Raw genomic sequence first — 53,934 nt, forward strand, 5'->3', positions numbered from 1 at the left:
TGGAACCACCTGATCCCATCCCGAACTCAGCAGTGAAACGATGCATCGCCGATGGTAGTGTGGGGTTTCCCCATGTGAGAGTAGGTCATCGTCAAGATTAAATTCCGAAACCCCAATTGCGAAAGCAGTTGGGGTTTTGTTTTGCCCGCAAAAAAGCACGCCCGGGACGAGCACAAATTTGCACAGTTATTTTCGACTCAGGACACTAGAATAGGTCCAACTTTTTCGGAGTCAGTGCCTTTATGTCAGATCCGGTTGACGCCCCCGGGCTGTCAGAATTACCGCTGGACGACTTGGTGGCGTGCCATGAGTGCGACTTGCTGATGCGCAAGCCCAAGCTCGCCCATGGCGAGAAAGCCCTGTGTCCACGCTGCGGTTACGAGCTCTATGCCCATCGGCACAATGTTGTGCAACGCAGTCTCGCCTTGGTCATCTCCGCGCTGTTGTTGTACATCCCGGCGAACTTTTTACCCATCATGCAGCTCAATCTACTCGGGCAGTCGTCGCAAGATACTGTCTGGAGTGGCGTTGTCGGCCTGTTCGATACCGGAATGCAAGGCGTCTCAGTGATTGTGTTCCTGTGCAGCATGGGGATCCCGTTGCTCAAACTGCTTTGCCAACTGGCCGTGCTGCTGAGCATTCGTTTTGATGTCGGCCGTAGTTACGGTTTGTTGCTCTATCGGATTTATCACCATCTACGCGATTGGGGAATGCTCGAGGTCTACCTCATGGGTGTGCTGGTGGCGATCGTCAAACTGGCAGATATGGCAGCAATCACCATCGGTCTCGGCCTGGCGTGCTTTATCAGTTTGTTGTTGGTCCAGGTCTGGCTGGAGGTCGTGATGTCGCCCCATCAGATCTGGCAGGCTTTATCAGGAGAGGATGCCCATGCGGGCGATTGATGCAGGCATTCTGATTTGCGCCGAATGCCATGAATTGAACAAGCAGGAAGCTGACACCGACGAGCAGGTCTGCACCCGCTGCGGTGCGCTGGTTCACGCCCGCCGCCCCAACAGCCTCGCTCGTACCTGGGCGTTGCTGATCACGGCAGCGATTCTCTACATTCCGGCCAACGTACTGCCGATCATGACGGTCAGTTCCCTCGGTCAGGGCGATCCCAGCACCATCATGTCCGGTGTGATCCAACTGGTTCAACACGGCATGCTTCCCATCGCCGCTGTGGTGTTTATCGCCAGTATCGTTGTGCCCACGTTCAAATTGGTGGGCATCGCTTTGCTGCTGTTTTCCGTGCAGCGCCACCAGCCGCTTTCGGCTCGTCAACGGATCTGGATGTACCGCTTTATCGAGTTCATCGGTCGCTGGTCAATGCTCGATATCTTTGTGATTGCCATCCTGGTGGCGGTTGTGAATTTTGGACGGCTTGCCAGTGTCGAAGCCAATCTTGGCGCCATCGCTTTCGCCAGTGTGGTGATTCTGACGATGCTTGCCGCAGTAACTTTCGATCCCCGACTGATTTGGGATAACACGGAGTCGGACGACGACCATGACTGATTTGCCCACAGCGAAAACCCGACCGGCCTCGAACTGGTCAGCCATTTGGGTGTTGCCCCTGATCGCCTTGATCATCGGCGGCTGGCTCGGCTGGCGTGCCTACAACGAGACCGGCATCGAGATTCAGGTGCGTTTCGAAAGCGGTGAAGGCATTCAGGCCAACAAGACCGAAGTGGTCTACAAAGGCATGTCGGTCGGCAAGGTGAAAACCCTCACGCTCGATGATGAAGGCGCCTCCAAAGGGGTGATCGCCACCGTTGAAATGAACAAGGACGTGGAGCAATACCTGCGGACCAGCACACGCTTCTGGCTCGTCAAGCCGAGCGTGACCCTGGCGGGTATCACGGGCCTGGAAACCCTGGTCTCCGGTAACTACGTCGCGATCAGTCCGGGGGAAGGCGAGCCCACACGCCGGTTCAAGGCCCTGGCTGAAGAACCGCCGCTGTCGGATGCCCAGCCCGGGTTGCACCTGACCATCAAGGCTGACCGCCTCGGTTCGTTGAACCGTGGCAGCCCGGTGTTCTACAAGCAGATCAAAGTAGGCCAGATCAAAAGTTACTTGCTGTCCGAAGACCAAAGCACGGTTGAGCTCAAAGTGTTCATCGAACCCACCTACGCCAAGCTCGTACGCAAACACACACGTTTCTGGAACGCCAGCGGCATCAGCATCGACGCCAACCTGTCCGGTGTGAAAGTGCGCAGTGAGTCCCTGGCCAGTATCGTCGCCGGTGGTATCGCGTTTGCCACGCCGGAAAACCGCAGAGACAGCCCGCCCACCGATCCGAGCCTGCCGTTCCGTCTCTATGAAGACTTCGATGCGGCGGCGGCCGGTATACGGGTCAAGGTCAAACTCAGCGATTTCGAAGGACTGCAGGCCGGTCGTACACCGGTGATGTACAAAGGCATTCAGGTCGGCAATCTGAAAGCGTTGAAGATCGATCCCGATCTGTCCGCTGCTACCGCTGAACTGACCCTTGATCCTCTGGCCGAAGATTACCTGGTAGAAGGCACTCAATTCTGGGTGGTCAAACCGTCGATCTCCCTGGCCGGTATCACCGGGCTTGAAGCGCTGGTCAAAGGTAACTACATCGCTGTGCGTCCCGGCGATAAAGGCGCAGCACCACAACGTGAGTTCGTGGCACGGGCCAAGGCGCCGCCGCTGGATTTGCGTTCGCCGGGCCTGCACCTGGTGTTGTTCACCGAAAATCTTGGTTCGCTGGAAGTCGGCAGTCCGATTCTCTACAAGCAGGTCAAGGTCGGTTCGGTCCAGAGCTATCAGTTCTCGCGCAAGAAAAAACAATTGGTGATTGGTGTACACATCGAAAAGGAATACGAAGGGCTGGTTAACGCCTCGACCCGATTCTGGAATGCCAGTGGCATTACGCTCACGGGCGGATTGACTGGCGGAATCCAGGTCAAAAGTGAATCGCTGCAAAGCCTGATGGCCGGCGGTATCGCCTTCGAAACCCCGCTGGCCAAAGCCCCGCTGCAAAAGAAAATCCCGCGTTTCCGTTTGTTCGCCAGCCATGACGAAGCCAACCAGAAAGGCGCCGTGATCACGATCAAGGTCGATCGCGCCGATGGCTTGCGCAGCGGCACTCCGGTGAGATTCAAAGGCCTGGATGTTGGCAAGATTGAAGACGTCGACCTCACGGATGACCTGCAATCGGTGATGCTCACCGCGCGGATCACCGAAGTGCCGGAGCGTATCGCTCGGGCCGGCAGTCAGTTCTGGGTGGTCAAGCCCGAGCTGGGTCTGCTCAAAACGTCGAACCTGGAAACCCTGGTGACCGGTCAATACATCGAAGTGCAGCCGGCAGCGAAAAACCTCGGGCCGCAGAATAACTTCGTAGCGCTGGCCAATCCTCCTGAAACCGCCAAACAGGAAGCCGGGTTAAGTCTGGTTCTCAGCGCCGCTCGCCGAGGTTCGTTGAAAACCGGGGTGCCAGTGACGTATCGCGAAGTCACCGTGGGCAAGGTGACGGGGTATGAGCTGGGCCAGACGGCTGACCGTGTGTTGATACACATCCTGATCGAGCCGAAGTACGCGCCATTGGTGCGTAGCGGCACGCGATTCTGGAACACCAGCGGTTTCGGTTTCGATTACGGTTTGTTCAAAGGCGCGACGGTTCGTACCGAATCGCTGGAGACGCTGATTCAGGGCGGTATTGCTTTCGCCACGCCGGATGGGGATCGCATGGGTAACCCGGCGCGAGCGGAGCAAACTTTCCCGTTGTTCGATAAGTTTGAAGATGAATGGCTGACCTGGGCGCCGAAGATCTCGCTCGGCAAATAATCTGTTGGCGCCTGTGAGGACGCCTTCGCGGGCAAGCCTCGCTCCTACAGATCAGCACCGAACCTGTAGGAGCGAGGCTTGCCCGCGAAGAGGTCCGGATAGCCAACACATAACCACCAGACAAAAAAAGGCCGCGATTGGATCGCGGCCTTTTTTATTGCCTTCGATTAACGCAAATCAAACCGCATCCAGCTCCGGTTCATCCGCCTCAACGTTAACCACAGCCTTCACCTCATCGTGACGACGGATGTACTTCCAGTCCGCCTCATCGATGTAGATCCCGTTCGGCCCGCTACCGCCTTCCAGGTCAATCGCCACACTGGCACAGACCTGCGGCTTCACACTCGCCAGAATCGGCACGAAGCCCAGTTGCAGACTGGTTTCCAGCAACGCGGCCTGGTTTTTCTCGTCGATGTCCGCCGCTTCGTCGAGGTAGTACGGCAGGCGCACGCGACCAGCCTGGTCGCGGTCCATCAAGTGCAGCAACAAGTACATGTTGGTCAGCGCCTTGATGGTCATCGTCGTGCCATTGGACGCGGCGCCGTCGATGTCGGTGTGGATCACCGGTTGACCGTTGACCTTGGTGATCTCGAACGCCAGTTCGAACAAGTCCTTGAGACCGAGCTGGTTGTGGTTTGCCGCCACCAGCCGTGCCAGGTATTCCTTGGCTTCTTCGTTCTTGTTGTCCTGATCGGCGCTTTGGCTCAGATCGAACACGGAAAGGGTTTCGCCTTCTTCGTACTGACCGGCGCTGTGGATGATCTGGTCGATGTGCTTGAGCGCTTCCTTGTTCGGCGCAAGCACGATGCGGAAGCTCTGCAGGTTGGAGACCTGACGCTTGTTGATCTCGCGGTTGAACAGCGCCAGTTGGTGCTCAAGGCTGTCGTAGTCGCTGCGGATGTTGCGCAGGGTCCGGGCGATGTCGGTAACCGCGGCGCGGCGTGCCTTGCCGAGGGTCAGGGCTTCGTCGGTGCGGTGCGCATACGCGTTGATCAGCAGTTGCAGGCGACGCTCCATATCGTCTTCGCTGTCGAACTTGGCCACGCCCTTGAGGCGCACCTGAGCGTACAACGCGTCGATCTGGCCATCGCTGCGCAGCAAGCCCTGCCAGCTGTCCTGATAGTCGTTGAGCAGCGGCAACAGGTTGTCCATCGAATCGTCGATCGGGTCCATGAACGGCGTGCCGAACGGCAGGTCTGCCGGCAACAACTGACGGCGGCGCAGGGCGTCGTCGAGGGTACGTTGCTTGGCTTCCATGTCGCCGATCTGCCGGCCGACCAGTTGCAGCTTGGCCGACAGTTGCTGGACGCGTTCAGTGAAGGCGTCGCTGGAGCGCTTCAGTTCTTCCTGCGCCGCTTCCATCTGCGCCAGTTGCTCAAGCTTGTCGTCTTCCTCGGCGCTCAGGGTTTGCGCGCGGCGGAAATCTTCCAGGGCTTTCTGCGCGTCCAGCACTTGCTGGTACAGCGCTTCGGTCTGGGTCTTGCTCGCTGCGCGGTCGGCGACCACGGCAGCCTGGGTTTTCAGTTGCTTGAGTTCTTTTTCCAGGCGGTCTTTCTGATCGCGCAACGCGGCGCGGTCCGCCAGGGCTTGCAACGCAGGAGGTTCAATGTGCGAGATATCGATGGACAGGCCCGGCACTTCGAAGCGCTCGCCTTTGAAGCCGTCGAGGATCAGCTCCATGGATTTGACCCACTGACCGTCCTCGTCCAGCGTGATGCCATGCTCGCCCAACGGCAGGCTGAACAGCGCGCTGTTGAACAGGCGCATCAGACGCTCGACATCCTGTTGCGAAAACTCTTCGCGCAGACGAGCGTAGCTGTTGTTGTCGGCGTGATCGAGTTGCTGTTTCACCGATTTCAGGCGTTTTTCCAGATCGCGCAGACGCTCTTCCAGGTCTTCGGCAGAGAACTGCCGCGACTGCGCCAGCGCACCGGCCAGTTCATCGTGCGCGTCCTTGGCCGCGAGCAATTGCTGCTCCAGGACCTTGACGTCAGTCACCAACGCGAAGCGATGCTTGAGCACCGACAACTCGCCGAGCCAGCGCTGGATACCGGTGATTTCCCGCTCCAGACGCATCAGCTCCTGCGTGCCGCCGCGCTGATCGTTTTGCAGCGCGTCCTGTTCGTTGCGGTAATGCTCGGCCTGAATCGTCAGCTCTTCCTTGCGCGCACTGGCATAGTCCGACCAGGTGCCGAGCAAGGAATCGAGCAGTGGCGAGATCCGGTGCAGTTTGCCGCGCAGAATATTGCGCTGGGCAACGCCTGCGGCCAGCGCTTCAACCAGCGGACCCGCTGTGACCAGCGAGTTGTAGTCCTGCTCCATGCGTCGTACATCGCGGAAGGCTTCTTCGCACGCAGCGATGTAATCAACGCTGCCGGAACGCAGGCTGTGCTCGAAAGCATCGAGGAACAACTGCTTGAGCTTGGCCGCGGTGATTTCGCGCATGTGCAGCAGGTTGATGAACAGCGCGCGGAAGGTCTTCAGGCTCTGCTCGCTGGTGGAGCGCAGCGGAATCAGGGTCAGGTCCAGCGGAATCGAGGTGTGGCCGCCGACCAGCAAACGACGCAGTTCATCCGGCTTGAGTTCGTAGGCTTTCAGGCCTTCGCGCTCAAGGTTGGTGAACAGCTCTTTCTGACGCAGGCAGGTGTCGTTTTTCTGGTAATGGGCCAGGTCGAGTTTGCCGGCATAGGCAAAGAACTGGTGACCGAAACCACCGCCCGGGCCACGACCGACCACGCCGATCACGTGCGGACCGTGGGGCAGCGAGACTTCCACCAGGATGTAACTGGTGTCCGAAGCGAAGTAGAAACGCCGGGATTGTTCCAGGCTGTACTTGCCGAAACTCATGTCCGACATGCGCGCCAGAATCGGGAACTGCAACGCGTTGATCGACGCGGATTTACCGAGGTTGTTCGCGCCGTAGACCGACAACGGTTCTTCCAGCGGAAACAGGCCGAGGCTGTAACCGGCGGTGTTCAAAAGGGCAAAGCGGCGAATGCCGTAGCGTTCCTTGCTCATGCGTCGGTCTCCTGTTCTTCGGCAATGGCGCGGGCCAGAGCGTCTTCTTCGCTTTCTTCAGCGAAGTCACTGAGGTCCAGCGGGTCATCGGTTTGCAGCAGTTTTTCGTCGCTGTCGTCGTCGATCAGTACCGGAACCGGCAGCGGCAGCACGCTGTGCAGGCTGGCGGCCAGGTCACGGTCCTGTTGAACCGACAGACAGACGTCGAGGAAGCGGTGCATCGGCGGCAGGAAACGGTAGACACCGTTTTCTTCGCCGGCGAACCCGAGCTGTGTCATGCGGCGCATGATTTTTTCTTCGAGTTCTTCGACGGTCTGCACTTCGGCCTGGATAAACAGGTCGCGGTACTTTTCCAGCAGCGACGGCAGTTCATCGCGACCGAGGCTGCCGCCGTCGAGCACGGCAATCGGGTCACGGCCCTGATCGGCCAGATGCTCGACGAGGATAAAGGTGAACAGCGCCAGACGCTGCGCGGTCTTGTTCACCGCCGCAGCGGCGAGGTCCGGCACAAAGTAGTAGAAACCGCGGGTGTCGCAAACCAGTTCAAAACCCAGTGCCTTGAACAGCGTGCGGTACTGGTCCTGGAAGTTCGACAGTTGCGCGTACAGCTCCGGATCGCGGCGGCTGACGTGGTAGCCCTTGAACAGCTCGCGAAAGATCGGTGCCAGCTGGGACAGTTCGGATAGATCAAGATGCATGTGGAATGCTCGCAGAATCCTCGGCGGCGGTGTCGCTGGCCGAGAGCAGGGCGAAGGAGCGCAGGCTGACCTGGTGCTCATGAGTGTGGTAATCGCGGCGTTCCAGACGCTCGCGTTTGAAGCGTTTTTCCCGCGACAGGCGCGAGAACCAGTACAGCAATTCGTCGGTGGCGCCGTTCGGTTCCTGTTCCAGCAGCCAGGTCATCAGGTCTGGCATTGGCAGCGCGTCTTCACAACGTTCAAGCATTTCGCGAACGGTACGTGGTGCGCGCGGCGCTTCGCCTTTCTGGGTCTTGTGGGCCTTGGGGAACCGCGCCGGTTTCGGCTCGAAACGGGCCAGCGCGTAGACGTAGGCTTCGACCTGACTGGCGCTGCCGAGGAAGGTGCTTTGCGGCCGGGTGAACATCGGCATCGCCGCTTGTGGCACCGCATCGATGCCTTTGCGACGGATGGCCGACAAGGCCAGCGCTGCGCCACGGGTCACGGCGTTGTGCCGGCGAGCTTCTTCACGCAGCGGCAGCAGCAGTTCGCGAGCATGACGCAGCGTCAATTGAGCGCTGGTCTGCATTTCAAGGATGCGCGCGTGGGTGCGCAGCAGCATGTCGTCGTCGACCAGGTGGCCGAGGCGTTGCTGCTCGGTGAGCATCTTCAACAGGACATTTTCGACCTTGCGCACGCCTTGTTCGAAGGCGCCGTCGGCGTTCACCAACTGAATCATCGGCTCGACGTATTCGTCCCAGGTCGCCAGTACTTCGGCGTAACGCTGACGCAGCGGGATCTGCCGATCGCTGGTCTTGGCGCGTTCGGCGACGGCCACCAGGGCCTGTTCGTCGTTGGCGAGCTTCTTCAGTACATCGCGCACACGCATGTCGAGCAGGCGCAATTGGCGCGCCAGGTCATGGCCGTCGCGGATGTCGAAGGCATCCTGAATGTAACCGGCCAGGCGTTCGAGGTGGCGCAAATAGGCTTCGATTTCCAGGCACAGGCCCAGACGGTGCTCACGGCGCAGGTAAGCGAGGAAGTCGTGGATCTGCGCGTTGAGCTCGAAACGGTTCGGGCTTTTCGCCACGGGAACCAGAATGTCGAGGCGGATCCACACGTCCAGCAGGCTGGTGATGTCCTGCGGCGTACTGTCGAGTTGCTGGGCGGCCAGTTGCGTGCGCAGTTCGTTGAGGCTCAGTGTGCCTTGGTCGAAGTGCTCGCACAGTGGCTCCAGAAGTGCCCAGTGTTCAGCGAGGGCGCGCAAGACGCGCTTGGGTTCGATCATCGGAATGGCCGGCTGGTTGGCGATTAAAAGCCGCGATTGTACTGCATCGGGACCGATGCGATTCACTCTCGGGACGGGCTGTAGCTGTTTCTAAGGGAAAGAGTATCGATCAAGCGCGGGCGATCTTGAGCGAAGGGCGGTAGAATCAGCGCACTTTAGTTATCCACAAGTGGCCGACCTTTGCTAATCGAGTCCCGTCGCCGCGCTTATTTGACCGCCATGCAGGTGGTCAACTGGCTGCCGCGCACCGAATTGCCCTTCGCCGCGCCTTCGCGGCCCGAGCTGCTGGAAATGCCGGAGCCGTTGGTCGTCGCCCCGGTGGCGCCGGCGCCCGTGGCTGAGATGCCCGTGGAACCTGTGGTCAAACCTGCGGAGCGGGTGAAGATCGAGGTGCCGCGGCCATCCTTGTCGAGCACGCGGACGGTCACCCAGCCGGTCGAGGAGGAAGTGCCGGTCGTCGCCAAGGCTCCGCAAATCCCGCCACCGCGTTTCGCCCTGCAATTGCTGCGTGCCGGTCGGTGCCTGCTGCTGGTGGAGTTACCCACAGGCGAAACCTTCCAGACCCGCGATCCCGCCTATCTGCTGCTCAAGGACATGTTGCGCGCCGCCGGTCTGCCGGACAGCCCGCAAATTGTCGGCGAACCGGTGCGCTGGCCATTGTTGGTTCGCGGCACCATGGATCAAGGCCCGGAAGCGGCTCGTGACTTCGTACAAGGTTTTCTCTCGGCCCGGCTGGAAGACGCACCGTGCGTCTGCGTGTGGCTGATCGGCCTGCCGGCGGTGCGTTTTGCCGGCGAGGCCAACGCCGAATCCTTCAATCGTGAACTTCAGGTCGAAGGCCTGGGCGCGGTCTGGGCCCTGCCGGGCCTGGAATTATTAATGGAAGAGCCACAGCGTAAGGCTGATGTCTGGCAAGCCATGCGTCGGCTGATGGCGCGCTGGAAAGAATCGAATGAGTGACGCTGTATCGTTTCGCCCGATGACCGAGGCGGACCTGGACGCTGTCCTGAAAATTGAATTCGCGGCGTACAGCCATCCCTGGACCCGCGGGATTTTTCTCGATGGGCTGGGCAAGTACCAGATCTGGCTGATGTTCGAAGGTTCACAGCAGGTCGGGCATGGTGTGGTGCAGATCATTCTGGATGAAGCGCACCTGCTGAACATCACCGTCAAACCGGAAAATCAGGGCCGTGGCCTGGGTTTGACGCTGCTGGAGCACCTGATGTCGATTGCCTACAAGGCTGAGGCGCGGGAATGTTTTCTGGAAGTGCGCGACAGCAATCGCTCGGCGTTCCGGTTGTATGAGCGGTACGGGTTCAACGAGATTGGCCGGCGTCGGGATTATTATCCGGCGGTGGGTGGGCGCGAAGATGCGGTGGTCATGGCCTGCACCCTGGTGGATTGAGCCTTAAAAGCTTCGCGGGCAAGCCTCGCTCCTACAGGGAATTGCATTGCAAACGTAGGAGCGAGCGGGCGGCGATCCGACTTGCCCGCGAAGGCGTCCTCATTGACACCCACGATCACCGATTCCCATCCAGCGGATCCAGCCGCGCCAGTTCTTCTTCATCCAACCCATTACCCCCGCCGATGTCATCTTCATCGACGATGCTCAAATCCCAATCGGCCCGGTAATCGTCACCGGCTTCATGCGCATCCCGCGCACCGTCTTCACGGATCAACGTTTCCGGGCTCATGTCATCATCGGTGGGTTCATGATCAGCGGTCGAGGCGCCGGTCATGCCGGCTTCACGCACGCGCGCGCGCGGTATCAGTCGCTCGCGTTCCGTTTGCGTCAGTTCGTCGCCGATTTTCGCGCTGGGTTCTTCCTCCTCGAAATCCAGCTCCTGCAGCGAACCCATGCGGTCTTCGTTGTCGTCGATGGGCTCGGGTTGCGCCGCATCGTACGGACGTCGTGAATCATTCATGGTAATTCCTCATACTGTGAGCCTTACTACGGTAGACCCACTGGGCTGCCCGGAATTCCGCCGGCAGGGAACACCGGTAATATGCCTCATCGGCAATCTGCATCTTGCGCGTGACCCCGACGGACGGTTGTCTGTCAAAGCAGCGCATCATTCTCGAGGCTTCATTGCATGAACGACTTACAAGATCTGATTGATAACAACGAGCGCTGGGCTGACGCGATCACCAAAGAAGATCCTGATTTCTTCGCCAAACTGGCGCGTCAGCAAACGCCGGAATTCCTCTGGATCGGCTGCTCCGACGCCCGCGTACCGGCGAACGAGATTGTCGGCATGCTGCCCGGTGACCTGTTCGTCCACCGCAACGTGGCCAACGTGGTGCTGCACACTGACCTCAACTGCCTGTCGGTGATTCAGTACGCGGTGGACGTGCTCAAGGTCAAACACATCCTCGTTACCGGCCACTATGGCTGCGGCGGCGTGCGTGCGTCGATGCAGGATCGTCAGTTCGGCTTGATCGATGGCTGGCTGCGGTCGATTCGTGACCTTTACTACGAGAAGCGCGAAGAACTCTCCAAACTGCCAACCGAAGAAGAGCGGGTCGACCGCCTCTGCGAGCTCAACGTGATCCAGCAAGTGGCCAACGTCGGGCACACCAGCATTGTGCAAAACGCCTGGCACCGCGGGCAGAAACTGTCGATTCACGGCTGCATCTATGGCATCAAGGACGGTCGGTGGAAGAGCCTGAATGCCACCATCAGTGGTTTCGAGCAGTTGCCGCCGCAGTACCGCCTGCGTCCATTCGAGCCGCTGTAAAAGCCCCCGGCGTCATCGGCGCCAGTTCTGGAAGAACAACTGGCCATCGGCATTCGGCGATTCGTCGTAGCCGGTGATCCAGCCACGGCAGCAAGTACAACCACAGCGGCAGGCAAACTGCCGCTGCAGCCTGTCTTCCGTCGTGGCGAAATCCATCGTCAGCCGATCACCTTTTCTGATGTCCTTCAGCGCCCATAACCACAGTTCACTCATGTCGAGAAAGGCGTTGGGGTCGCAGGCGTGGTTAAGCAATCCGCAGAAGCGCGGATCATAGACATGAATGCCCGGCGCCATTTGCCGAGTGCGTCGGCAGCGATAGGGCAGCAAATGCCCGGAAATACGGCAGATTCGGCTGAGCCGAGGGAATTCGCGCAAAGCGGCGACAGCGATCGGCTCTCCCTGAGCATTGTTGATGATTTGAAAGTCTTCCGTGGTAGGGAATCCCAGTCGAGGGGGCAATTCCATAAACGGATAGATGCCATTGAATGGCGGTGAGGTGATTCCTTGCTCAGCGTGGGGTTTCATCACAATCCTTGTCGGCGGGGCGCTGCGACCTCCGTCAGCTGACATCCTGTCAGCCCTGCAGCACATGGGTACGCCTCAAGACTCTCGCAAAAAAAACCACCGGTCTACTGTCATAACTGACAGAGGAAAAGCGCGCGTTCCCACGTCAGCCAAGGCTCACGCAGGAACGCCGTTCAGTTTTTTACAGATGCGTAGCAGGCACTGCGGTCGCAGGCGTGGGGACCTTGAGCTGTTTGAGTTGAGCCTTGATCGGCGTCGTCGCGCATTTGGCCGTGGCTTGCCCAGGCGTCAGGTTACGGATCGAGGTGTAGAACAGTTCGCAAGTTTTAACTGCCTGGGCCACTTGCCAGGTCTGGGTGCAACTTCTCAGCTCAATGTCTGGATTGCTGTCGAGGTCGCGGCCCATTGCGGCCTGCCAGCATGCGGCACTCAAGTCCTGGCCCATGACTTTCAGGCCCGCTGCGTCGGCCTGGGCCTGGGCATCTTTGCCGGTGTAGCTGTCCGGGTCGGCGGCGTACCAGATGTAGCTCGGGTGGTTGGAACCCAGCACCGGCACTTTCACCCCTTCTTTCGGACTGATGGTTGCCAGGCCCAGCACGTTTACGGTCGGCCCGTATTGCTGCTTGATCCAGTTACGCACCGGCGCACCGAACGCGACCATCGGCAACGCGGCACCGCTGGCGTTCTGGCTGACTTCCTTGACCATGGTGGTCTGGTAGTCCTTGAAGTAGTCGTAGACGCCTTCCAGATCCTTGCCGGCGTTGGACGGCGCGGCGATCGGCGCGATGTCGATGATGGTCTGGAAAGCCGGTGTCTGATCGGCAGGGATGCCGTTGATCGTCAGCAGCGTGGCCCAGCGATCGGTGGTCTTGGACTCCAGATAGTCCTGGGCCTGAGTCAGCGAGTAATCCGGCGGGAAGTGCAGCAGCTCGACACTTCTGCGGTTCTCCAGGGCCATGCCCAGCGGCAGGAACAAGTACCAGCTGTAAGCCCACTTGCCGTCGGCATTCAGCTTGCTGGCGCCGGTATAAGCCAGATCGCCGGCATCGAGCAGCGCTGCCAACGGCTTTTCATAGCCCCTGGGCACACCGGTGATTGCGGCATAGAGCTGATTGTTATCGGTTTTGACCTGCACCTTCGCATCGCTGTAACCATCACGCTGCACGCTCTGCGTCAGGTAATGCTCGACGGTTTGCTCCAGCGTCCAGTTGCGAAAGCAGATCACGTTGCAATTGTTGGGGTAAGCGAACAGCCGGGTGACGCGCTCGGTGCTGCCCAGCTTCAGATCGGCATCCGCCTGGGCGGCGGTGCTCAGGGTGAGGGCGGCAAGGGTGAGTGCTGCGAGTTTGAACATGCTCAGATCCTTTTCAGCGTGTGGGCCCTCGAGAACGGGCGAAGACATACTGAAACAGAAGAGGCCGAACGAGAAGTAGGGGCCGATAGAAATATCGGCCCCTTTTTGCATTACGGCATCACCGGCGCCGTATACGTCAGCGTCGTCCCCAGCGCCCACAGCAGAAACAGCACCAGCGGCGTGTGCACCAGCAGTTGCACGAACGAAAACCCGATCAAGTCCCGCGCCTTCAAGCCCAGCACGCCCAGCAGCGGCAGCATGTAGAACGGGTTGATCAGGTTCGGCAGGGCTTCGGCGGCGTTGTAGATCTGCACGGCCCAGCCCAGGTGGTAGTTCAGGTCGGTGGCCACTTGCATCACATACGGCGCTTCGATGATCCACTTGCCGCCGCCCGACGGGATGAAGAAGCCGAGGATCGCCGAGTACACGCCCATCAGCAGCGCGTAGGTGTCGTGGGACGCGATTTGTACGAAAAACGTCGAGATGTGGTGCGCCAGGGTCTGCGCGTCAGTGCCTTTGACCGTGGTCATCAGCGCGGCGATCGAGCCGTACAACGGGAACTGGATCAGCACGCCGGTGGTGGTCGGCACCGCGCGGGACACCGCATCGAGGAAACTGCGCGGGCGCCAGTGCAGCAAGGCACCGAGCATGATGAACAGGAAGTTGTAGGTGTTCAGCCCGGAAATCGCACTGATCGCCGGTTTGGTCGAGAACTCGTGGAACAGCCACCCGGCCGCCAGCAGCACCAGCAGAATCGTCAGCAGTGGGCTGTGTTCCAGCCATTCGCCGGGGCGAGTGCGCGGTTGCAGCGGTGGCAGGTTGAAGCTCGGGTCGATGCCGCAGGCTTTGGCATCGCGGGCCGAGTTCGGGCCAGGGGCGGTGGCGTAGGCAATGATTAGCGAGATCACGATCAGCGCCAGCAACATGACGCCGGACTGCCAGAGAAAGATGGTTTGCGTGAACGGAATCACCCCGGTGATCGACAGAATCGAGGGCGGCAAACTGGCCGGGTTGGCCTGCAACTGCGCGGCGGACGACGACAGGCCCAGGGCCCACACCGCGCCAAGGCCCAGGTAGGCGGCAGCACCGGCGGCGCGATAATCCATTTTCAGGTCGACGCGGCGGGCGAGGGCGCGCACCAGCAATCCGCCGAACACCAGCGACAAGCCCCAGTTCAGCAGCGACGCGACCATGGAAATCAGCGCCACCCACGCCACGGCGGAACGGCCGTTCTTGGGGATGCGCGCCAGACGGTCGATCAGCTTGACGGCGGGCGGCGAGCTGGCGACTACATAGCCGCCGATCACCACGAACGCCATCTGCATGGTGAACGGGATCAGGCTCCAGAACCCGTCACCGAAGGCCATCGCGGCATCGGTGGGTTTTGCGCCCATGAACAGGGTGGCCACGGCGACGATGATCACCGCCAGGGCAGCAAACACCCAGGAATCAGGAAACCAGCGTTCGGCAAAACTTGAACAGCGCAGGGCAAAGCGGGCGGAGCGGGTATCTTCGATATCAGCAGCCACGGGAGTACCTCGAATTTTTATGATTGTTGTGGTCTTCAGGGCTGCAAAGGCCAAACGCCGTTTTTATTGTGGGAGCGAGCCTGCTCGCGATGGTCGTAAACGATGACGCGTGTTTACTGATTAAACGCGGCGTTCTCGAGTCCATCGCGAGCAGGCTCGCTCCTACAGTTTTTGATCGGCACTGGCTGCAACGCCCGTCTGGACAGGCGCCAACAGTAAATCAATCGGTCAGGATTTGTGACGAAGTTTTACCGATACGGGACTATGGTCTAACGGGTTGTCCGCTGGCGCGTTTGCGTAGACCATGGGCGCCTTGGTTTTTTGCCCATGCCAGAGTTCTTTTGATGACTGCCCTTAACGATTCGCGCCCGGCACCGTTCAGCCGTTCGGACTACAAGACCCTCGGCCTTGCGGCCCTCGGCGGCGCGCTGGAAATCTACGATTTCATCATCTTCGTGTTTTTCGCCCTGACCCTCAGTCAGCTGTTCTTCCCGCCGGAAATGCCCGAATGGCTGCGCCTGCTGCAAAGTTTCGGGATTTTTGTCACCGGTTACCTGGCGCGACCGTTGGGCGGGATTCTGATGGCGCATTTCGCCGACCGGCTGGGGCGCAAGAAAGTCTTCAGCCTGAGCATTCTGATGATGGCGCTGCCGTGCCTGCTGATCGGCATCATGCCGACCTACGCCCAGATCGGTTATTTCGCACCTTTGTTGCTGTTGGTCCTGCGGGTGTTGCAAGGCGCGGCGGTCGGCGGTGAAGTGCCGAGCGCCTGGGTGTTCGTCGCCGAGCACGCGCCGGCCGGGCATCGCGGTTATGCACTGGGTTTCCTTCAGGCCGGGTTGACCTTTGGCTACTTGATCGGCGCGCTGACAGCGACCTTTCTGGCACAGGCGTTCACCCCGGCGGAGATCCTCGATTTCGCATGGCGTTACCCGTTCCTGCTGGGCGGCGTATTTGGCGTGATAGGCGTCTGGCTGCGCCGCTGGCTCAATGAAACCCCGGTGTTCATGGCGATGCAGGCGAAGCGTGATGCCGCCGTTGAACTGCCACTGCGCACGGTCCTGCGTGAGCATCGCCTGGCCATTTTGCCGGCGATGATCCTCACCTGCGTGCTGACTTCAGCCGTGGTGGTGTTTGTGGTCATTACCCCGACCATGATGCAGAAAACCTTCGGCATGACCGCCAGCCACACCTTTGGCCTGAGCGCATTGGGCATCGTGTTCCTGAACATCGGCTGCGTGCTCGCCGGTTTGCTCGTCGACCGTATCGGCGCCTGGCGCACCGTGATGCTGTACAGCCTGCTGCTACCGCTGGGCATCGGCGTGCTCTATACCTGCCTGATCATCGGCGGCAACTGGATCGGTCTGGCGTATGCGATTGCCGGCCTGAGTTGTGGCGTGGTCGGCGCGGTGCCGTCGGTGATGGTCAGCCTGTTCCCGGCGCGGATTCGCGTCTCGGGGATTTCCTTCACGTACAACATTGCCTACGCCGCGTGGGCAAGTATCACGCCGCTGTTGCTGATCGGTCTGATGCCGTGGAGCCCTTGGATCTGCGTGATTTTCTGCGCGGTGATGGGCGCGGTGGGCGTGAGCAGCGCGCTGTATTTCGGCGCGCGTACGCCGAGCACAGGCAATTGCCCGGCGGCTGGCGCCATCTGATTGAAGGTGGCGCTGCGTCCAAGACAACTATTTTTGTAGGACAACCCTGAAACACTCTTCAGAAAACATCCCCAAGGCCGATGGCTAGGCTGCATGCCGCTTTCTATCTCTGTCCATCGGTGCTTTCCCATGTTCAACAAACGCTTGAAGCAAGAGTTGTCGGCTCTTCGCGAAGAACTCTCCAGCCTTCAGCAAGTGAAGGAAAGTCTGGAAAGCGAGATGCTGGTCCTGACCCTGGATCCCGACGGGCGGATTCAATCGGTCAATCAGAATTTTCTCAGCGAGATGCTCTACAAGAGCCACGACCTGATCGATCGTCCTATCGAAGACATCGTTCCTGTTCACGTGAAGTCCGACGAATTCCATCACCGCTTCAAGGCTGCGCTGACCCGAGGCGAGCACTTTGCCGGTGCGGTGCGCTTGTTGCGTGGCGATGGCCAAGAGGCCTGGTTGCGTTCGATTGTGCAGCCGGTGCGCTCCGGGGACGGGCGGATCAAGCATTTCTCGATTTACTCCAGTGACCTGACCCGCACCATCGAGGCATCCCGTGAACACGAGAACCTGATCGGCGCGTTGGTGCGCTCGACGGCGGTGATCGAGTTCGACCTCGCTGGCAACGTGTTGTCGGCCAACGACCGCTTCCTCAACGGCATGGGTTACAGCCTCGCGCAGATCAAAGGCAAACATCACCGTCTCTTCTGTGAAGCGCAGGAGCACACCAGTGCCGAGTATCAGGACTTCTGGCGTCGCCTGAATTCCGGGGAATTCGTGGCCGGCCGCTTCAAACGCATCGACAGCCACGGGCGTACGGTCTGGCTGGAGGCGTCCTACAACCCGGTGGTCGACGCCAATAACAAACTCTACAAAGTGGTGAAGTTCGCCACGGTGATTACCGATCAGGTCAATCAGGAGCTGGCCGTCGCTGAAGCGGCGAACATTGCCTACGGCACCTCGCAGCAAACCGATCAAAGCGCCCAGCGCGGCACGGCCGTAGTGACGCAAGCGGTGAACGTGATGCGCGACCTGGCCAAGCACATGCAAACGGCCGGTGAGGGCATCGAGGCTTTGAACGAGCAGTCGCTGGTGATTGGCACCATCGTCAAAACCATCAGCGGCATCGCCGAACAGACCAACCTGCTGGCACTCAACGCGGCGATCGAAGCGGCCCGTGCCGGTGAGCAGGGTCGTGGTTTTGCCGTGGTCGCGGACGAGGTCCGGCAATTGGCTTCGCGCACCAGTCAGGCCACCGATGAAATTGTCCTGGTGGTGCGTCAGAACCAGGACATGGCGCGTAATGCGGTGTCGCTGATGACCGACGGCAAAACTCAGGCAGAGCAGGGGCTGGCGCTGGCGGCAGAGGCGGGCACGGTGATTGTCGAGATTCAGGACGGTGCGCAGAAAGTGGTGAACGCGGTCGGGCAGTTTGCCAACCAGCTAACGACTTGATGCCTGCGAACCGGGCGGATATCGCTACAATCGGCTCTTTTCCCAGGAGCAGATCCCATGAGCGCTTCCCATCGCCGTCCGGTTCCCTTGTCCAAGGCTTATCGCCTGCTCAACCATGGGCCGACCGTGCTGGTCAGTGCGGCCCATGACGGGCAGCGCAACATCATGGCGGCGGCCTGGGCCATGCCACTGGATTTCGAACCGCCGAAAATTGCCGTGGTGCTGGACAAGTCCACCTGGACCCGGCACCTGCTGGAAGCGTCGGGCACATTCGTGTTGAACGTACCCTGCGCTGCCCAGGCCGATATCGCGCAAACCGTCGGCTCGACCTCGGGCCTGGAGCTGACTCAAGGCCAGGGCCGGGACAAGTTCCAGACCTATGGCTTGCAGACCTTCAGCGGCGAGTTGATCGACGCGCCGATGCTCGAAGGTTGCGTGGCCTGGCTCGAATGCCGGTTGCTGCCGGAACCGAACAATCACCAACAATACGATCTGTTCCTGGCCGAAGTGATTGCGGCCCAGGCGGACGAGCGCGTGTTCAGCGACGGTCGCTGGCACTTCGAGGGGCACGATGCGTTGCGCACCTTGCACCACGTGGCGGGCGGGCATTTCCTGACCATCGGTGATCCGGTGGACGGCAAAGCCTTGCAGCCGTAAGACTTCAGACCCAGAGGTCATTCTCCGCCGTGCGCTCGCCACCCTTGTCGCCGGTGTTCAACACGCCCCGGGGTTCGATCAGCAGGAGTTTCACCTCTTGCTCGGCGAACGGCTTGTGCTCGACGCCCTTGGACACCACGTACATTTCGCCGGCGTTCACCAGCACGTGACCATCACGAAAATCGATGCGCAACTGGCCTTCGAGCACGATGAAGGCTTCGTCGGTATCGAGGTGGTCGTGCCAGATGAAATCCCCCAGCAGTTTCACCACCTTGAACTGGTAGTCGTTCATTTCGGCAATGACGCGCGGTGTCCAGTGCGAGTCGATTCGTGAGATTTTTTCGGCGAAGTTCAGGCTTTCGTAAGCTTTCATGAAGCAGCTCTCGTGGTTGATCGTAGAACCACGGTAACCAGCGCAACGGCGCGCTTCTTGTACGATTGTGCGTGGCTCAGCGCCGGTGCATTTTCATCCAGCGCGCCGGTGACAAGCCGTATGTTTTGCTGAACTGGCGGGTCATGTGGCTCTGATCGGTGAAGCCGGCGATCAGCGCGGCACTGACCAGCGACTGGCCCTGAATCAGCAGCGAACGGACCAGGTCCAGGCGACGCATGGTCAGGTATCGATAAGGGCTGGTGCCGAACAACAGGCGAAAGTCCCGTGACAGGCTCCAACGATCCCGACCGCTGTGGTGCGCCAGTTCTTCCAGGGTCACGGTGCGATCCAGGGCGCTGTGCATGTACTCGCGCGCGCGTTCCGCTGCCACATAGTCGAAGCTTGGGCGCGTGGTGGTCACTCCGCCGACAGTGTTCAAGGCTTGCGCCAGATCGAACAGCGCGTCCTGTTCTTCCAGCGGTTCGAGCGGGCAATCGAGACTGCGCAGCAGCACTTGGGTGGCGGCGAACAGGCGTGGGTCGGTCGACAGCCCGTTCTTGATGAACGGCAGCGGTTGACCGCCGAGCATCTGCTGGATCAGCGCCGGTTCGATGTACATCATCCGGTAGTGGAACCCGCTCTCGGTCCCAGCCTCGCCATCGTGGACTTCGTCCGGGTGCAGCACCATCGTCCCGCCGGGCAGGCTGTGGCGCCATGCGCCGCGATACTGATAACTCTGCACGCCGGCCAGGGTGTGACCGATGGCGTAGGTGTCGTGGCGGTGCAAGTCGTAGCCGTGACCGGCAAAAAACGCTTCGAAACGCTGCAGGCCGGAAACGTCGGGTGCGCGGTGGAACCAGTCATTGCGAGGCGGGTGTCGGGCCATGGTGATCGTTATCTTGAGCTTGATGCAGAACACGTTAGCTCAGTGACCGGTCGTCTGTCTGCTGGCGGATGGAAGGTCTCGCGTGAGTAGAAAACCGAGGGCAAATGTTGCAATGTGTTGCGCATCCTCTGCAGCCAAGAAGGCGACCCACATTATGGAAATATCCCACCTGAGCTATGCCGCTCCGTTGTTGTCGCTGGCGCTGTTGTGGACGGTTGCGGTGGTGACGCCGGGGCCGAACTTCTTCAACATCGCGCAATTGGCAGCCAGTCAATCCAAACGTCACGGCGTGGTGGCTGCGCTGGGCGTGGCCACCGGCACGGTGCTCTGGGGGCTGGCGGGCGGGTTGGGCATCAAGTCGCTGTTCAGCGCGGCGCCGACGCTTTACCTGAGCTTCAAGATTGCCGGTGGTTGTTACCTGATCTATCTCGGCTTGAAGCAGTTCAAGCGCAAACCGCCGGTTGCTGCGGGCGACAGCCGCTTGCTTGACGGCGCGGGGCGCACATTGTGGTCGGTGTATGGCCAGGGTTTTCTGGGCAACATGACCAACCCAAAATCCGCACTGTTCGTGGCGACGATCTTCGCGACCGCCATGCCCGCGACGGTGCCCACGACATTGCTGGCGCTGGCCGTAATGACCATGGCGACGTTGTCGTTCAGTTGGTATTGCAGCGTGGCACTGGTTTTCTCCAGCCGTCGGATGGCGCGGGTGTACGACCGTTCGCGCCAATGGCTGGATCGCTTTGCCGGCAGTTGCTACCTGTTGTTCGGTGCGCATCTGGTGGCCAGTCGCTGAGGAGTTCTGAATGAGCAAACTGCGGGTAGGCATTATTTTTGGCGGCCGTTCGGCGGAGCACGAAGTGTCGCTGCAATCGGCGAAAAACATCGTCGACGCGCTGGATCGTTCGCGCTTCGATCCGGTGTTGATCGGTATCGACAAACAGGGTCATTGGCACTTGAACGACCCGTCGAATTTCCTGCTCAACCAGGAAAACCCGGCGCTGATCGCCCTCAACCAATCCAACCGTGAACTGGCCGTGGTGCCGGGCAAAACCCGTCAGCAATTGGTGGAGACTTCCAGTCAGGAGCTGTTGGGCCACGTTGATGTGATCTTCCCGATCGTCCACGGCACGCTGGGTGAAGACGGTTGCCTGCAAGGGTTGCTGCGCATGGCCGATCTGCCGTTTGTCGGCTCCGATGTGCTGGGCTCGGCGGTGTGCATGGACAAGGACATCAGCAAACGCCTGCTGCGCGATGCCGGGTTGGCGGTGACGCCGTTCGTGACCCTGACCCGCGCAACCGCCAAGCGCACCGGGTTCGCCGAGGTCCGGGGCAAACTCGGGCTGCCGCTGTTCGTCAAACCGGCGAATCAGGGCTCTTCGGTGGGTGTGAGCAAGGTCAACGATGAGGCCGAGTACACGGCAGCGGTCGAACTGGCCCTCGGTTTCGATGAGAAAGTGCTGGTCGAATCCGCCGTCAGCGGTCGCGAGATCGAATGCGCGGTGCTCGGCAACGAAGACGCTATTGCCAGTGGCTGTGGCGAAATCGTCGTGCGCAGCGGGTTTTATTCCTACGACAGCAAGTACATCGACGCACAGGCCGCGCAAGTGGTGGTTCCGGCTGACATCAGCACCGAAGCCAGCGAACGCATTCGTGCCCTGGCCGTCGAGGCGTTTCAGGTGCTCGGCTGCTCCGGGCTGGCGCGGGTCGATGTGTTCCTGACGGACAGCGGTGAAGTACTGATCAACGAGATCAACTCGCTGCCCGGTTTCACCCGCATCAGCATGTACCCCAAGCTGTGGCAGGCCACAGGCATGACGTACAGCGAGCTGGTCAGTCGTCTGATCGAGCTGGCGTTGGAGAAGCACAAGGCACGGCAGTCTTTGAAAATCTCTCGCTAAGTAAAACTAACTATTTGAGGAGACAACACCATGAAGGTCAGCGCGCGTAACGTTTTCAAAGGCACCATCAGTCAATTGCAACCAGGCGCGGTCAACGCCGAGGTATCGCTGAAACTGGCGGGCGGCAATCAGTTGGTGGCGGTGGTCACCATGGAAAGCGTGAAAAGCCTCGGCCTGGCGGTCGGCAAGGAAGCCATCGCGCTGGTCAAAGCGCCGTGGGTCATGTTGATGACCGACTCCAGTGACATTCGCCTGTCGGCGCGCAACTGCCTCGAAGGCAAAGTCACCAGCGTCATCGATGGCGCGGTGAACGCCGAAGTGGTGATCCGGCTCGATGGCGGTGACGAGGTTTACTCGATCGTGACACGCCAGGCTGTTGCAGAACTGGGCCTGGCGCCGGGTGTGAGTGCGACGGCGGTGATCAAGGCGTCGCATATTATTTTGGGTGTGCCGGCGTAATTTGAGGTTTCAACTGCAGACAGGATAAAGGTCAAGCCTGCTTCACAGGCTTGATCAAGCTCTCGGCAGGTATGCCGAATAGATCATGAAGTTTCCAGATCATAGGAAGCGTTAATGCACGCTTGCCGTTGAGCACTTCGTAGACTCGGTTTGTCCGGCCTATGGCGGGCGCAAGGTCTGCGGCGGACAGACCAGATTGCTCCATGCGAAATTTGATTGCATCGATCGGATTGGGCAAATCGACAGGAAACTGCTTCGATTCATACGCTTCAATAAGCGTGATCATGATGTCGAAGTAGTCACCCTCAGGGGTGCCAGGCTCTGGTTCATTGTCGAACATTGCTGACACGCTCTTGAGGGCTGCACGGTAGTCCTCGTCGGTGTGAATCGGACGAATATTCATGGGTTACTCCATCTCGACAGTGTTAGCGTCGACTGCGTCGTACTGTTTGTGGGTGCCGACAAATTTTATGTACATGGCGCCGAAGCGATAGAATCGGTCTTCAAACTCTATCTTGGAAGCATTCATCTGCGGGTAGGAAAAGGCTGCGCAAGCTGGACGATCAGGATGGGTTCTCCATAAAAAAGGCTTACCTCCCGGTAAGCCTTTTCCCTGCCATGTAGGACTCAATCCCCCAACGCTTCCCCCTCACGCCTTGGATCTGCTCCACCCGCCAGAGACGCTTTCCCCTGCGCATCCCTGACCCGGACAATCGCCTGCGTCCCGCTGGTCATGTCGATCTCGCTCACGTTGTGCCCCTTGTCCTTCAGCGCTTGAATCAGCTCGGCGCTGAACTGCCCGCGTTCCAGTTCGGTCGGGCCGTTGCGGCTGCCGAAGTTGGGCAGGTTGATGGCGGTTTGCGGGTCGAGGTTCCAGTCGAGCAGGCCCAGGGTAGATTTGGCCACGTACTCGATGATTTGCGAGCCGCCGGGAGAGCCGATGGTGGCGAGGAATTCGCCGCTCTGGCGGTCGAAGATCAGGGTCGGCGCCATGGATGAGCGCGGGCGTTTGCCGGGTTCGACGCGGTTGGCGACCTTTTGCCCGTTTTCTTCGGGGATGAACGAGAAGTCGGTCATCTGGTTGTTGAGCAGAAAGCCCTGGACCATCAGGTGCGAGCCGAACGCGGATTCGACCGTGGTGGTCATCGATACCGCACCACCCAAGTCATCGACCGCCACCACCTGAGAGGTGGAAATGCGCAGTGGCGAGCGGTCCGGCGCGTAGGCGACCTGAATGCCCGGCGGGGTGCCGGGTTTGGCCATGCCCATGCTGCTATCACCGATCAGAGCGGCGCGGCTGGCCAGATAGGTCGGGTTCACCAGACCTTTGACCGGGACGGGCACGAAGTCGCTGTCGGCGACGTACTGTGCACGGTCGGCGTAAGCGAGGCGCTCGGCTTCGGAGATCAGGTGCACGGCTTCAGGGGCCGGTTCGATGCCGGCGGGTTGGGCGCTTTTGACCGGCTTCAGTGGCGACAGGGCATAACGCGGGTCGCGGGCTTCCAGCGCCTGCAAGGTGCCGAGAATCTGCGCCACGGCGATTCCGCCCGACGACGGTGGCGGCATGCCGCAGACTTGCCAGCGTTTGTAATCGGTGCACAACGGCGCGCGTTCCTTGGCGGTGTAACCATTGAGGTCGTTCAGCGACAGCGTGCCGGGGTTGGCGTGGCCCTGAACCTTGGCGACGATTTCCTGCGCGATGGGGCCTTTGTACAGCGCATCGGGACCTTCCTTGGCGATGCGTTTGAATACGGCGGCCAGTGCCGGATTTTTCAGTGAGGTGCCGACGGCTTTCGGGCTGCCATCCGCATTCAGGAAGTACGCCATCATGTCCGGCGAGCGTTGCATGGACGAATCCGAAGCAATCAACTGATGCAGGCGCGGCGAGATGGCGAAGCCTTGTTCCGCGAGTTTGATCGCCGGCTCGAACAGCTGCGCCCAAGGCAGGCGACCGTGTTTTTGATGGGCCAGTTCCAGCGCCCGCAACACGCCCGGCGTGCCGACCGAGCGACCGCCAATCTGCGCCTGAGTGAACGGCATTGGTTTGCCATCGGCCTGCAGGAACAGCTTCTCGGTGGCACCTGCCGGTGCGGTTTCGCGACCGTCGTACGTGCGCACGGCTTTGCCATCCCACAACACAATCAACGCGCCACCACCGATACCCGACGATTGCGGCTCGACCAGCGTCAGCACTGCTTGCATGGCGATGGCGGCATCAATCGCCGAACCGCCCTGGCGCAGCATCGCGCGTCCGGCTTCGGCAGCGAGTGGGTTGGCTGCTGCTGCCATGTGTTTTGAGGCGTGGCGGGTTTGCAGGTCGGTGCGATAGCCCGAGGCGGTTTCCGGTGCGACCGGTAAGGTCGAGGAGGGCGGGGCACTGCACGCCGCGAGGATTAATGCACTGGCAGTCAGCGAAAGGGCTGACAGGCGATAGCGGCTCAAATGAAGGGTTGAGAACACGCGGGGCACTCCGTCCGTGGGAAAAGTTCAGGGGACTTTATCGGCCGACAGGAAGCGACGCAAACCACAGGACGTTTTGTCCTTCATCCATTGACGGATTTTCTGTAGGGTCGAGGGCAACAGGCAGGCCAGAAAACAAACAAGAGGCAGACATGCAGACCGACTTTCCCACCCAGCCCGGTTATCGCACCCAGCGTGAACAGTTTCTGGCCGCAGCGACCACGGCCGGCGCGACGCTGACTGAGTACCCGCACCCGCTCAAAGGGCCGTTCGGTGAGCCGTTGAGCACCGATGTGGCGGTACTCGGTGATCCGGGCGCCAAGCGCTTGCTGGTCGCGTTGAGCGGCACTCACGGGGTCGAAGGTTTCTATGGCTCGGGCTGTCAGATCAAATGGATGCAGGAGTTGGGCAAGCGTTCACTGCCGGCCGATGTCGCCGTGGTGTTCGTTCATCTGATCAATCCCTGGGGCACGGCGTGGCTGCGCCGGGTCAACGAAGACAACATCGACCTGAACCGCAATCACCTGAACTTTGAACATCCACTGCCGGACAACCGGGCCTACGCCGCGCTGCATGAAATCTATGCCTGCACTGAATTGACAGGCCCCGAGCGTGATCGCGCCGATGCGCTGCTCAACCAGCAGATCCACGATCACGGCTGGCCGGCGGTGATGTCGATTGTCGAGGGCGGCCAGCACAGTCATCCCGATGGTCTGTTCTATGGCGGGCGAGCACCGGCCTGGTCGAACCGTACGTTGCACCAGATCCTGCAAAAGCATGTCGCCCACGCCGAGGTCGCGATGTGCTTTGACCTGCACACCGGCGCCGGGGAGTACGGCCATCCGATGTTGCTGACCATCACCGAGTCGGCCTACCCGGCGTTGCCAGAGGCGCAGGCCATTTACGGGCCATGGCTCTACACGCTACTGACCGGCGCCGATACGCTGAGCGAAACCGGCGTGGCCGCGACGGCAACCGGCTACACCTCGCAGGCGCTGATCGACGCGTTGCCGCAGTTGCGCCTGATGCCTTTCGTGATTGAGTGCGGGACGTATCCGGGGGCCGAGGTTCATCGTCATCTGCGTGACGATCATTGGTTGCATCTGCACGGCAATCCGAGTGATGCGGTAGGGCGCGAGATCAAACTGAATCTGTTGGAACAGTTCTATCCTGCCGACAGCGACTGGCAGGCAATGGTCTGGTTGCGTACGTGGCAGATATGGGAGCGGGGGTTGTCGGCGCTGGCGGCGATGCGTTCCTGACAGGCGTTGTGGTCCGGTTCAGGTTTTGTGGAGTCTGTCAGGCCGCCATCGCCGGCAAGCCGGCTCCTACAGGTTTTGTGTCGACCGAAGAGTTTGCGCACGACACATGTCCATGTAGGAGCCGGCTTGCCGGCGATGGCGTGCTCGCAGTCGATACAAGGCTCGAGGCCCTCATCGCCGGCAAGCCGGGCTCCTGCAGGTTTTGTGTTGGCCAAAGAATCCGTGCACTTTTCTCCGGGCATAAAAAAACGGCCTACCTTTCGGTAAGCCGTTTTTAGTACTTGGTGGCTACACAGGGACTTGAACCCCGGACCCCAGCATTATGAATGCTATGCTCTAACCAACTGAGCTATGTAGCCAAGTGGCGCGCATTATTCACCGGTAATGCAGATGCGTCAAGCGTAAATCTAAAATATTTCTCTACACTTTCAACCGCTTATCCTCCAGAGCCGAAAAACCGGACCGGGGGAGGGCGTCAACCGAGCTGGAATCTCCCGGTATTGGCACTCAGGGCCTTGCTGCCCTGGCTCAAGGTGTCCGCCGCCAGGTTCACCGCCCGCGCGCCTTCGAGCAAGCGGACAGCCGCCTGATCGACCTGCTGGATGTTGCCGCTGACTTCGTCGGCAGTGGTCGCTTGCTCGTCGACCGCCGTGGCAATTTGCGCCAACGTGTCGGTGACACTCTGCACGGCACTGGCGATTTCCCCCAGTCGTTCGCCGAGGCCAGTGACTGCTTGCGCATCGGATTGCGCCTGGCCACAGGCGGCTTCCATCAGGCTCACGGCTTCGTTCACCGTGTTGCGCAGGCTGTCGACGGTGCCGGCGATCTGCGCAGTGGACGATTGGGTGCGCTGCGAGAGGCTGCGCACTTCATCGGCCACCACCGCAAAGCCACGGCCCTGTTCACCGGCACGCGCGGCCTCGATAGCGGCGTTGAGCGCCAACAGGTTGGTCTGCTCGGCAACGCCGCGAATGGTGTCGACCACCAACTGAATCTGCTGCCCTTGTTCGCTGACCCGTCCGAGTGCGGCCGCCGTGTCGTTCAAACGCTGGTTGAGCTGCTGGATGCTCGCCGTTGTGCGCTGGCTGTCACGGCTACTGTCGGCAGCAATGCGCCGGGTATGCTGAGCGCTGCCGGAGGCCTGTTCGCAACTCTGGGCAACCCCTTGGGAAGTGGCGGCCAATTGCGTTGCCGCTGCCGCAATCTGGCTGATCTGCAATTGCTGCGCCTCGACCTCGCCCAAGGCGCCACTGGAATGGTGATTGAGCGTGCGCACCGCGTTACTCAGCTGCAAAGTTTCGTGATCGACCCCCAACAGACTATTGCGCAGTTGCACCACCGCAACGTTGAGCGCGGTGCTGATCGCCGCCAGTTCGTCGCGGCCTTCAACCGGCACTTGCAGGCTCAGATTGCCGTCGCGCAAGGCTTCGGCCAGCAGCGTGATGCCGCTGGCGCTGCGGCGGATCGAAGCCTGCAAGCAGATGAACAGGTACAGCGCGGCCAGCAGCAGGCAACCAAAGATCACGGCCACCAGAATGAACTGGCGGATCGCCGAGCCATGGTAGTAATCCAGACGCTGATCCAGCGAAACCAACGACTGCTGACGCAGCGAAGCGAGGTCGGTGAGCAGGCTGTCCAGGCTGCGTTCGAACTCCTCGGGTTTGAGTTTGATGCTGCCGCCAAACACGCCGTCATCGAGCACTTTCAGCTCGGCATCGAGGTGTTTGAGGTTGTCATGGTACTGCCCGGCCCACGCCTGCAAGGCACTGGGCAGGCGCGCTTCCAGCAGGCCAGCGGTTTTGACAAGCTGCTCGCGGGCGTCGCCGATGCGGCTACGCAGGTCGCGCAATTGCAGGCGGCTTTGCAGGGTGAATTGCCCGGACACCACCGACGCCTGGCCGACGCTGGCCAGACGGCCGACGCGCTCGATCAGGTCCGGCGCGTGTTGCGTCGAGATCTGCGTCAGCAGGTAGGTTTCCAGCCACGGTGCGAGGGTCAGGCGATTGTCCATGGCGATCTGCTCGCGCAGGGCCTGCAGGGCACTCAAGGCGTTGGTGAAACGGTCGTAACCGTCCGGCCACCAGCCGACGCTGCTCAGGCTTTTCGAATCGAGGCCGTTGAGCGCGGTTTGCAGCGCTTGGTAGCGAGTGAGGGTTTCGCCCTCGGCGCCTTCGGTTTGCAACGCGTTGCCAAGGTCCGTGGTGGCTTGCGCGACCGCCGGCTGAACGGCATCGAACGCCGCCATCGCGGCGAGGGTGGCCGGTGTCGGTTGGCGATTGGTCTCGGTGGCACGCCAGCGCGCGGCGCGATCACGCTGGGCGGCGAGCAGGTTATCCAGCGCATCCAGCGCGAGCAGTTGCCGAACCCCGGCACGTTCGCCGGAAATCAGGTTCAGTTTGGCGCGATAGTCCTGGCCGATCATCAGCAGGCTACCCGCCAGTGGCAGGATAAACAGCAGAAACAACAACTGAAATTTACGGGCGAAGCCGAAACGCCCCAGCAACCCGATCCCCGGAGATAAAAAAGCCTGCATGCCCCATGACTCCTCTGGACACCACGCACCAATGGCGTGCGTCGAAGTCGTTGCGACCGCGACTCGTGTCCTTTTTAAAGGCCTCGAAAGTTCACCCTCGCCAGCTCTGTAGGCCGACTCTGTAGCGAAACTTCCCATTCTCGGTGCCCTTTGTAAGGGCACCGCGTTGAAGCGGATAACAAGGCAAGATTCAGACCATGGCGTTGCGCTATTACTTGCGGAAATTAGTTCGTTAGCTGGCTAAGGGGATGGCGCTGCTGCACTGAAAAATGGCACATTGACGCACCTGCCCGTGTGCACCCATCTGTTGTACGGAAACTCCCATGGCTATCAGCAATGCCCAGACCGGCGCGACGCCGGCATCCGCGACGTCACAAAGCAGCCCTCTGGTCATGCGCATCATCGGTGCCGTGGCGCTGGCGCATTTGATCAACGACCTGATTCAGTCGGTGCTGCCGTCGATCTACCCGATGCTCAAGGCCAACTACGGCCTGACCTTCACCCAGGTCGGCCTGATCACCCTGACCTTTCAACTGACGGCCTCGCTGTTACAACCGTGGGTCGGTTACCACACCGATCGTCATCCCAAACCCTGGCTGCTTCCGGCCGGTACGGTGTGTACGTTGATTGGTATTTTGATGATGTCGGTGGTCGGCAGCTTTCCGATGATCCTGCTGGCGGCAGGGCTGATCGGTATTGGTTCCTCGACCTTTCACCCGGAAGCCTCCCGTGTGGCGCGACTGGCTTCGGGCGGGCGCTTCGGTCTGGCGCAATCGACTTTTCAGGTAGGCGGTAACGCGGGTTCGGCCTTTGGCCCATTGCTGGCGGCGGCGATCATCATTCCGTTCGGCCAGGGCCATGTGGCGTGGTTCGGCTTGTTCGCGTTGTTTGCGCTGTTCGTGCTCTACCGGATCAGCCGTTGGTACGCCAATCACTTGAACCTGTTCAAGCTCAAGCAAGGTCAGGCGGCCACTCATGGCTTGTCGAAGGGCAGGGTCACCAGTGCGCTGGTGGTGCTGGGGCTGCTGGTGTTCTCCAAGTATTTCTACATGGCCAGTCTGACCAGTTACTTCACCTTTTACCTGATCGAGAAATTCGACCTCTCGGTGGCCAGTTCGCAGCTGCATTTGTTCCTGTTTCTGGGGGCGGTGGCGGCGGGGACTTTCTTCGGCGGGCCGATTGGCGACAAGATCGGGCGTAAGGCGGTGATCTGGTTTTCGATCCTTGGGGTTGCGCCGTTCACCCTGATCCTGCCGCATGTTGATTTGTTCTGGACCAGCATTCTGAGCGTGGTGATTGGCTTCATCCTGGCCTCGGCATTCTCGGCCATTGTGGTTTATGCACAGGAATTGGTGCCGGGTAATGTCGGGATGATTGCCGGGGTGTTCTTCGGGCTGATGTTCGGTTTCGGCGGGATTGGCGCGGCGTTGCTGGGGCATCTGGCGGACGTGCACGGCATCGAATACGTGTACTTCCTGTGCTCGTTCCTGCCGTTGTTGGGCGTGTTGGCGATCTTCCTGCCAAGAACCAAAAAGGCCTGAACACCACTGACCTGTAGGAGCGTGGCTTGCCCGCGAAGAACGATGACGCGGTGATTCAGGTAAACCGCGTTATCGTTCTTCGCGGGCAAGTCGGATCGCCGCACCGCTCGCTCCTACAGGATTGGGTGTTGCCCGGATTTCAGGCACAAAAAAGCCGCGTATCAAACGCGGCTTTTTCTTGGGCGGGTGTTTTTACACGTTGAAACGGAAGTGCATCACGTCGCCGTCTTTAACGATGTAGTCCTTGCCTTCCAGACGCCATTTACCGGCTTCTTTGGTGCCGGCTTCGCCCTTGTACTGGATGAAGTCGTCGTAGGCGATGACTTCGGCGCGGATGAAGCCTTTTTCGAAGTCGGTGTGGATCACGCCAGCGGCTTGCGGTGCGGTGGCACCAACGCGGACGGTCCAGGCGCGGACTTCTTCGACACCGGCGGTGAAGTAGGTCTGCAGGTGCAGCATTTCGTAGCCGGCGCGGATCACGCGGTTCAGGCCAGGCTCTTCGAGGCCAAGGGCTTCGAGGAACATGTCTTTCTCTTCGCCGTCATCCAGCTCGGCGATTTCCGCTTCGATCTTGTTGCACACCGGAACAACCACGGCGCCTTCTTCTTCGGCGATGTCGCGGACCACGTCCAGGTGCGGGTTGTTTTCGAAACCGTCTTCAGCGACGTTAGCGATGTACATGACCGGTTTGGTGGTCAGCAGGTGGAAGCCCTTGATCACTGCTTTCTCGTCGGTGCCCATGCTCTTCATCAGGCTGCGTGCCGGCTTGCCTTCGGTGAAGTGAGCGATCAGTTGCTCCAGCAGGCCTTTCTGGACCACTGCGTCCTTGTCACCGCCCTTGGCGTTGCGTGCGACTTTCTGCAGTTGCTTCTCGCAGCTGTCGAGGTCGGCGAAGATCAGTTCCAGGTCGATGATTTCGATGTCGCGTTTCGGGTCGACGCTGTTGGAGACGTGAATCACGTTCTCGTCTTCGAAGCAGCGGACCACGTGGGCGATGGCATCGGTTTCACGGATGTTGGCCAGGAACTTGTTGCCCAGGCCTTCACCTTTCGAGGCGCCGGCAACGAGGCCCGCGATGTCGACGAATTCCATGGTGGTCGGCAGGATGCGCTTTGGTTTGACGATGGCCGCCAAGGCGTCCAGACGCGGATCCGGCATCGGCACGATACCGCTGTTCGGCTCGATGGTGCAGAAGGGGAAGTTCTCGGCCGCGATCCCGGATTTGGTCAGGGCGTTGAACAGGGTGGACTTACCGACGTTAGGCAGGCCGACGATGCCGCAATTGAATCCCATGGTGTTTTCCCCGAGGAGTAGAGTCAGGCCTTCTGGCTGTGCAGGTTTTTCATCGCGCGGTTCCATTCCCCGGCGAGGATATCCGGCAGCACGCCGAGGGCAAAGTCGATGCTGGCATCGAGTTTTTCCTGTTCGGCGCGTGGCGCACGACCCAGGACGAAATTTGAAACCATACTGGCTACGCCCGGATGGCCAATGCCAAGCCGCAAGCGGTAGAAGGTATTCTGATTGCCCAGTTGCGCGATGATGTCGCGCAACCCGTTGTGACCGCCATGGCCGCCGCCCTGTTTGAGTTTGGCAACGCCCGGTGGCAGGTCGAGTTCGTCATGCGCCACGAGGATTTCTTCAGGCTTGATGCGGAAGAATCCTGCGAGTGCCGCCACGGCCTGGCCGCTGCGGTTCATGTACGTGGTGGGAATCAGCAGACGAACATCCTGACCCTGGTGCGAATAACGCCCGGTCAGGCCGAAATATTTGCGGTCCGCCACAAGGTTGACGCCTTGTGCGTTCGCGATGCGCTCAACAAAAAGGGCCCCTGCGTTATGCCGGGTCTGTTCGTATTCAGCGCCTGGATTTCCCAGGCCAACGATCAGTTTGATGGCAGTCACGATAGGGGCCCTTCTTTGGAGTGGTGGATAACATCGCCGCAATCCGGGTGTGCGGCGAAAGTGGACGACAAGTGCTCATTTACCATTATGTAAACTCCGCGTTCTCGCCCGCTTTCTCGCTACGTTCCAGTCCGCGATGTTACCGGGTCACTCCGGCATCACAGAGTGAATTACTCTGCAGCGCCTTCAGCAGCTTCTGGAGCAACACGTGGAGCGTGGACGTTGGCAACAGCCTTGTCATCGCCGTGTGCCAGAGCAACAAACTCAACGCCTTTAGGGGCTTTGAGGTCGGACAGGTGAATGATCGAACCGATTTCGGCGTTAGCCAGGTCGACTTCGATGAATTCAGGCAGGTCTTTTGGCAGGCAGGTCACTTCGATTTCAGCAACAACGTGCGAAATCTCGCCGCCTTTCTTCGCTGGTGCTTCTTCGTTGATGAAGTGCACTGGAACGATAGCGGTCAGCTTTTGGCCGGCAACTACGCGTACGAAGTCAGCATGCATCACGTGGCCTTTGGCCGGGTGACGCTGCAGAGCTTTGATGATTACGTTTTGCTTGGTGCCACCAACGTTCAGCTCGATGATGTGGCTGTAAGCCGCTTCGTTTTCGAGCAGTTTGGCAACTTCTTTAGCCAGCATGCTGATGGATTCAGGGGCTTTTTCGCCACCGTAAACTACAGCTGGTACCAGGCTTGCGAGACGACGCAGGCGGCGGCTCGCACCTTTCCCCAGGTCGGAACGCACTTCAGCATTCAGAGTAAAATCGTTCATGTTGTATCTCCAAAATAACCACATTCGCCCCAGCGTTTGCGACCAGCGCTAAAGGCGATATGGGCAAAAAAGCCCCGCCCCGACAGGAATGCCGGGGCGGGGCGCTTTTCGTCAACGAGCTGTTCGAGAAGGGCAGGGCCCTTAACGGAACATCGCGCTGATCGATTCTTCATTGCTGATGCGGCGGACCGCTTCAGCAACAACCGGCGCGATATCCAGTTGACGGATACGCGAGCAGGCTTGAGCAGCAGCGGACAACGGGATGGTGTTAGTCACCACCAGTTCGTCCAGCATGGAATTTTCAATGTTTTCGATCGCCCGACCGGACAGCACAGGGTGTGTGCAGTAGGCGAAAACCTTGGCAGCGCCATGCTCTTTCAAAGCCTTTGCCGCGTGGCACAGAGTGCCGGCGGTATCGACCATGTCATCGACCAGAATACAGGTACGCCCTTCGACATCACCGATGATATGCATCACTTCAGAGTGATTGGCTTTCTCACGGCGTTTGTCGATGATCCCGAGATCCACGCCCAGGGATTTGGCAACAGCACGTGCACGCACGACGCCGCCAATGTCCGGGGACACGATCATCAGGTTTTCGAAGCGCTGATCTTCAATGTCATCCACCAGAACGGGGGAGCCGTAGATGTTATCTACCGGAATATCGAAGAAACCCTGGATTTGGTCAGCATGCAGATCAACCGTGAGAACACGGTCGATGCCGACTACGGTAAGCATGTCAGCAACGACTTTCGCGCTGATAGCCACACGTGCGGAACGCGGACGGCGATCCTGACGGGCATAACCAAAGTAAGGAATAACAGCAGTAATACGAGTAGCCGAGGAGCGGCGGAAGGCATCAGCCATCACTACCAGTTCCATCAGGTTATCGTTGGTCGGAGCGCAAGTCGGCTGAATAATGAAGACATCTTTACCGCGGACGTTTTCATTGATCTCGGCTGTAATCTCGCCGTCGGAAAACTTACCGACAGAGATGTCACCGAGAGGGATATGCAGCTGACGTACGACACGCCGAGCCAGATCGGGGTTAGCATTCCCCGTAAAGACCATCATCTTGGACACGCGCAGTACCTAGAGGCTGAGGGTAACCTGGATGAGTATAGAAAATGGCAGGGGCGGCTGGATTCGAACCAACGCATGGCAGGATCAAAACCTGCTGCCTTACCGCTTGGCGACGCCCCTGTATCTGTTGCAACGATTACCCAGTAATCGGTTCCTTTAGAGCAGACTTTGCAGCTTGCGATGCAACATCGAAACGTTGCTTCCCTTTGCTACAAACCCTGTAAGGGTCTCTGTAAGAAGGGCCGAGACTTTATCAGCTTCAGCTTTGCTTGGGAAGCCCCCAAACACACAACTTCCAGTTCCGGTGAGTTTTGCTTCGGTAAAATTACCTAACAAATTCAATGCGTTACGTACATCTGGATAACGCCTTGCTACCACCGGTAAGCAGTCATTTCGACTGTTTCCCTTGGGAACGGGGCGCACTTTAATGGGAGAAGAGTTACGTGTCAACAACGGATCTGAAAAAATTTCTGCTGTACTTACAGATACTTGCGGCACAAGCACGAGATACCACGGTTCTTCGGGGTCTACAGGGGTGAGTTTCTCTCCCACACCCTCGGCGAAAGCCGCGTGGCCACGCACGAAAACCGGGACGTCGGCGCCCAGCGTCAAGCCCAGTGCGGCCAGTCGATCCTCATCCCAACCCAGTTGCCAGAGGTGATTGAGCCCAAGCAAAGTCGTCGCGGCATTTGAACTGCCGCCACCGATGCCGCCGCCCATGGGCAGAATTTTTTCGATCCAGATGTCGATGCCGAGCGAACAACCGGATTGCTCCTGAAGTTTTTTTGCCGCTCGAACAATCAGATTGCTGTCGTGCGGTACGCCATCGAATTCGGTGTGCAGTTGAATCACGCCGTCGTCGCGCACGGCGAATGTAATTTCATCGCCGTAGTCGAGAAACTGAAAAATCGTCTGCAACTCGTGGTAACCGTCTTCACGGCGACCGAGGATGTGCAGCATCAGATTGAGTTTGGCTGGGGAGGGCAGCGTCAAGCGTGGGGTCGTCATGTTCATTGCCCCAGTTTGCGCGGTTGCCATTCCTTGATCACCAGCGTGACATCAAGGTCGGTGCCATGCAGTTTGATCCGCTCGGGCAGCCAAAAGCCGTTTTGCTCGGCGTAACTCAGGTATTCGACTTGCCAGCCATCCTGTTCCAGATTGGCCAGGCGGCTATCGGTGTCCAGGGTCAGGCGGCTCTTGCTGTCCGGCGCCGGGAGTCCGCGGACCCACCACGCCAGATGGGACACCGGCAACTTCCAGCCGAGCTGTTCTTCGAGCAGCACTTCCGGCGTCGGCGCTTCATAGCGCCCCTGATTGGCGACTTCCAGCGAAACCTTTCCGGGGTGTCCGGTCAGGCGTGCGGCGCCGCGACCCAGGGGGCCCGAAAGGCGAATGTCGTAATAGGACTGGCGCTGCAACCAGAACAGCGTGCCGCTGCCCGAGTCTTTTGGCGCGCGAATGCCGATCTTGCCGTTGATCTGCCAGCCGTCGAGGCCGGTCAGTTGTTCTTTGTGAGCGCGCCAGAGGCTGGCGTCGCCCTGACCCTGTACCGATTCGCGGGCACCGAAGCCCGCGCAACCGGCGAGCAGGGCGATGAAACTGAAAACGATGAAGTGGCGCAAAAACATAAGCTTAAAGAGTCTCTGATCCGGTCAGGCGCTTGATGGTGCCGCGCAGGATTGGGCTGTCGGGTTGTTCCTTGAGAAACTTGCCCCAGATTTGTTTGGCTTCGCGTTGTTTGCCATTGGCCCACAGGACTTCGCCGAGGTGAGCGGCCACTTCCTGGTCGGGAAAACGATCGAGCGCCTTGCGCAGCAGTTTTTCCGCTTCGTCGAGATTGCCCATGCGGAAATTCACCCAGCCGAGGCTGTCGAGTACCGCCGGGTCTTCCGGATTGATCTGGTGTGCCTGTTCGATCAGGGCCTTGGCTTCGGCATAACGCGTCGTGCGGTCGGACAAGGTGTAGCCGAGGGCGTTCAGTGCCATGGCGTTGTCCGGGTCGCGCTTGATGATCAGCCGCAGGTCTTTTTCCATCTGCGCCAGGTCATTGCGTTTTTCCGCCTGCATGGCGCGGGTGTACAGCAGATTCAGATCGTCCGGGTATTGCTGCAAGGCTTTATGCAGAACATTCCAGGCCTTGTCCCCCTGTTTATTGGCGGACAGGGTTTCGGCTTCGATCAGATACAGCTGAATCGCGTAATCGGGTTGTTCGTCACGCTCGGCCGCCAGGCGGCTTTGCGCTTCGGCGGTCTTGCCGTTGTTCATCAGGATATCGGCCTGGCGCAACTGTGCCGGCAGGTAGTCGTTGCCCGGGCCGACCTTGGCGTATTCGATCAGGGCGCCCTGGGGATCGTTGCGCTCTTCAGCGATACGGCCGAGGTTCAGGTGTGCCGAGTCGACATGGCTTTCACGGGCGATCAGGTCTTCCAGGTAGCCCTTGGCCTCGTCCCAGGCCTTGGCTTCCAGGCACACCAGCGCCAGGGAGTAACGCAATTCGTCGTCTTCGGGGTACTGCTGAACCAGGCTCGAAAACTCGACTTTGGCGTCGTCCATCCGGTCCTGTTCGACCAGCATGCGGGCATACGTCAGGCGCAGGCGTTTGTCGTCCGGGTATTTCTTGATGCTTTTTTGCAGCAGCGGCAACGCTTCATCACCACGATTGAGCGTTTGCAGCAGGCGTGCGCGCAGCAGAATCGGGGCTATTTCGCCGTCATCCGGCGGGTTGTCTTCCAGCAGCGTCAGTGCGCCTTTGCTGTCGCCGTCCTGTTGCATCAACAAGGCCTTGCCGAAAATCAGCTGGCTGTTGTTGGGGTGACGCTGCAACAAACGGTCAAAACTTTTCATCAGGCCGTTGCGGGTTTCCTGATCGGTATCGGCCGCAGACAGGGCCAGAAAATCGAAATGCGTGTCGCCCTTGCCTTGCAGGACTTTCTCCATATAGGCCATGGAGTCGTCATAACGCCCGGCGCGCGCCAGTTGCACGGCCGCGGCCCGTTGCGCCTCGAGGTCGTCCGGGGCGTTTTTCGCCCAGATCAGTGCAGTGTCCAGGGCAGCCTGATCGGCGCCCAGGTACTCGGCGATGCGAAACGCCCGTTCGGAGATGCCCGGATCCTGGGTGTTGATGGCCTGGGTCACGTAGTTGTCCAGCGCAATGTCGAAACGATTGCGTTGGCCAGCCAGTTCGGCGCTCAACAGGCTGAAGATGGTTTCTTCGCTGAACGAGCTGTAGACCTTGGGCTTTTCAGGGGCCGGAGTGCTGTCTTCGACCGGCGACGTACCGTCCGACGAAACGGGTGCCAAAGCCTGGCAGCCGCTGAGGAAGACAAAAGCGAGGAGCAACGCGGAAGATCTATTCATATAGGAAGAGGACGACTAACCTGCGGTCAGATCATCATGACACAAGCCTTCGGCCAAACATAACCGGCCGGGCATTTTCCCTGAAGCACGCGACAAACCCTTGTAGGAGCCGGCTTGCCGGCGATGGACTTTAAGGTGTCGCGTCTTTTCCAGAATAAATGCGCCATCGTTCACGACCATCGCCGGCAAGCCGGCTCCTACAGGGTGGTGCGTGGATCAAAAGTTGTGTAAACGAGAACCGCTCGCAAAGCCGGGCATCGGCTACCAGGTCAATAGAGATCGAGTAGTTGTTCTGAATCTGTCGAAGTAGGACAATTGCCGGCTTCACGTCACCATCAGCGACCTTGAATGGCCTTCCTTGCACTCGGTATTAACCACAAGACTGCTTCAGTAGACGTCCGCGAGCGCGTGGCCTTTACCCCTGAGCAGCTGGTGGAGGCCTTGCAGCAGCTCTGCCGACTCACCGACAGCCGCGAAGCTGCGATCCTCTCCACCTGCAATCGCAGTGAACTCTATATAGAACAGGATCACCTTTCGGCGGACATCGTGCTGCGCTGGCTGGCCGATTATCACCATCTGAGCCTCGACGAGCTGCGCGCGAGCGCTTATGTGCATGAAGATGATGCGGCAGTTCGTCACATGATGCGGGTCGCCTCCGGGCTCGATTCGCTGGTGCTGGGCGAACCGCAGATCCTCGGCCAGATGAAATCCTGCTACGCCGTGGCCCGCGAGGCCGGCACCATCGGTCCGCTGCTCGGGCGTTTGTTCCAGGCCACGTTCAATGCGGCCAAACAAGTGCGCACCGACACTGCCATCGGCGAGAACCCGGTGTCCGTGGCGTTTGCCGCAGTCAGCCTGGCGAAACAGATTTTCAGCGACCTGCAACGCAGCCAGGCCTTGCTGATCGGTGCCGGCGAGACCATCACCCTGGTCGCCCGCCATCTGCACGAACTGGGGGTAAAACGCATCGTCGTCGCCAACCGCACCCTGGAACGCGCAAGCATTCTGGCCGAGCAGTTTGGCGCCCATGCCGTGTTGCTCTCGGACATTCCGGCCGAACTGGTGCGCAGCGACATCGTCATCAGTTCCACCGCCAGCCAGTTGCCGATCCTCGGTAAAGGCGCGGTGGAAAGTGCCTTGAAACTGCGCAAGCACAAACCGATCTTCATGGTGGACATCGCCGTACCGCGCGATATCGAGCCTGAAGTCGGCGAGTTGGACGACGTTTACCTTTATAGCGTCGACGATCTCCACGAAGTGGTCGCCGAAAACCTCAAGAGCCGTCAAGGCGCTGCGCAAGCGGCGGAAGAGATGGTTTCGGTCGGCGCCGAAGATTTCATGATCCGTCTGCGCGAACTGGCAGCGGTGGATGTACTCAAGGCCTATCGCCAACAAAGCGAGCGCCTGCGTGACGAAGAATTGCAGAAGGCCCAACGCATGCTGGCCAACGGCAGCAGCGCCGAAGACGTGCTGGTGCAACTGGCGCGTGGCTTGACCAACAAACTCTTGCACGCCCCGAGCGTGCAGTTGAAAAAGCTCTCAGCCGAAGGTCGCCTCGACGCACTGGCCATGGCCCAGGAACTCTTTGCCCTCGGTGAGGGCTCATCGGATAGCTTTTCGGATAAAAAACCGCAATGAAAGCGTCACTGCTCAATAAGCTGGACATCCTCCAGGACCGTTTCGAGGAATTGACCGCCTTGCTTGGCGACGGCGAGGTCATTTCCGACCAGACCAAATTCCGCGCCTATTCCAAGGAATACGCGGAAGTCGAGCCGATTGTCGACGCCTATAAACAGTTGCTCAAAGTACAGAGCGACCTCGAAGGCGCCCAGGCACTGCTCAAGGACAACGACCCGGACATGCGTGAAATGGCCGTGGAAGAAGTCCGCGAAGCCAAAGAGCAATTGATCGAGATCGAAGCCAGCCTGCAACGCATGCTGCTGCCCAAGGACCCGAACGACGGGCGCAACGTGTTCCTTGAAATCCGTGCCGGCACCGGCGGTGACGAGGCGGCGATCTTCTCCGGCGACCTGTTCCGCATGTATTCGCGTTACGCCGAGCGTCGCGGCTGGCGTGTGGAAATCCTCTCGGAAAACGAGGGTGAACATGGCGGCTATAAAGAGGTCATCGCCCGCGTCGAAGGCGACAACGTCTACGGCAAGCTGAAATTCGAATCCGGCGCGCACCGCGTGCAACGGGTTCCGGCCACTGAATCCCAGGGGCGTATCCACACTTCGGCGTGCACCGTGGCGGTATTGCCCGAGCCGGACGAGCAGGAAGCGATCGAGATCAATCCGGCGGACCTGCGGATCGATACCTACCGTTCTTCCGGTGCCGGTGGCCAGCACGTCAACAAGACGGACTCGGCGATCCGCATCACGCACTTGCCGTCCGGTATCGTCGTCGAGTGCCAGGAAGAACGTTCCCAGCACAAGAACCGCGCCCGGGCGATGTCCTGGCTGTCGGCCAAGCTCAATGATCAGCAGACCAGCGCAGCGGCGAATGCCATCGCCAGCGAGCGTAAGTTGCTGGTCGGTTCGGGCGATCGCTCCGAGCGCATCCGCACCTATAACTTTGCCCAGGGCCGGGTCACCGACCACCGGGTCAACCTGACGCTGTATTCCCTCGACGAAATTCTCGCGGGCGGTGTCGATGCGGTGATCGAACCGTTGCTGGCCGAATACCAGGCCGACCAATTGGCAGCGATAGGTGACTAAATGACGATCATTGCCAGTTTGTTGCGCGCCGCTGATTTACCCGACTCGCCGACGGCGCGTCTTGATGCCGAATTGCTGCTGGCGGCGGCGTTGGGCAAGTCCCGCAGTTTTCTGCACACCTGGCCGGAGCGCATCGTTCCAAGCGACGCCGCGCTGAAGTTTGCCGAGTACCTGCAACGCCGTCGTGGCGGTGAGCCGGTGGCTTACATTCTGGGCCAGCAAGGTTTCTGGAAGCTGGATCTGGAAGTTGCACCGCACACCTTGATCCCGCGCCCGGACACCGAATTGCTGGTAGAAGCCGCGCTGGAATTGTTGCCCGCCACCCCCGCCAAGGTCCTCGATCTCGGCACCGGCAGCGGCGCCATTGCGTTGGCCCTGGCCAGCGAGCGTCCGGCGTGGAGCGTCACCGCTGTGGATCGTGTACTCGAAGCCGTGGCTTTGGCCGAGCGCAATCGTCAGCGTTTGCACCTGAACAACGCCACCGTGCTGAGCAGTCATTGGTTCAGCGCCCTGGAAGGTCAGCGTTTTCAACTGATCATCAGCAACCCGCCGTACATTGCATCCGCCGATCCGCATCTGGTGGAAGGCGATGTGCGCTTCGAACCGGCCAGTGCCTTGGTGGCTGGAGTCGACGGGCTCGACGATCTGCGTTTGATCGTCGCCCAGGCCCCGGATTATCTGGAGGCGGGCGGCTGGCTGATGCTCGAACACGGTTATGATCAAGCCGAAGCCGTGCGCGATTTGTTGCAGACTCGCGGCTTTGAAGAAGTCCACAGCCGCACCGATCTGGGCGGTCACCAACGGATCAGCCTGGGGCGCCTGCCGTGCTGAATGATCAGGAATTGTTGCGCTACAGTCGGCAGATTCTGTTGCAGCACGTCGACATCGACGGCCAGTTGCGATTGAAAGAAAGCCGCGTGTTGATCATCGGTCTCGGCGGCCTCGGTTCGCCGGTTGCGTTGTACCTCGCCGCCGCGGGCGTCGGTGAGCTGCATCTGGCGGACTTCGACACCGTCGACCTGACCAACCTGCAACGCCAGATCATTCACGACACCGACAGCGTCGGCCAGACCAAGGTCGATTCGGCGATCCGCCGCCTGAGCGCGATCAACCCCGAGATCAAGCTGGTCGCCCATCGTGCCGCGCTGGACGAAGATTCCCTGGCCGCTGTGGTGGCCACAGTGGACCTGGTCCTCGACTGTTCCGACAATTTTTCCACCCGCGAAGCGGTCAACGCTGCGTGCGTGGCGGCCGGCAAGCCGTTGGTCAGCGGCGCAGCGATTCGACTTGAAGGGCAATTGTCGGTGTTCGACCCGCGCCGTCCGGACAGTCCGTGCTACCACTGTTTATACGGGCACGGCAGCGAAGCTGAATTGACGTGCAGTGAAGCGGGCGTCGTCGGTCCTTTGGTGGGACTGGTCGGCAGCCTTCAGGCACTGGAAGCCATTAAACTGCTGGCCGGTTTCGGCGAACCGCTGGTAGGGCGCCTGTTGTTGATCGATGCCTTGGGTTCGCGCTTCCGTGAATTGCGCGTCAAGCGTGATCCGGGCTGCAGCGTCTGTGGGCCGAAACATGCGTGAAGCGCCCATTGGCGTGTTCGACTCCGGGGTCGGTGGGCTGTCGGTGCTGGCCGAGGTCCAGCGTTTGCTGCCCAACGAGTCTCTGCTGTACGTCGCCGATTGCGGCAATATTCCCTACGGCGAGAAAACCCCGGAATTCATTCGCCATCGTTGCAGCGTGATGGCCGAATTTTTTCAGCAGCAAGGCGCCAAGGCCCTGGTGCTGGCCTGCAACACGGCGACGGTAGCCGGTGTTGCCGATTTGCGGCGCGACTTCCCCGAGTGGCCCATCGTCGGCATGGAGCCTGCGGTCAAACCGGCCGCCGCCGCGACCCGCAGCGGCGTGGTCGGTGTCCTCGCCACCACCGGCACCTTGCAGAGCGCCAAGTTCGCTGCGTTGCTCGACCGTTTCGCCACCGATGTGCAGGTAATCACTCAGCCGTGCCCAGGGCTTGTGGAGCTGATTGAAAACGGCGATCTGCACAGTCCCGCCCTGCGTGAGTTGCTGGCCCGCTATGTCGGGCCGCTGCTCGCCGCAGGCTGCGACACGATAATTCTCGGCTGCACGCATTACCCCTTCCTAAAGCCGTTGCTTAAGCAGATGATCCCCGAGGACATCAGCCTGATCGATACCGGCGCCGCCGTCGCGCGACAACTTCAGCGGCTGTTGGCCGAGCGTGAATTGCTGGCTGAAGGTCCAGTTCGTGCAGCGCAATTCTGGACGAGTGCCGATCCGGAACATTTCAGAAATATCTTGCCGATACTGTGGAATACCGCTGGCGTTGTGCAAAGCTTCAATAGGTAGTTTGGGGAAACGGGTAATTGGGGTGAACTTCTGATTAAGCGTCGGCTTCTATTGCGGTAAGCAACAAAAAAACCATACGAAATCGTACGGAAAAGGATGTTTCTATGAAGCGACTATTCTGCTTGGCCGCGATTGCGGCCGCATTGATGGGGCAAAGTTTTACCGCACAGGCGGCAGGCGTGGAGTTCGGGGTCGGCCAGACCAGCGATTCGACCATGACCTATCGATTGGGCATGCAATTCGATTGGGACAAGAGCTGGTTGCAAAGTGACGTCGGTCGTTTGACCGGTTACTGGAGTGGTGCCTACACCTATTGGGAAGGCGACAAGACTTCCAGCAACCACAGCCTGTCTTTCTCGCCGGTGTTTGTTTATGAGTTTGCCGGTCAGAACGTCAAACCTTATCTAGAGCTCGGGGTTGGCGTGGCGGCGTTCTCGAATACCGAACTTGAAGGCAACGAACTGGGCAGTGCCTTTCAGTTCGAAGACCGTTTTGGCTTCGGTCTGCGTTTTGCGGGCGGGCATGAAGTCGGGATTCGTGCGACGCACTATTCCAATGCGGGGCTCAGCAGCCCGAACGATGGTGTAGAAAGTTACGCGCTGCACTACACGATGCCGTTGTAAGACTAAAAGCTTCGCGGGCAAGCCTCGCTCCTACAGGGGATCATCCAACCTGTAGGAGCGAGGCTTGCCCGCGAAGGCGTCAGATCAGGCAACACATTTCTAAATCATCGATACGCTGTGCTAATCCCCTGGCGCTCTTCGATGCACTCCGGTGCGCCCATCTCGAACTCCCGGCAGATCAGCGGGCGTTTTTCGTAGATCGTGCACATCATCGTGTTGCGATCCAGCGCAGCGCACCAGCCGTCGTCCAGGCGCAGCATGACTTCCCCGCCCCAATCATCGGTATCGATAAAACGTTCGGGCACGCCCGTGTCGGTGATCAGCATCACTTCGAGCTGGCAGCAGCAGGCCGCGCAGGTCGAGCACGTGACCGCAGGCTCGGTGATTTGCGTGTGGGGAATGGTTTTCATGGCACGCAGTGTAAGTCAGTCGGTCGGTGCTGTGTGAAAGGCCGGACGGACGCTCAGTCGTGGGTGTCGGACGACGCCAGGCGCCGGGCCATGAAATGCAGCGTGGGAAACAGCAGCGCCCAGAGTAATCCGATGCCGATCAGCGTCGGTAATTGGCCGTAAGGGAATTGCACCCCGGCCAGTTGTCCTCCCGCGTAATACGACAACGGCCCACCCACGGCGCCCAGCAAGCAGCCCAGCCACCAGGGCGTTGCGCTCCATTGCAGGCAATGGCGCAACGTCGTGGCCAGCAACGCCCACAACAGCATCAGCCATAGCGGAATCAGCGGCGCGACATCGTTGAACTCGAACACCCCCAGCCAGCGCAATGAGCTGTCGACGGTCGTGCCCAGCAGCACAACGCTGAGAATCAGCCGGCCTTCGTCCGCCCAGCGACTTATCCACAGCAGGTGAATCACCAAAGCGCCCAGCGCCACCAATAACCACAGACTGTTGCCGCCGATCACGCAGGCAAGCCAGCCGAGCTGGAACAGCACGGCGTTGGCCAGGCGTTCAAGCATCGAAACGGCCGAGCAGCGGCGCGGTGATCGCCGAAGGTTTGGCCAGCAGCAACTGCGCGGTGCCGATGGTGCGCTCCAGGAAACCACCTTCGCAGTAGCACAGGTAAAACTCCCACAGCCGCAGGAAATAATCGTCGTAGCCCAATTCGCTCAAGCGGCCTTGGGCGCGGCGAAAATTCTCATGCCACAGGCGCAAGGTTCGCGCGTAGTGCAGGCCGAAATCCTCCATGTGCAGCAGGTTCATGTCGGTGTCGCGGCTGACGATCTCGAGCATTTTCTGCACGCAGGGCAGGGCGCCGCCGGGGAAGATGTAGCGCTGAATGAAATCGACACTGCCCTTGGCCTGCTCGTAGCGCTGTTCGCGGATGGTGATCGCCTGCAACAGCATCAAACCATTGCTCTTGAGCAAGTGCGCGCACTGCTTGAAGTAGGTCGGCAGAAAGCGATGGCCTACAGCTTCGATCATCTCGATCGACACCAGCTTGTCGTACTGCCCGGTGAGGTCGCGGTAATCCTTGAGCAACAACGTGACCTGATCTTGCAACCCGAGGGTTTCGATCCGTTGCGCGGTAAACGCGTACTGCTCCCTGGACAGCGTGGTGGTGGTGACTTTGCAGCCATAATTCTGCGCCGCGTACAGCGCCATGCTGCCCCAGCCGGTGCCGATTTCCAGCAGATGATCGCTGGGTTTGAGGTCGAGTTTCTGGCAGATCCGCTCCAGTTTGTTCAGCTGCGCCTGTTCCAGACTGTCCTCGGGACTTAGAAATTGTGCGGCCGAATACATCATGGTCGGGTCGAGAAACTGTTCGAACAGGTCGTTGCCCAGGTCATAGTGAGCAGCGATGTTTTTCTGCGAACCCTTGCGTGTATTGCGATTGAGCCAGTGCAGGCCTTGAACTAAGGGCCGGCCGAGTTTCGCCAGGCCACCTTCCAGCGAATCAAGCACGTCAAGGTTGCTGACAAACACGCGAACCACCGCCGTCAGGTCCGGCGAGCTCCAGTAACCGTGGATAAATGCCTCGCCCGCGCCGATCGAACCGTTACTCGCCACCAGCCCCCACGCCGCTGCGTCGAGGATGTGGATTTCCCCCTGCAAATGACTGCCTGCGGTGCCGAAGACCTGCCGCTCGCCATCCTCGATCACCACCAGTTGCCCGTGCTTGAGGTGCGCCAGTTGCCGCAGCACACCGCGACGCAGCAACGTCCCGGTCAAGCCGTTAGTGCTGAGTAGAGTGGCTTTGGCCGAGACGCTAGAGGATTTCATGGCGGCGATCCTTGGGCGGAACGGTGGCGGTTTGAAAGCTGCCGTCGGCAGCTTGATGAGCAAATATCGGCGCGCGTTTGAACAGCAGGCGCAGGGCTTGCCAATAAATCGCCAGGCAGGTTTTTGCGGTCATCCACGGAAAGCGCCGCAGGTACCGGTGCAGGCTGGCGCGACTCAGGGCTTCGCGTTTCAGGTTGAGCGTGGCGTCGAACAGCTTCAGTTCGCCCTGCCAGTCGGCCATGTGCACGCCGAGTTTTTTCGCGACCGGGCTGAAGCTCATGCGGTGTTCGAGATCGCGTGGCAGAAACGGCGACACATGAAAGGCCTTGGCCACGGCGAAATGCTGATGGAAATCGCGCAGGTCATCCGGCGTCCTGGCCGGCAACACGTAGTGATAACGCTCGCGCCACGGGGTATTGGTGACTTCGGCAACGATTGCCGCCAGTTGGCCGTCGGCTTCGTAACAATAAAAAAAGCTCACCGGGTTGAACGCCAGGCCCCAACTGCGAGGCTGGGTCAGCAGGCAGACCGAACCTTGTGGCGCATGACCAATGGCCTGGCGGACCTGTTCGCGCACCGCATCGATCAGGCGCATGCCGTTGCCGGTGAAGGCTTTGAGGTAGTCGCTTTCGCGAAACGAAAACGGCGAGAAGCGGCGGTTGCCCGACAGCGGCGATAACCCGAGTACGGCGTCCTGTTCATCGAGATCGAGGTACAGCAGGCCGATCCGGTAACGGAATTCATGGCGCCTTGGGGCAAACCGCCGATGGGCGATCCAGCCGCTGTAGAGCGCGCTGTTCACAGCACTTCCCCGAACGAGCGGGCCACGCGCAACGCGCTGACCACGCCATCTTCATGGAAACCGTTTGCCCAGTAGGCGCCGCAATAAAAGCTGTGTTGCGCGCCGTTCAATTCTTCCCAGCGCTCCTGCGCCGCCACCGCCGCCAGGCTGTATTGAGGATGGGCGTAGGTGAATCGGCCGAGCACCATGGCCGGGCTGATGCCGGCGCTCTGGTTGAGGCTGACGCAAAACGTGGTGTCGCTCTGGATGCCTTGCAGGATGTTCATGTCGTAGGTGACCGCCGCCAGCGTATGGCCGGCGCCACCGAGGCGGTAATTCCAGCTGGCCCGGGCGAGTGTGCGCGAAGGCAGCAGGCGCGTGTCGGTGTGCAGCACCACTTCGTTGTCGGCGTAGGGCAGGGCACCGAGGATCGACTGTTCGGCATCGCTCGGTTTGGCCAGCAGTTTCAGCGCCTGATCGCTGTGGCAGGCGAACACCACTTTGTCGAAGCGTTCGCTGCCGGCGCTGCTGTGGATCACGACGCCATCGGCATCGCGCTCGACCTGCATCACGGGGCAGTTGAGGCGGATCTTCCGGTTAAAGGTTGCGGTCAACGGTGCGATGTAAGCACTCGATCCGCCCTCGATCACACGCCATTGCGGGCGATTGTTGACCGACAGCAAACCGTGATTCTTGAAAAACCGCACAAAGAATTGCAGCGGAAAATTCAGCATTTCGGCCATCGGCATCGACCAGATCGCCGCGCCCATCGGCACGATGTAATGCAGGATGAACCGCTCGCCGTAACCGCCGGCCTTGAGGTATTCGTCGAGCGTGGTGTGCGCCGCGATCCGGCCCTCGGACAGGTCGAGCCGGGCGCGCTTGTTGAAGCGCACAATGTCGCGCAGCATGCCCCAGAACCCCGGTGACAGCAGGTTGCGGCGCTGGGCGAACAGGCTGTTGAGGTTGTTGCCGTTGTACTCCAGGCCGCTGTCCGGATCGGTGACCGAAAAACTCATCTCGGTCGCTTTGAAACCCACGCCGATCTGACCCAGCAAGCGAATGAAGTTCGGGTAGGTCCAGTCGTTGAACACGATGAAGCCGGTGTCCACGGCGTGAAGCTCGCCATCGACTTTCACGTCCACGGTGTGGGTATGGCCACCGACCCGGTCATCGGCCTCGAACAGGGTGATCTCGTGGCGGCGATTCAGCAGGTAAGCACTGGTCAGCCCCGAGATGCCGCTGCCGATGATGGCGATGTTCACGGCACGTCCTTGATCGGCGGACTGCTGCGGACCATGCGTTTGCCGATGGCGAGCTTCACCCGGTTGGGCATTTTCGACAGCGGCCAGAGCGCCGCCATGAACAGCGCCGGGAACGCGATCTCCAGTGGCCGATGCTTCAGTTTTTCGAAGATGTGCCGCGCCGCTTTGCCCACCGGCCAACTGAGCGGCATCGGGAAATCGTTCTTCGCCGTCAGCGGAGTCTCGACGAACCCCGGGCTGACTACAGTGACTTCGATGCCTTCGGGCGCCAGGTCAATGCGCAACGATTCGAACAGATAACGCAGCCCGGCCTTCGACGCGCCATACGCCTCCGCCCGTGGCAGCGGCAGGTAAGTCACCGAACTGGCGACGCCCACCAGATGTGGCGCGAGGCCTTTGCGCAACAGCGGCAGGGCGGCTTCGATGCAGTAACTGCTGGCCAGCAGATTGGTGCGCACCACGTGCTCGACGAGCGACGAATCGAACTGCTGAACGTCGACGTATTCGCAGGTGCCAGCATTGAGAATCACCGTATCCAGCGAGCCCCAGTCATGCGCGATCTGCTCGCCGATTTCGCGTACGGTCTGGCTGTTGGTCAGGTCTCCCGCCACCACCAGCACTTGCCCGGGATAGCGTTGCGACAAGACTTTCATCGGCGCCAGCGAACGTGAACTGACCGCCAGATGGGCGCCGGTTTTCAGAATCTCCTCGGCCAGCGCGGCGCCAATGCCACTGCTGGCGCCAGTCAGCCAATATCGTCGTGGAGGTGTAAGGCTCATCCCATTCTCCTTTTCAACCAGGCGATAGCCCGGCCCAATACGGGTACATGTTCGTAAAGCAGCGCCCCGGCATCGAAGTAATCCCGGTGGCGATAAACCTTGTCACGCCAGAGCAGGTGCGAGCAGCCGTCCACCCGAATCAAGCGCCCGCCGGCCAGGTGTGGATGGCGGTAGCTCATGACCCAGCGCAGATAACCTTCGCCTTCGCCGATCTGGTCGAAGCCGTGAAAATCGAAGCGCAGTTCGCTGACGTTGGCATAGAGTTCGCTGAAATAGCTGCGCAAATGCGCGAGGCCCTGTACTTCGTGCAGCGGATCGGTGAAGTGCACGTCGTCGGCGTACAGCTCATTCAGGCGCTGCAGGTTGTCTTTGTTCAGCTCGGCAAACTGCCAGGCGAAGCGGCGCAGGAAATCACTCATAACCGCCTCCCGCGTTCTGTCGCGACGGCAGGTTTTTGAACGCCGCCAGCGCGCGTGTACGGGATGTACTTAGATTGACGATCGGCGACGGATAACCTGCCACGCCAAACAACCCGCCGAGGTTCGCCGGGTTGTGCACGTCTTTCTTGTTCAGCCCGGCCAGCTCCGGCAACCAGTGCTTGATGAACAGGCCTTCACTGTCGAATTTTTCCGATTGGCTGAGCGGGTTGAAAATCCGGAAGTAGGGCGCCGAATCGGTGCCGGTGGATGAGCTCCATTGCCAGCCGCCGTTATTCGCCGCGAGATCGCCATCGATCAGGTGCCGCATGAAAAAACGTTCGCCTTCACGCCAGTCGATCAGCAGGTTTTTGGTGAGGAACATCGCCACCACCATGCGCAAGCGGTTGTGCATCCAGCCGGTTTCAAGCAGTTGGCGCATCGCTGCGTCAATGATCGGCAGACCGGTGCGCGCTTCTTGCCAGGCTGCCAGTTCGTCGGGTGCATCGCGCCAGGCCAGGGCTTCGGTTTCCGGGCGGAAGGCGCGGTGACGGGAGATGCGCGGGTAGCCCACCAGAATGTGTTTGTAGAACTCGCGCCACAGCAATTCGTTGATCCAGGTGACGGCGCCGACTTTGCCGCTTTCGAACTCGCCCTGATTGCTTTGCAGGGCGGCATGCAAGCACTGGCGCGGGGAAATGACGCCGGCCGCCAGGTAGGCCGAGAGCTGACTGGTGCCGGGTTTGGCCGGGAAGTCACGCTCACTTTTGTAGTAGTCGATCTGCGCATCGGCGAAGGTGTCCAGACGGCGTCGGGCTTCGGCTTCACCGGCGGGCCAGAGCGCGCGCAAGGTGTCGCTGGGCGTGTCGAAGCCTGCAACGCTTGAAGGGATTTCATCGCTGTCGATGTTCAGCTTCGATTGCACCGCTGGCGCCCTGACGAGACTCGGCAATGAACGGTGCAGACGGTCGTAGCAGACTTTGCGGAACTGACTGAAGACCTGGAAATAGGTGCCGGTCTTGGTCAGTACGGTGCCGGGGCTGAACAGCAACTGATCGAGGTAGCTATAAAAGTCGACGCCTTTGGTTTTCAGTGCGTCGGCCACCGCCGCATCACGACGGCTTTCGTGAATTCCGTATTCCTCGTTGACGTGCACCGCGTCGATCTTCAACTGCTGGCACAGGTCGAGCAGAACCTTCGGCGCTTCATCCCAGCGAGAGGCCGTGCGAATCAGCAACGGGATGTTCAACTCGCCAAGTGCACGGCTCAGTTCACGGAGGTTGCGCAGCCAGAAATCCACTTTGCACGGCGCGTCGTCATGCTCGCGCCATTGTTCCGGGCTCAACAGGTACACCGCCACGCTCGGCCCCCGGGAAGCGGCGGCCGAGAGGGCGGTGTTGTCATGTAGACGCAAGTCGCTGCGCAGCCAGATCAATTGCATGGTGGTGTCCGTACGATTCATTTAAATAAGCCCGCGCTGTACCAGGTCCTGATGCGCCGATAACGGATCTTCGGCCAGGAACAATTCAGCAATCTCTGTGGTTTTTACGGACAACTCGGCGTGGTGGATGCATACCGTTGGTCCGGCAATCATTTTTGGGCAACTGACACCGTTGAAAAGTTTCGGCAGCTGCGCAAGGTTCATGGCTTTGCTGGAATACAGCAGTACGCCGCGGGCTTGCAGGTGATCGACCGCCAGTGCGAGCTCGCCCGCCGGTAACGGCCAGTCGAACACTTCCACCGGGCAATCGGCGCTGCTGATCAACCACGCGGTGAGCCACAGATGCGGTTCCAGCGGCAGGTCGGAGTGATTGATCAACAGCAGCGGTGCGGTGCGCAGTTGACGGTTGTTATGGTAGATGCGCGCGCCGAATTTGCTGCGTAACCAGGAGTAAAAAAATACGCGCTCCATCTGCGAGCCAAACTGGCCTTGCCAGCGTTGTTCAAGTTCGGCCAGCAACGGCATCAGCAGTTGTTCGCACAAAGTCCGCGGCGGGTACAACGCGATCGCCTGGTTGACTGTGTCATCCAGGGTGCGTTCGTTGAGCCGAGTGACTGCTTGCAGCAGCGTGTTGCACATCACCTGCCAATCATTTTCGACCGATTCGCCAAAGGCTTGCGGGGTGTCGAGCAGTTGCTTGACCTGGCTGACGGCCACGCCGCGATTGAGCCAGGTGAGGATTGTCAGGATGCGTTGTACGTGTTCGGCGCTGAACAGCCGATGCCCTTTGGGCGTGCGTTGCGGCACGATCAAACCGTAACGCCGTTCCCAGGCGCGCAAGGTGACGGCGTTGACGCCGGTCTGCCGGGCCACTTCACGAATTGGCAGCCAACCCTCATCGAGGGCTTTCTTGAAGTCGGCGCCGAGGTCTTCGCGGGCACTGGTGTCGAGTGGGATTTTCATCAGATCGCGTTTCGCAGGCTGAGGTTTTCCGGGTGCGGTTGCAGGTAAACCTGTTGCGCAATGTACGGATCCGGGTGTTGGCGAAAGTGATGTTTGAGCAGTGTCAGCGGCACCACCAGCGGCACGATGCCGTGGCGGTACTGGCCGATGACGTGTTGCACTTCCTGTTTGTCTTCAGCGGTGATGACCTGCTTGAGGTAACCACTGATGTGTTGCAGGACGTTGGTGTGGGTGCGGCGCGTGGCGCACTTTTTCAAGGCCGCCATCAGTTCGCTGAAATAACGTGGGCCGAGTTCTTTCGGGTCGATCTGGCCCATGTTGCCCAGCAGATTGCCCAGGGTTTTGTACTGCACCGGGTTGTGGGCCATCAGCAGGTATTTGTAGCGCGAGTGAAATTCGGTCAATCCGCGACGAGTCAGCCCTGCTTGCAGCAACTGTTGCCAGGCGCTGTAGGCGAACACGCGGGTGAGAAAGTTTTCCCGCAGCACCGGGTCGTTGAGCCGGCCGTCTTCTTCCACCGGCAGGTCCGGGTGCAGCGCACAGAAAGCCTGGGCATAGATGCCGCGCCCACCGCCGTCTACCGGTGCACCGTTGGCGTGGTAGACCTTGACCCGATCCAGTCCGCACGACGGTGATTTCTGCATGAAGATGTAGCCGCAGACATCGTCCAGTTCGGCGGCCATCTTCCGGGCGTAATCGGCCAGCGGCCGGGTGACATTCAGTTCGGGGTGAACAGTGCCGATGGCTTCGGGGCGTTCAGCGTCACCGACCAGTCGAATGGGCTGGCGAGGAATGCCCAGGCCGATGGCGACTTCCGGGCACACCGGGACGAAATCGAAATACTCGGTGAGGGTGCGGCTGCACAGCCGCGATTCTTTGTGCCCGCCATTGAAACGCACCTCGGCGCCCATCAGGCAGGCGCTGATGGCGATTTTCGGTTTCGCGCTGGCGTGGGGCATCGGAGCACCTCGAATCCAAACCTGTACAGGATTTAATTTCTGTACAACATGTGTTTCATCATAGATTCAAAGGTGTACAAGTCAAATTGTTTGTATAAGTATTTGGCGTGTTGGTAGGAGCCGGCTTGCCGGCGATGAACGATGACGCGGTATTCCTGAATGATCGCGGCGTTTGGATCGCCAGCAAGCTGGCTCCTACAGGGATCTAATTCCAGCCCAGTAACCAGGCGTTGCTGTTTTTCAGGGTTTGCCAGCTCAGGCGTTGATTGCGCTTGGTCAGCACCGCCTGCAATTCGACGTCCAGCACCGTGCCTTCCTCGTCGCGGAACAGCTCGATGACCAGAAAATGTTTTTCGCGGTTTTGCGGGTGGGCTGCTGTCCATTTCGACAGCAGCAATTTGCTCGGGTTGATGCGGTTCACTGCAGGTGTTCGTGCAGGCGGCGGGCGGCTTCCTGACCGCTGAGCCAGGCACCTTCGACACGACCGGACAGGCACCAGTCGCCACACGCGTAAAGACCCAGGTCGGCATCGGCCAGCGTGCCCCATTCATGGCTGCTGGCGGGGCGGGCGTAGAGCCAGCGGTGCGCGAGGCTGAAGCTCGGCGCAGGCATGGCGCTGTGGAGCAGTTCGGCGAACGCGCCGTGCAGTTGCTCGATCACGGCTTCCTTGGACAGGTCGATATGTTGCCGGCTCCAGGTGCTGGTCGCGTGCAATACCCAGGTGTCCTTGGTGTTGTCGCGCCCCGGTTTGCTGCGGTTGCGCGCCAGCCAGTCGAGTGGGCTGTCTTGCACGAAGCAGCCTTCCATGGGTGTATCCAGCGGAGTATCGAAGGCCAGTGCGACGGCCCAGGTTGGGTCCATTTTGACCCCGGCGGCGGCGCCTGCGAGTTTCGGCGCGGAGGCCAGCAAGGCGGTCGCTTGCGGTGCTGGCGTGGCGACGATCACGTGACTGAACGGGCCATGAGTGAACCCTTCGGCATCCTGCAGATGCCAGTGTTCTTCACCGCGATAGACCTCGGTAATGCGGCAGGCAAAATGCACTTCCAGATCGCCAATCAGGCCACGGGTGATGGCGCTCATGCGTGGCGTGCCGACCCAGCGCGTCTGCTCGTCCGGCGACAGGTTGAGCTGGCCACCGTGGTAGGTATAAAGCTGCGGCGCCCATTCGGCGACCCAGCCTTTGGCTTGCCAACGCTGGACTTCAGTGACAAAGCGGCGATCACGTGCAGTGAAATATTGCGCGCCCATGTCCAGCGCACCCGCATCGCTGCGCTTGCTCGACATGCGCCCGCCACTGCCGCGGCTTTTATCGAAAAGTTGAACGACATGCCCTGCGTCCGTAAGGGCCTGGGCGGCTGAGAGTCCGGCAATGCCGGTGCCGATGATTGCGATAGGTACAGTCATAGGGGCCTCGTTTACCTTTCTGTACAGACTACGCCGTGGTTGAAACCTGTACAATATTGTTTTTCGGTATAACTTTTAGCGTTCTCGTTCTGACAGCTTGGCCTATTGTTAAACACAGACCCTGCCCGATATCAAAGATCCCTGCTTATAAAAATAGACTAGTGATCAGGGTAAAACGCCACGCGAGGAAGAAGTCATGCACATATTGCTGACCGGCGGTACTGGTTTGATAGGACGTCAGCTCTGCCGCCACTGGTTGAGTCAGGGACATCGTCTGACCGTCTGGAGCCGGACTCCGGCCAAAGTCGCGAAAGTCTGTGGCGCCCAGGTGCGCGCGGTGGCCCGACTCGAGGACCTCGGTCAGGAACCGGTGGATGCGATTATCAACCTCGCGGGCGCGCCAATTGCCGACCGGCTCTGGACTCACCGACGTAAAGCCTTGCTGTGGAGCAGCCGCATCACCCTGACGGAAACCTTGCTGGCGTGGCTCGAAAGCCGTGAACAGAAACCGCAGGTGTTGATATCGGGCTCTGCCATTGGCTGGTATGGCGACGGTGGCGAGCGGGAGTTGACTGAACATTCCCCTCCGGTGATCGATGATTTTGCCAGTCAGTTGTGCATTGCCTGGGAAGAAACCGCCCAGCGTGCCGAAGCCTTGGGCGTTCGCGTGATCTTCGTTCGCACCGGCTTGGTGCTGTCGGCCGAGGGCGGCTTTTTGTCGCGGCTGTTGCTGCCGTTCAAACTGGGGCTGGGCGGGCCTTTGG

The 53,934-nt window shown here is 60.0% G+C and carries 51 protein-coding genes, 2 tRNA genes, 1 rRNA gene and 3 pseudogenes; 23 read left to right on the plus strand and 34 right to left on the minus strand.

What is annotated here, in order from left to right; genetic code table 11:
* The 4 genes from rrf to KGB25_RS22550 all read left to right on the plus strand — a co-directional run.
* Positions 1–97, plus strand: a 5S ribosomal RNA gene (gene rrf / locus KGB25_RS22535); the annotation flags it as partial.
* Between the two features lie 145 nt (positions 98–242).
* On the plus strand, positions 243–902 hold the full coding sequence (locus KGB25_RS22540) for a paraquat-inducible protein A (RefSeq protein ID WP_223436719.1): 660 nt from the start codon (positions 243–245) through the stop codon (positions 900–902).
* Entirely contained in the window at positions 889–1,512 is a 624-nt protein-coding gene (locus tag KGB25_RS22545; protein ID WP_192228931.1) for a paraquat-inducible protein A, read from the plus strand. The genes KGB25_RS22540 and KGB25_RS22545 overlap by 14 nt, the downstream gene beginning before the upstream one ends.
* The gene (locus KGB25_RS22550; protein ID WP_223436721.1) at positions 1,505–3,808 is read left to right on the plus strand and encodes an intermembrane transport protein PqiB; all 2,304 of its coding nucleotides are present in this window, start codon (positions 1,505–1,507) and stop codon (positions 3,806–3,808) included. The genes KGB25_RS22545 and KGB25_RS22550 overlap by 8 nt, the downstream gene beginning before the upstream one ends.
* Positions 3,809–3,985: 177 nt before the next feature.
* Here the strand turns inward: KGB25_RS22550 and mksF are convergent, their stop codons facing one another.
* From mksF to mksB, 3 genes are read right to left on the minus strand one after another with little or no spacing between them, the layout of a single operon-like run.
* On the minus strand, positions 3,986–6,826 hold the full coding sequence (gene mksF, locus KGB25_RS22555) for an Mks condensin complex protein MksF (protein ID WP_008037179.1): 2,841 nt from the start codon (positions 6,824–6,826) through the stop codon (positions 3,986–3,988).
* Positions 6,823–7,524, minus strand: coding sequence for an Mks condensin complex protein MksE (gene mksE, locus KGB25_RS22560; RefSeq protein WP_008025812.1), 702 nt, complete (start codon positions 7,522–7,524; stop codon positions 6,823–6,825). The genes mksF and mksE overlap by 4 nt, the downstream gene beginning before the upstream one ends.
* Positions 7,514–8,791, minus strand: coding sequence for an Mks condensin complex protein MksB (gene mksB, locus KGB25_RS22565; RefSeq protein WP_008025814.1), 1,278 nt, complete (start codon positions 8,789–8,791; stop codon positions 7,514–7,516). Before mksB ends, mksE begins: the two co-directional genes overlap by 11 nt.
* Before the next feature lie 219 nt (positions 8,792–9,010).
* Here mksB and KGB25_RS22570 point away from each other — a divergent pair, with 219 nt between their 5' ends.
* Together KGB25_RS22570 and rimI are read left to right on the plus strand one after the other, a co-directional pair.
* Positions 9,011–9,751 (plus strand): energy transducer TonB, encoded by a 741-nt coding sequence (locus KGB25_RS22570; RefSeq protein WP_223436761.1) that lies wholly within the window; start codon positions 9,011–9,013, stop codon positions 9,749–9,751.
* Complete coding sequence (gene rimI / locus KGB25_RS22575; RefSeq protein WP_008025817.1) at positions 9,744–10,196, plus strand: ribosomal protein S18-alanine N-acetyltransferase; 453 nt, start codon at positions 9,744–9,746, stop codon at positions 10,194–10,196. The genes KGB25_RS22570 and rimI overlap by 8 nt, the downstream gene beginning before the upstream one ends.
* 115 nt (positions 10,197–10,311) lie before the next feature.
* Here rimI and KGB25_RS22580 read toward each other — a convergent pair whose 3' ends face one another.
* A complete protein-coding gene (locus KGB25_RS22580; RefSeq protein ID WP_008037181.1) occupies positions 10,312–10,716 on the minus strand; it encodes a hypothetical protein in 405 nt (134 codons plus the stop codon).
* A gap of 168 nt (positions 10,717–10,884) precedes the next feature.
* Here KGB25_RS22580 and can point away from each other — a divergent pair, with 168 nt between their 5' ends.
* The gene (gene can, locus KGB25_RS22585; RefSeq protein WP_008025819.1) at positions 10,885–11,529 is read left to right on the plus strand and encodes a carbonate dehydratase; all 645 of its coding nucleotides are present in this window, start codon (positions 10,885–10,887) and stop codon (positions 11,527–11,529) included.
* A gap of 12 nt (positions 11,530–11,541) precedes the next feature.
* Here the strand turns inward: can and KGB25_RS22590 are convergent, their stop codons facing one another.
* From KGB25_RS22590 to KGB25_RS22600, 3 genes are all read right to left on the minus strand, one after another.
* A complete protein-coding gene (locus KGB25_RS22590) occupies positions 11,542–12,054 on the minus strand; it encodes an SET domain-containing protein-lysine N-methyltransferase (protein ID WP_032832343.1) in 513 nt (170 codons plus the stop codon).
* 181 nt (positions 12,055–12,235) lie between these two features.
* Positions 12,236–13,408, minus strand: a complete 1,173-nt coding sequence (locus KGB25_RS22595; RefSeq protein ID WP_223436723.1) for a hypothetical protein — start codon at positions 13,406–13,408, stop codon at positions 12,236–12,238.
* 110 nt (positions 13,409–13,518) lie between these two features.
* Positions 13,519–14,937: a short-chain fatty acid transporter gene (locus tag KGB25_RS22600; RefSeq protein ID WP_008037184.1), complete on the minus strand. Its 1,419-nt coding sequence runs from the start codon at positions 14,935–14,937 to the stop codon at positions 13,519–13,521.
* A 344-nt stretch (positions 14,938–15,281) separates the two neighbouring features.
* Between KGB25_RS22600 and KGB25_RS22605 the strand changes: the two genes are divergently transcribed.
* The 4 genes and pseudogenes from KGB25_RS22605 to KGB25_RS22615 all read left to right on the plus strand — a co-directional run bounded on the left by KGB25_RS22605 (position 15,282) and on the right by KGB25_RS22615 (position 18,698).
* A complete protein-coding gene (locus KGB25_RS22605) occupies positions 15,282–16,595 on the plus strand; it encodes an MFS transporter (RefSeq protein ID WP_008037185.1) in 1,314 nt (437 codons plus the stop codon).
* A gap of 219 nt (positions 16,596–16,814) precedes the next feature.
* Positions 16,815–17,447, plus strand: a pseudogene (locus KGB25_RS30665) (PAS domain-containing protein); the annotation flags it as partial.
* 159 nt (positions 17,448–17,606) lie between these two features.
* Positions 17,607–18,041 (plus strand): annotated as a pseudogene (locus KGB25_RS30670) (methyl-accepting chemotaxis protein); the annotation flags it as partial.
* Positions 18,042–18,098: 57 nt separating this feature from the next.
* Positions 18,099–18,698 (plus strand): flavin reductase family protein, encoded by a 600-nt coding sequence (locus KGB25_RS22615; RefSeq protein ID WP_008025833.1) that lies wholly within the window; start codon positions 18,099–18,101, stop codon positions 18,696–18,698.
* Positions 18,699–18,702: 4 nt separating this feature from the next.
* Here the strand turns inward: KGB25_RS22615 and KGB25_RS22620 are convergent, their stop codons facing one another.
* Both KGB25_RS22620 and KGB25_RS22625 read right to left on the minus strand, forming a co-directional pair.
* Complete coding sequence (locus tag KGB25_RS22620) at positions 18,703–19,071, minus strand: cupin domain-containing protein (protein ID WP_008037195.1); 369 nt, start codon at positions 19,069–19,071, stop codon at positions 18,703–18,705.
* Between the two features lie 76 nt (positions 19,072–19,147).
* Positions 19,148–19,957, minus strand: a complete 810-nt coding sequence (locus tag KGB25_RS22625; RefSeq protein WP_032832348.1) for an AraC family transcriptional regulator — start codon at positions 19,955–19,957, stop codon at positions 19,148–19,150.
* Positions 19,958–20,111: 154 nt separating this feature from the next.
* On the opposite strand from KGB25_RS22625, the gene KGB25_RS22630 reads away from it, so the two are divergent.
* From KGB25_RS22630 to KGB25_RS22640, 3 genes are read left to right on the plus strand one after another with little or no spacing between them, the layout of a single operon-like run.
* Positions 20,112–20,753, plus strand: coding sequence for a LysE family translocator (locus KGB25_RS22630; protein ID WP_223436725.1), 642 nt, complete (start codon positions 20,112–20,114; stop codon positions 20,751–20,753).
* 10 nt (positions 20,754–20,763) lie between these two features.
* A complete protein-coding gene (gene ddlA, locus KGB25_RS22635) occupies positions 20,764–21,858 on the plus strand; it encodes a D-alanine--D-alanine ligase (RefSeq protein WP_223415244.1) in 1,095 nt (364 codons plus the stop codon).
* Positions 21,859–21,888: 30 nt separating this feature from the next.
* A complete protein-coding gene (locus KGB25_RS22640) occupies positions 21,889–22,317 on the plus strand; it encodes a molybdopterin-binding protein (protein ID WP_223436728.1) in 429 nt (142 codons plus the stop codon).
* Positions 22,318–22,348: 31 nt separating this feature from the next.
* On the opposite strand, the gene KGB25_RS22645 is transcribed toward KGB25_RS22640, so the two are convergent.
* The 3 genes and pseudogenes from KGB25_RS22645 to ggt form a co-directional block, all read right to left on the minus strand.
* Complete coding sequence (locus KGB25_RS22645; RefSeq protein WP_008025840.1) at positions 22,349–22,720, minus strand: type II toxin-antitoxin system HigA family antitoxin; 372 nt, start codon at positions 22,718–22,720, stop codon at positions 22,349–22,351.
* A gap of 3 nt (positions 22,721–22,723) precedes the next feature.
* Positions 22,724–22,810 (minus strand): annotated as a pseudogene (locus KGB25_RS22650) (type II toxin-antitoxin system HigB family toxin); the annotation flags it as partial.
* A 134-nt stretch (positions 22,811–22,944) separates the two neighbouring features.
* Positions 22,945–24,777, minus strand: a complete 1,833-nt coding sequence (gene ggt / locus KGB25_RS22655; RefSeq protein WP_223436730.1) for a gamma-glutamyltransferase — start codon at positions 24,775–24,777, stop codon at positions 22,945–22,947.
* A 152-nt stretch (positions 24,778–24,929) separates the two neighbouring features.
* Between ggt and KGB25_RS22660 the strand changes: the two genes are divergently transcribed.
* On the plus strand, positions 24,930–26,039 hold the full coding sequence (locus tag KGB25_RS22660; protein ID WP_223436733.1) for a DUF2817 domain-containing protein: 1,110 nt from the start codon (positions 24,930–24,932) through the stop codon (positions 26,037–26,039).
* Between the two features lie 282 nt (positions 26,040–26,321).
* On the opposite strand, the gene KGB25_RS22665 is transcribed toward KGB25_RS22660, so the two are convergent.
* Together KGB25_RS22665 and KGB25_RS22670 are read right to left on the minus strand one after the other, a co-directional pair.
* Positions 26,322–26,398 (minus strand) — tRNA-Met (locus KGB25_RS22665).
* Positions 26,399–26,514: 116 nt separating this feature from the next.
* Positions 26,515–28,572, minus strand: coding sequence for a methyl-accepting chemotaxis protein (locus tag KGB25_RS22670; protein ID WP_223436735.1), 2,058 nt, complete (start codon positions 28,570–28,572; stop codon positions 26,515–26,517).
* 323 nt (positions 28,573–28,895) lie between these two features.
* On the opposite strand from KGB25_RS22670, the gene KGB25_RS22675 reads away from it, so the two are divergent.
* Positions 28,896–30,113 (plus strand): MFS transporter, encoded by a 1,218-nt coding sequence (locus tag KGB25_RS22675; protein ID WP_008037203.1) that lies wholly within the window; start codon positions 28,896–28,898, stop codon positions 30,111–30,113.
* Between the two features lie 192 nt (positions 30,114–30,305).
* Here KGB25_RS22675 and ychF read toward each other — a convergent pair whose 3' ends face one another.
* The 8 genes from ychF to KGB25_RS22715 all read right to left on the minus strand — a co-directional run bounded on the left by ychF (position 30,306) and on the right by KGB25_RS22715 (position 37,224).
* Positions 30,306–31,406, minus strand: a complete 1,101-nt coding sequence (ychF, locus tag KGB25_RS22680) for a redox-regulated ATPase YchF (RefSeq protein ID WP_223436737.1) — start codon at positions 31,404–31,406, stop codon at positions 30,306–30,308.
* 23 nt (positions 31,407–31,429) lie between these two features.
* On the minus strand, positions 31,430–32,014 hold the full coding sequence (gene pth / locus KGB25_RS22685) for an aminoacyl-tRNA hydrolase (protein WP_008037207.1): 585 nt from the start codon (positions 32,012–32,014) through the stop codon (positions 31,430–31,432).
* A 170-nt stretch (positions 32,015–32,184) separates the two neighbouring features.
* Complete coding sequence (locus KGB25_RS22690; protein WP_008025849.1) at positions 32,185–32,784, minus strand: 50S ribosomal protein L25/general stress protein Ctc; 600 nt, start codon at positions 32,782–32,784, stop codon at positions 32,185–32,187.
* A 141-nt stretch (positions 32,785–32,925) separates the two neighbouring features.
* On the minus strand, positions 32,926–33,867 hold the full coding sequence (locus KGB25_RS22695) for a ribose-phosphate pyrophosphokinase (protein ID WP_003208392.1): 942 nt from the start codon (positions 33,865–33,867) through the stop codon (positions 32,926–32,928).
* Between the two features lie 45 nt (positions 33,868–33,912).
* A tRNA-Gln gene (locus KGB25_RS22700) sits at positions 33,913–33,987 on the minus strand.
* 36 nt (positions 33,988–34,023) lie between these two features.
* Entirely contained in the window at positions 34,024–34,875 is an 852-nt protein-coding gene (ispE, locus tag KGB25_RS22705; protein ID WP_032828609.1) for a 4-(cytidine 5'-diphospho)-2-C-methyl-D-erythritol kinase, read from the minus strand.
* 2 nt (positions 34,876–34,877) lie between these two features.
* Positions 34,878–35,495, minus strand: coding sequence for a lipoprotein insertase outer membrane protein LolB (lolB, locus tag KGB25_RS22710; protein ID WP_223436740.1), 618 nt, complete (start codon positions 35,493–35,495; stop codon positions 34,878–34,880).
* Between the two features lie 4 nt (positions 35,496–35,499).
* Positions 35,500–37,224 carry a tetratricopeptide repeat protein gene (locus KGB25_RS22715; protein WP_008025853.1) on the minus strand — a complete coding sequence of 575 codons (1,725 nt, stop codon included), beginning with the start codon at positions 37,222–37,224 and terminating at the stop codon, positions 35,500–35,502.
* A 348-nt stretch (positions 37,225–37,572) separates the two neighbouring features.
* On the opposite strand from KGB25_RS22715, the gene hemA reads away from it, so the two are divergent.
* The 6 genes from hemA (at position 37,573) to KGB25_RS22745 (ending at position 42,928) form a co-directional block, all read left to right on the plus strand.
* The gene (gene hemA, locus KGB25_RS22720) at positions 37,573–38,862 is read left to right on the plus strand and encodes a glutamyl-tRNA reductase (protein ID WP_008025854.1); all 1,290 of its coding nucleotides are present in this window, start codon (positions 37,573–37,575) and stop codon (positions 38,860–38,862) included.
* Positions 38,859–39,941, plus strand: coding sequence for a peptide chain release factor 1 (prfA, locus tag KGB25_RS22725; protein ID WP_008025856.1), 1,083 nt, complete (start codon positions 38,859–38,861; stop codon positions 39,939–39,941). The genes hemA and prfA overlap by 4 nt, the downstream gene beginning before the upstream one ends.
* Complete coding sequence (gene prmC / locus KGB25_RS22730; RefSeq protein WP_008037210.1) at positions 39,942–40,772, plus strand: peptide chain release factor N(5)-glutamine methyltransferase; 831 nt, start codon at positions 39,942–39,944, stop codon at positions 40,770–40,772.
* Entirely contained in the window at positions 40,766–41,521 is a 756-nt protein-coding gene (locus KGB25_RS22735) for a molybdopterin-synthase adenylyltransferase MoeB (protein ID WP_223436743.1), read from the plus strand. Before prmC ends, KGB25_RS22735 begins: the two co-directional genes overlap by 7 nt.
* On the plus strand, positions 41,514–42,305 hold the full coding sequence (gene murI / locus KGB25_RS22740) for a glutamate racemase (RefSeq protein WP_008037212.1): 792 nt from the start codon (positions 41,514–41,516) through the stop codon (positions 42,303–42,305). Before KGB25_RS22735 ends, murI begins: the two co-directional genes overlap by 8 nt.
* 104 nt (positions 42,306–42,409) lie before the next feature.
* Complete coding sequence (locus KGB25_RS22745; RefSeq protein ID WP_192419158.1) at positions 42,410–42,928, plus strand: acyloxyacyl hydrolase; 519 nt, start codon at positions 42,410–42,412, stop codon at positions 42,926–42,928.
* Between the two features lie 104 nt (positions 42,929–43,032).
* On the opposite strand, the gene KGB25_RS22750 is transcribed toward KGB25_RS22745, so the two are convergent.
* The 12 genes from KGB25_RS22750 to KGB25_RS22805 form a co-directional block, all read right to left on the minus strand.
* Complete coding sequence (locus KGB25_RS22750; RefSeq protein ID WP_008025864.1) at positions 43,033–43,338, minus strand: YkgJ family cysteine cluster protein; 306 nt, start codon at positions 43,336–43,338, stop codon at positions 43,033–43,035.
* Between the two features lie 53 nt (positions 43,339–43,391).
* Positions 43,392–43,898: a DUF2878 domain-containing protein gene (locus KGB25_RS22755; protein ID WP_008037214.1), complete on the minus strand. Its 507-nt coding sequence runs from the start codon at positions 43,896–43,898 to the stop codon at positions 43,392–43,394.
* A complete protein-coding gene (locus KGB25_RS22760) occupies positions 43,891–45,162 on the minus strand; it encodes an SAM-dependent methyltransferase (RefSeq protein WP_223436745.1) in 1,272 nt (423 codons plus the stop codon). Before KGB25_RS22760 ends, KGB25_RS22755 begins: the two co-directional genes overlap by 8 nt.
* Positions 45,149–45,964 (minus strand): DUF1365 domain-containing protein, encoded by an 816-nt coding sequence (locus KGB25_RS22765; RefSeq protein WP_223436747.1) that lies wholly within the window; start codon positions 45,962–45,964, stop codon positions 45,149–45,151. The genes KGB25_RS22760 and KGB25_RS22765 overlap by 14 nt, the downstream gene beginning before the upstream one ends.
* Positions 45,961–47,208: an NAD(P)/FAD-dependent oxidoreductase gene (locus KGB25_RS22770; protein WP_223436749.1), complete on the minus strand. Its 1,248-nt coding sequence runs from the start codon at positions 47,206–47,208 to the stop codon at positions 45,961–45,963. The genes KGB25_RS22765 and KGB25_RS22770 overlap by 4 nt, the downstream gene beginning before the upstream one ends.
* Positions 47,205–47,987, minus strand: coding sequence for an SDR family NAD(P)-dependent oxidoreductase (locus KGB25_RS22775; protein WP_008037218.1), 783 nt, complete (start codon positions 47,985–47,987; stop codon positions 47,205–47,207). The genes KGB25_RS22770 and KGB25_RS22775 overlap by 4 nt, the downstream gene beginning before the upstream one ends.
* Complete coding sequence (locus KGB25_RS22780; protein ID WP_223436752.1) at positions 47,984–48,406, minus strand: nuclear transport factor 2 family protein; 423 nt, start codon at positions 48,404–48,406, stop codon at positions 47,984–47,986. Before KGB25_RS22780 ends, KGB25_RS22775 begins: the two co-directional genes overlap by 4 nt.
* Positions 48,399–49,844, minus strand: a complete 1,446-nt coding sequence (gene phrB / locus KGB25_RS22785) for a deoxyribodipyrimidine photo-lyase (protein WP_223436754.1) — start codon at positions 49,842–49,844, stop codon at positions 48,399–48,401. The genes KGB25_RS22780 and phrB overlap by 8 nt, the downstream gene beginning before the upstream one ends.
* A 21-nt stretch (positions 49,845–49,865) precedes the next feature.
* Positions 49,866–50,807, minus strand: coding sequence for a MerR family transcriptional regulator (locus KGB25_RS22790; RefSeq protein ID WP_223436756.1), 942 nt, complete (start codon positions 50,805–50,807; stop codon positions 49,866–49,868).
* Positions 50,807–51,766, minus strand: coding sequence for a YbgA family protein (locus tag KGB25_RS22795; protein WP_223436757.1), 960 nt, complete (start codon positions 51,764–51,766; stop codon positions 50,807–50,809). Before KGB25_RS22795 ends, KGB25_RS22790 begins: the two co-directional genes overlap by 1 nt.
* A gap of 205 nt (positions 51,767–51,971) precedes the next feature.
* Positions 51,972–52,187 carry a TIGR02450 family Trp-rich protein gene (locus tag KGB25_RS22800; protein WP_008025883.1) on the minus strand — a complete coding sequence of 72 codons (216 nt, stop codon included), beginning with the start codon at positions 52,185–52,187 and terminating at the stop codon, positions 51,972–51,974.
* Positions 52,184–53,170, minus strand: coding sequence for an NAD(P)/FAD-dependent oxidoreductase (locus KGB25_RS22805; RefSeq protein ID WP_008037229.1), 987 nt, complete (start codon positions 53,168–53,170; stop codon positions 52,184–52,186). The genes KGB25_RS22800 and KGB25_RS22805 overlap by 4 nt, the downstream gene beginning before the upstream one ends.
* A 196-nt stretch (positions 53,171–53,366) precedes the next feature.
* On the opposite strand from KGB25_RS22805, the gene KGB25_RS22810 reads away from it, so the two are divergent.
* Positions 53,367–53,934, plus strand: a 568-nt coding sequence (locus KGB25_RS22810) for an NAD-dependent epimerase/dehydratase family protein (RefSeq protein ID WP_223436759.1), incomplete at its 3' end; no start/stop codon positions are given.

Source organism: Pseudomonas sp. BF-RE-21, from assembly GCF_019947305.1.
In the GTDB taxonomy this organism is placed as follows: domain Bacteria; phylum Pseudomonadota; class Gammaproteobacteria; order Pseudomonadales; family Pseudomonadaceae; genus Aquipseudomonas; species Aquipseudomonas migulae.

Coding starts and splice junctions, on each gene's coding strand:
- mksB (WP_008025814.1), bottom strand. CDS start 8,791: ATGATCGAACCCAAGCGCGTCTTGCGCGCCCTCGCTGAACACTGGGCA.
- KGB25_RS22670 (WP_223436735.1), bottom strand. CDS start 28,572: ATGCAGGCTTTTTTATCTCCGGGGATCGGGTTGCTGGGGCGTTTCGGC.
- KGB25_RS22590 (WP_032832343.1), bottom strand. CDS start 12,054: ATGAAACCCCACGCTGAGCAAGGAATCACCTCACCGCCATTCAATGGC.
- prmC (WP_008037210.1), top strand. CDS start 39,942: ATGACGATCATTGCCAGTTTGTTGCGCGCCGCTGATTTACCCGACTCG.
- KGB25_RS22620 (WP_008037195.1), bottom strand. CDS start 19,071: ATGAAAGCTTACGAAAGCCTGAACTTCGCCGAAAAAATCTCACGAATC.
- KGB25_RS22545 (WP_192228931.1), top strand. CDS start 889: ATGCGGGCGATTGATGCAGGCATTCTGATTTGCGCCGAATGCCATGAA.
- hemA (WP_008025854.1), top strand. CDS start 37,573: ATGGCCTTCCTTGCACTCGGTATTAACCACAAGACTGCTTCAGTAGAC.
- KGB25_RS22630 (WP_223436725.1), top strand. CDS start 20,112: ATGGAAATATCCCACCTGAGCTATGCCGCTCCGTTGTTGTCGCTGGCG.
- can (WP_008025819.1), top strand. CDS start 10,885: ATGAACGACTTACAAGATCTGATTGATAACAACGAGCGCTGGGCTGAC.
- KGB25_RS22660 (WP_223436733.1), top strand. CDS start 24,930: ATGCAGACCGACTTTCCCACCCAGCCCGGTTATCGCACCCAGCGTGAA.
- KGB25_RS22775 (WP_008037218.1), bottom strand. CDS start 47,987: ATGAGCCTTACACCTCCACGACGATATTGGCTGACTGGCGCCAGCAGT.
- KGB25_RS22675 (WP_008037203.1), top strand. CDS start 28,896: ATGGCTATCAGCAATGCCCAGACCGGCGCGACGCCGGCATCCGCGACG.
- KGB25_RS22640 (WP_223436728.1), top strand. CDS start 21,889: ATGAAGGTCAGCGCGCGTAACGTTTTCAAAGGCACCATCAGTCAATTG.
- ddlA (WP_223415244.1), top strand. CDS start 20,764: ATGAGCAAACTGCGGGTAGGCATTATTTTTGGCGGCCGTTCGGCGGAG.
- lolB (WP_223436740.1), bottom strand. CDS start 35,495: ATGTTTTTGCGCCACTTCATCGTTTTCAGTTTCATCGCCCTGCTCGCC.
- KGB25_RS22595 (WP_223436723.1), bottom strand. CDS start 13,408: ATGTTCAAACTCGCAGCACTCACCCTTGCCGCCCTCACCCTGAGCACC.
- KGB25_RS22780 (WP_223436752.1), bottom strand. CDS start 48,406: ATGAGTGATTTCCTGCGCCGCTTCGCCTGGCAGTTTGCCGAGCTGAAC.
- rimI (WP_008025817.1), top strand. CDS start 9,744: ATGAGTGACGCTGTATCGTTTCGCCCGATGACCGAGGCGGACCTGGAC.
- KGB25_RS22645 (WP_008025840.1), bottom strand. CDS start 22,720: ATGAATATTCGTCCGATTCACACCGACGAGGACTACCGTGCAGCCCTC.
- murI (WP_008037212.1), top strand. CDS start 41,514: ATGCGTGAAGCGCCCATTGGCGTGTTCGACTCCGGGGTCGGTGGGCTG.
- KGB25_RS22570 (WP_223436761.1), top strand. CDS start 9,011: ATGCAGGTGGTCAACTGGCTGCCGCGCACCGAATTGCCCTTCGCCGCG.
- KGB25_RS22750 (WP_008025864.1), bottom strand. CDS start 43,338: ATGAAAACCATTCCCCACACGCAAATCACCGAGCCTGCGGTCACGTGC.
- ispE (WP_032828609.1), bottom strand. CDS start 34,875: ATGACGACCCCACGCTTGACGCTGCCCTCCCCAGCCAAACTCAATCTG.
- phrB (WP_223436754.1), bottom strand. CDS start 49,844: ATGCAATTGATCTGGCTGCGCAGCGACTTGCGTCTACATGACAACACC.
- KGB25_RS22715 (WP_008025853.1), bottom strand. CDS start 37,224: ATGAATAGATCTTCCGCGTTGCTCCTCGCTTTTGTCTTCCTCAGCGGC.
- mksE (WP_008025812.1), bottom strand. CDS start 7,524: ATGCATCTTGATCTATCCGAACTGTCCCAGCTGGCACCGATCTTTCGC.
- KGB25_RS22615 (WP_008025833.1), top strand. CDS start 18,099: ATGAGCGCTTCCCATCGCCGTCCGGTTCCCTTGTCCAAGGCTTATCGC.
- mksF (WP_008037179.1), bottom strand. CDS start 6,826: ATGAGCAAGGAACGCTACGGCATTCGCCGCTTTGCCCTTTTGAACACC.
- KGB25_RS22790 (WP_223436756.1), bottom strand. CDS start 50,807: ATGAAAATCCCACTCGACACCAGTGCCCGCGAAGACCTCGGCGCCGAC.
- KGB25_RS22540 (WP_223436719.1), top strand. CDS start 243: ATGTCAGATCCGGTTGACGCCCCCGGGCTGTCAGAATTACCGCTGGAC.
- KGB25_RS22805 (WP_008037229.1), bottom strand. CDS start 53,170: ATGACTGTACCTATCGCAATCATCGGCACCGGCATTGCCGGACTCTCA.
- KGB25_RS22690 (WP_008025849.1), bottom strand. CDS start 32,784: ATGAACGATTTTACTCTGAATGCTGAAGTGCGTTCCGACCTGGGGAAA.
- KGB25_RS22745 (WP_192419158.1), top strand. CDS start 42,410: ATGAAGCGACTATTCTGCTTGGCCGCGATTGCGGCCGCATTGATGGGG.
- KGB25_RS22625 (WP_032832348.1), bottom strand. CDS start 19,957: ATGGCCCGACACCCGCCTCGCAATGACTGGTTCCACCGCGCACCCGAC.
- KGB25_RS22580 (WP_008037181.1), bottom strand. CDS start 10,716: ATGAATGATTCACGACGTCCGTACGATGCGGCGCAACCCGAGCCCATC.
- KGB25_RS22760 (WP_223436745.1), bottom strand. CDS start 45,162: ATGAAATCCTCTAGCGTCTCGGCCAAAGCCACTCTACTCAGCACTAAC.
- KGB25_RS22550 (WP_223436721.1), top strand. CDS start 1,505: ATGACTGATTTGCCCACAGCGAAAACCCGACCGGCCTCGAACTGGTCA.
- KGB25_RS22795 (WP_223436757.1), bottom strand. CDS start 51,766: ATGCCCCACGCCAGCGCGAAACCGAAAATCGCCATCAGCGCCTGCCTG.
- prfA (WP_008025856.1), top strand. CDS start 38,859: ATGAAAGCGTCACTGCTCAATAAGCTGGACATCCTCCAGGACCGTTTC.
- KGB25_RS22605 (WP_008037185.1), top strand. CDS start 15,282: ATGACTGCCCTTAACGATTCGCGCCCGGCACCGTTCAGCCGTTCGGAC.
- KGB25_RS22755 (WP_008037214.1), bottom strand. CDS start 43,898: ATGCTTGAACGCCTGGCCAACGCCGTGCTGTTCCAGCTCGGCTGGCTT.
- ychF (WP_223436737.1), bottom strand. CDS start 31,406: ATGGGATTCAATTGCGGCATCGTCGGCCTGCCTAACGTCGGTAAGTCC.